This is a genomic window from Pseudactinotalea sp. HY160, from assembly GCF_009372055.1.
Lineage (GTDB): Bacteria > Actinomycetota > Actinomycetes > Actinomycetales > Beutenbergiaceae > HY158.
Genome location: NZ_WHMT01000013.1, coordinates 1 through 57,671 on the forward strand (window position 1 = coordinate 1; position 57,671 = coordinate 57,671).

The window sequence follows — 57,671 nt, forward strand, 5'->3', positions numbered from 1 at the left end:
GGCGTGTGGTGTGGTCGCGGTGAAGGTCCATTCCCGGCGCCAGCAGCGGCTGCGTGATCTGCCGATCGCGGGTGCGGTCGAGGTGTGGTGGGCCAAGCGGCGCTGGTTCTGCCGGGAAGAGCTGTGCCGGCGTGGCACGTTCGCCGAGTCCACCATCCAGGTCCCCAGGTTCGCGCGGTCCACTACGCGGCTGAAGAATCAGGTCGTGGCCGCGGTGGTCGACTCCGGTCGAGCCGCCAGCGAAGTTGCCCGCGCTCACGGGATCTCATGGTGGCTGGTCCAATCGGCACTGGCTGCCGCGGCGCTCGTCCTACCCGCCGCCGACGATCTGGTCGTGACGCGCTTGGGCATCGATGAGCACCGGTACCGGTCCGTACGGTTCTTCCGTGACGAGCACGGGACCTGGCGCCGGTTCGAGCCGTGGATGACGACCCTGGTCGACCTGGCCACCGGACAGGTCCTGGGCATCGTCGACGGCCGCGACAGCACGGGCGTGGGCGCCTGGCTCAGCGCCCGCCCACAATCATGGCGGGACCGCATCGAGGTCGTCGCGATCGACCCGTCGGCCGCGTTCCGTAAGGCCCTGCGCGAGCACCTGCCCCGCGCCGCGGTCTCGGTCGACAAGTTCCACCTCGTCAAACTCGCCAACGACACGCTCACCAAGGTCCGCCAGCGCCTGGCCCGCGACCAGCACGGCCGCCGAGGGCGCAAGAGCGACGCGGCCTGGGCGCACCGGATGCTGCTGCTCCGCGGAGCCGACACGCTGTCCCCACGTGGCTGGGCCAGGCTGGAGAAGGTCTTCACCGACGATGACCCCACAGACGAGCTCTCCGCCGCGTGGGGCGTCAAGGAGCAGCTCCGCCGCCTCCTCGGCGCCGACACCCTCGCCCAGGCGTGGCGAGAGCGGATGAGACTGGGTCACTACGTCCAGACCGCGAACATGCCCGAGACCGACCGCCTCTACGAGACCATCCTCACCTGGTGGGACGCCATCGAAGTCCTCATCATCACCGGCGCCACGACCGCGAAAGTCGAAGCCGCGAACACCACGATCAAGAACATCAAGCGCACCGGCCGCGGATTCAGGAACTCCGCCAACTACCAGGCCCGTATACTCCTGGCCAGCGCCGCTCGAGCAGCAGCGCGAACACCAATCACAGCAGGCCTTTCACCACGAACCGCGTAGAGCCACGTTGCTCGTGTGCCCGATTCCCCAAGTCTCAGTTTGATGCCCATCCCTCCCTTGACTGCAACGGCCTCGGGGAGCATCTGCGCTACGACGAGCGTGCACAGCATGACCCGAGCCCGGGCCACCGGTATCACCAGCCCTTCCGCAACCTCGGCCAGTCGCTCATTGAGCTGCGTGATATTCCGCGGCGGACTCGCGCCTGCCATTCCACCCTCCCTTCAATTCATGTGCTTCCGTGGCACTGATCAGGCCTCGTAGCTCCGCCTCGTCGAGCAGTGCCCGCCAGCGCTCGTGCGGCATCCGAGGACGGAGATCCTCGAGTGCCCGCCGAACTGTCGTCGCGGGAATGCCGTCATACCTCGTGATGTCCGCGTCGGGCACGTCGACACGAGACTCGAGCGCCATCCATTCGGGGAGTGCCCGCCGGACGCGACGGCGCGTCCCCACCCGAATCCTCTTCGGATTGAACTGGCCGATGCCCAGGAGGTCGAACACGGACTCACGCTGAAGGAATGCCCCCGCGCCTCCAAGCGCCACAGCCACGGCAGGCTCCGTCAGTCGCGACGTGGGCGCTCCCCGATGCACATAGACCCCGTGACCGTAGCGGCGAAGCGCACCACGGGAGGCGAGCTTGCGCACCTCCACCGGCGGCACCCCGGCGTCGTCGGCGGACGCAACGGTCACCACGCCGTGGTGGGATACGGCGACCTCCCACAGATCACGCCGATACGTCAACGCGCCACCTCCACGTCAATACCGTACCAGTTCTAGTACGGTATTGACTACGGCAGGCAATCTCGACTGTTCCCCAACACCCACACACCCCGGTCCACCACGCGGAGCGGCCGCGGCGCGCTCGACGATCCTCGTGACCACGGCGCTCTCGATCGGCGTCGTGACGGCCATCGCGGCCCTCCTCGGCTGAGGCGGACCGACCCCGTCGTCGCAGGCCCAAGACATGTGACGGCCCGGGCACCGCCCTCCCCATGCGGGCGCCACCCGGGCCGGACGTACGCTATGCGCGGTTCCTGGCGCGCGTGACGAGCGACATGATCACCGAGATCACCAGCAGGATGATGCCCAGCCAGATCAGGAACTTCGCGGCCGCGATGAAGACGCCGAGCAGCGCGAGCACGATGCCGACGATGATGAGTGTGAGCCACATGATCGGTCCTCCTCCATTCGTCCCGCGGGCGCTGGTCGCACCGGTCGGGGCCGTGTCTGTGACGCTACCGACGCGCACCGACCGCCGCACCACCCCCTCGCAATCTGATCTCGAAGCCACCGCGGACCCCGTGCGAGCGGCACCCCGGGAGAGCCGCGATGCCCGATCCGGCGCAGCTCGCCCGGCCTGCACGGGAGCCCGCAGGCCACCCACGTCACTGCGCCAGGCGCCTCCGCACCGGCAGGCGGGAGCGGCTCAGCAACCAGCCGCCGGCGACGGCGAGCAGCGGCAGCCCGATGGCCAGCGCGCCGACATGGGGCCACGGCACGATCGTCTCCCAGAGGTAGCCGGTGAACCGGTCCGTCTGCTGCCATCGGCCGATCACGAAGGCGAGCAGGAGCCCGGTGCTCACGCCCGCGAGTGTGCCGACGATCGCGACCACCCCGGCCTGGGCGCTCGTGATCCGCCGGCGAACCCGCGGGCTCGCGCCCACGGCCGAGAGCGTGGCGAGGTCGGCGCGGGAGTCGGTCACGGCCAGCCCCACGCTCAGCCCGGTCGCGAGCAGCGCCACCACGAGGGCGGCACCGACGATGATGGCTGCCAGGTCCGCGTCGCTGCGCTTGCCGCCCATCTCCCCCTCATAGGTCAGCCGCACGTTCGCATCGATATCGGACAGGTCCCGGTTGAGCGAGTCCACATCGGCCTGGTCGAGGTCCACACCGGTCACCACGGCTCCGGCGGTACGGATGCCGAACAGCGGATCGCCCGCATCGGTACCGCCCGGGTCGGCATCCCCTGCCCGCTCGCCGCGATCGGCCAGGGCGACCTGGGCCGCACCCTCGAGATCCTCGGCGAGGGGCGGCGGCACCACGAGGTCGTATGCCTGCGAGGCCCACTCCACGAGGTGTCCACGAGCGGTCACCTCCGCCGTGGCCGGCTGGTAGTCGTCGTCCATGACCGTGAGGTGCACCCGTCCGTCGGGCCAGATCGCCTCCGGGTCGTTGACCACCACCTCCCCGCGCGAGAGCGCGTCGGCGGCCGCCGCGGCCCCGTCGAGCCCGAGCGCGCCGACCATCGAGCCGTCGTCCACGAGGGCGCCGGATCCCCAGGTGAAGCCGGCCGACGCGGACGGCACGACCCGGCACCGTTCGTCGGTGGCGTCCTCCGAGTACTCCTGATCCTCCGGGCACACCGTGGCCGGATCGGGCAGCGCCGCCGCCGACCAGGAGGAGTTCGGTCCCGTGTGAGTCGTCGACTCGAGCAGGCGCACCGGGACCATCCGGGCCTGCGGGAGTACGCCGCCGATCGCGCGTTCGACCCGGTCGTACTGTTCCACCAGGCCCTCGGCGTCCTGATCCCACGTGCTCAGGCTGACCAGTCCCACCTGGTCCGCGGCCACCGGGCGCCAGATCGCCTCCTGCACCCGGGCATCGCTCGCGATCCACACGAGCCCCACGGTCGCCGCGGCCACGGCTGCCAACACGGCCGCCACCGCGGGGGCCGTCCGGCTGCGGTGCCGACGGGCATCACGCAGCGCGAACCGGGCGGGCAGGCGCATCATCGGAGCGAGCCGGCCGACCAGTTCCACGAGCATCCCCGCGGCCATGACGAGCCCGATCTCCATCACGATCACGCCGACGGCGAGCAGCACCGGTTCGCTCACGGTTGCCGCCACCACCCCCATCGCCACGCCAGCGCCCGCCAGGCTCAGCCCCGTCCAGGCAACCCGCCTACGGGCCGGTACGTCACCGCGGCGCCCCGCGAGCGCCATCACCACGTCGGCCGACGCGGCGCTCCGGGCCGGGAACCACGCCGCGGCCAACCCCAGCAGCAACGCGATCGCGGCGATGCCGGCCGGCTCGAGCACCGGGATCACGAGGTTCGGCAACGGATAGGTCGAGCCCTGCCGAGTCAGGAACCAGACCACCGTTCCCGCGCTGCCGACCGCCAGGCCGACCACGCCCGCGATCACGCCGGCCACGAGTCCCGAGGCGAGCACGATCCGGCGCACATCGCCCGGTGCCCCGCCCGAGGCCGCCACCAGTGCCAGCATGCGGGCGTTGCGCTTGGCGCCCACGGCGAACGCGGGCCCCACGAGCAACACGATCTCCAGCAGCCCCAGCGCGACCACGGCCGCGATCACCCCGACCACCCGGGCCGTGTCCCCGGAGTCGCCGTAAGAAGCAGCCGGAACCTGCTCCGGCGGCGGCGGATCCTCGTACACGGCCCGACTCGCCACCACCATCCCGATGGCATTGAGGTTCTGCACGTCGCCCCACGTCACCGGCGCATCCCCGACGACGAACCAGATCGGCTCGCTCCCACCCACCGTGGACGCGCCGACGAGGCCGGCCACGGGTGAGCTCGAGTCGCCGATGCCGACCACCTCGACCTCCACCGAGTCGAGTTCCACGCGGTCGCCGATTCCCACGCCGAGCCGGTCGGCGATCTGGCGCCGCAGCACGATCTGTCCGGTCCCCGGCCCGGCGTGCCCCTCGACCTCGCCGAGGAGCCCGGGCACGGACGCGGCGTCGAGCACGAGGAACTCGGCCGAGCGTACGAGGGCCCGCCCACTACGGATGGGCAGGCCGACCCGCCCGGCCGGGGTGACGTCGTCCCCACGCGGCAGCAGCGACGCGAGGTCGCCCGGGTCCACCGCGCCGAGGTCGGCGGCCGAGCTGTCGCAGCCGTCGGTGCCCAACGGATCCTGCTCGATCGGCGCGCGCACGTCGCCACAGCCCACGCTCAGCCGGGCCTGGGCGCTCGAGCCCATCTGCCAGGAGATCCGGGTCTCGGTAGTCGGCGTGCTCGTGCGGATCCCGCCCACGACGAACGCGCCCGCGGCGACCGGGAGCATCATGAGCAGCACGACGAGCGCGGTGCGGCCCTTGCTGCGCAGCGCGTCCCGGCGGGCGATCCGCAGTGCCACCCGCCAGCGCGCGAGCCGGGCCGTCATCGCGGTCTGCTCCCGGTCAACAGCTGCCCCGGATCGTCGGCATCGGTGGCGTCGACGATCACGCCGTCACGGAGGAACACGGTGCGATCGGCCCAGGCGGCGAACCGCGGCTCGTGAGTCACCAGCAGCCCGGCCGCGCCGGCGTCGACGCGGGCGCGCACGACCCGCATGACCGCCTCCCCGGTGGCGGAGTCGAGCGCCCCGGTCGGTTCGTCGGCGAGGATGAGCCGGCGCGGGCCCACCAGTGCCCGGGCGATCGCGACCCGCTGCTGCTGCCCGCCCGAGAGCTCGTCCGGGAAGCGGTCGGCCAGCTCGGCCAGGCCGACGTCGGCGAGGGAGTCCAGCGCCTCGCGGCGGGCCCGACGCACGCGCAGACCGTCGAGCTCGCGGGGCAGGGCGACGTTCTCGGCGGCGGTGAGGGCGGGGATGAGGTTGAAGTCCTGGAACACGTAGCCGATTCGCCGCCGCCGCAGCGCGGCCCGCCCCTTCGCGTCCAGGCCGGAGAGGACGTCCCGGGTCACGCGCACGCTGCCGGCGGTGGGACTGTCGAGCCCGCCGGCGAGGTTGAGCAGTGTGGACTTGCCCGAGCCCGAGGGCCCCATGACGGCCACGAGCTCGCCCATGCGCACGGTCAGGCTCACGCCGTCGAGGGCGCGCACCTCCTGGGCGCCGTGCCCGTGCACGCGCACGAGGTCGGTCAGGGTGAGCACGATCGGTTCGGCCGGGGCGGTCATCGATTCGTCGCCTTCCGGTCGGGGGTGTTCGTCGCCTTCGGCGCCGGCGTATGGACGACGCGTGGCCGGCTCGCGGCCCGTTCGGCGCGGGATTCGATGTGGTCGAGCCAGCGGAGTTCGGCCTCCGCGGTGAAGACGTGATGGTCGAGCACGAGCGACCAGGCCAGGTCCGGGTCGCTGTCGGGATCGGTTCGGGCGACCAGTCTCGTCAGGTCCCGCAGTGCGCGCATGGTCTCGGAGCGTTGCCGTTGCACCACCTCACGGACGTCGACCCCGGGCATCGTGACGGCGAGCGAGATCTTGATCACGAGTTCGTCGCGCTCGGGCGTGCCGCGGTTCACGGGGGTGTGCCACCACTCGGCTGCGGCCGAGCGACCGGCCCGGGTGAGCGTGTATTGCTCGACCTCCGGTTCGCCGGGCGCGCCGTGGCCCGCATTCGCACCTGTGGCCGGGGCGGCGCCGGTATCGGCAGCGGGGCCCGCATCGGCGCCGCCCGGCGGTTCGGCGGCGACCCGGGTGATGAGCCCATCGCGTTCGAGCCGCTGCGCCGTGGTGTACACCTGCCCGATGTTGAGCGGCCAGGTGCCGCCCGTGCGGGCCTCGAACTCCCGGCGCAGCCGAGCCACGCCCATGGGCTGCACGCTCAGCAGCGCGAGGATTCCCTGCTTGACCGACATCTCGCCTCCGGCTCACTTACTCGGTAACCGATCGGGTCGACCCTAGCAGTTACTCGGTAACCTCGGGAGCGGACGGCGCCGATTCCGCCGACGGGCCGGATCGGGGTCACCAGGTCGCCCGGAACCTGCCCACTGGCCGAGGTGGCGGGCGCTACCCTGGCCGGAGCCGCGCGAGGAAGGTCACGATGTCTCATCTGCAGCCGCCGAACGAGCCGAACGACCCGAATGGCGGGGACGGCGCCGCCCGGCGCGGGAGGTCCGGCTCGCCGGAGCCCGACACGCCCGGGCAGCCGGGCACCTCCGCGCCGCCCGAGCATCGCGCCTCGGCCCGCCGGGGCGCCGCGTGGGCTCGCGTGGTCATCCCCGCGCTCGTCATCGTCGCCTGGCTCGTCGGCGCCGCGATCGGCGGGCCCTATTTCGGCAAGGTGAGTGAGGTCTCCTCGAACGACTCCACCGCGTACCTGCCCACGAGCGCCGAGGCCACCCAGGTGCAGAACCGCCTGCCCGAGTTCCTCGGCGACGACGCGATCCCGGCCGTCGTCGTCATCACGGGCGAGCAGAAGCTCACCGAGGAGCAGCTGCACACGCTCGCCGACCTGGCGACCGGACTGGGCGACCTGCCCGAGGTGAGTGGCGCCGTCTCCCCGCCGATCCCCTCCGAGGACGGGCGCGCCGTCGAGATCTTCGTCCCCCTCGATGCGGATGCGGACGTCGACGCCGCGGTCGAGGCGCTGCGCTCCGAGCTGGCGAGCACGCTTCCCGCCGACCTGACGAGCTACGTCACGGGCCCGGCCGGATTCCTGGGCGACCTGGTCGAGGCGTTCGGCGGCATCGACACGCTCCTGCTGCTCGTGGCGATCGCGGCGGTGTTCGTCATCCTCGTGATCGTCTACCGGTCCCCGCTGCTGCCGCTCATCGTGCTGTCGACGAGCCTGTTCGCGCTGTGCGTCGCGCTCCTGACCGTGTGGTGGCTCGCGAAGGCCGGCGTCGTGCTGCTCAGCGGCCAGACCCAGGGCATCCTGTTCATCCTCGTGATCGGCGCGGCCACGGACTACTCGCTGCTGTACGTCTCGCGCTACCGGGAGGCGCTGCGCGATCACCACCGCCGGTGGGAGGCCACGCGCGAGGCCTGGCGCGGCTCCGTCGGGGCGATCACGGCCTCCGGCAGCACGGTCATCGCCGGGCTGCTGTGCCTGCTGCTGAGCGAGCTCGCCTCGAACCGGGATCTGGGCCCGATCGCCGCGATCGGCATCGTGTTCGCGATGCTCGCCGCGCTCACGTTCCTGCCCGCGCTGCTCATGGCCTGCGGCCGGACCGCGTTCTGGCCGCGCCGCCCCCACGTACTCGCCGCGGGGGCCGCAGGCGAGCAGAGCGACGCGCATCTGCCCACCAAGGGGGTGTGGGCACGCCTCCCGGCGTTCGTGCAGCGGCGGCACCGGCCGGTGTGGATCACGGTGGTCGTGCTCCTGCTCGGGGCGTGCGTGGGCCTGGGCCAGCTCAAGGCCGAGGGCGTGCCGCAGAGCGACCTCGTGCTCGGCGCCTCCGAGGCCCGTGCCGGGCAGGAGGCGCTGGCCGAGCACTTCCCCGGCGGCTCGGGCAGCCCCGTCTACGTCATCACCTCCGCCGACGACCTGCAGGAGGTGGCAGGGGTGTTGCTCACCGGCGACGACATCGGGGCGGTCTCGGTGGCGGCCGCCGAATCGCCGAGCGGTTCCGCTCCGGTGACCACGGACGGCGTCCAACCGGCCGGGCCTCCCGGCTCCCCCGCCCCGGACCCGACCGTCTCGCACGGCGACGTGCTGCTGCAGGCCACGCTCACCGTGGCTGCAGACTCCGCGGCCGCCGGCGACGTGGTCCGCGACCTGCGGGCCGAGCTGGGCGATCGGGCCCAGATCGGCGGCGTGAGCGCCACCGACGTGGACTCCAACGACGCCTCGATCCGCGACCGCACGCTCATCATCCCGATCGTGCTCGTGGTGATCCTGGGCATCCTCATGCTGCTGCTGCGTTCCGTGGTGGCCCCGCTCATGCTCATCGGCACCGTGGTGCTCTCCTTCGGCGCCACGCTGGGCATCGCGGCGCTCGTGTTCAACCACGTGTTCCACATGCCCGGCGCCGATCCGGCCGTGCCGCTGTTCGGGTTCGTGTTCCTCGTGGCGCTCGGGATCGACTACAACATCTTCCTCATGACCCGGGTGCGGGAGGAGTCGGTGCGCCACGGCACCCACGCCGGCATCGGCCGCGGGCTGGCGATCACCGGCGGGGTCATCACCTCCGCGGGCCTCGTGCTCGCGGCCACGTTCGCGGCGCTCTCGGTGATCCCGATCCTGTTCCTCGTCCAGATCGCGTTCATCGTGGCCTTCGGGGTCCTCCTCGACACGCTCCTCGTGCGCTCGATCCTCGTGCCCGCCCTCGGGCACCAATTCGGCCGGCACCTGTGGTGGCCCTCGAAGAAGATCACGGACTAGGGACGGCGCCCGGTCGCCTCGTGCACACGGGCCGCACCTGGGTGCGTCCAGCCCGCCAGGGCGTGTCCACCGCACCCAGGTCCCCGCGCTGCGGCCGAGCCTCGGCCCTAGGGCGGAGTCAGTTCGCGGGTTCGGTGGGCAGCTCGCCCAGCAGGTCGACTGCTCCCCAGCCGAGATCGTCGGCCAGAAAGTAGGCGAATCCACCGACCGTGAACGTGTAGTCCCGACCGAGCTCGAAGCCGGCTGCCAGGGCGTCCTGCTCCTCCTTGCTCACGTGCGGCTTGGCGGCGATCGTGGGGCAGTTCGAGCTGTAGATGCTCAGCCCCTGGCTCGTGCGCCTCCCGCTGTTGCGCCAGGAGTCGACGGCCGTGACAGTGCACGTGATGTCCTTCATGGTGAGCCGATCCGCCGTCCACGTGGCCCCCCAAAGCAGCAACCCGACCGGCCCCAGCGCCAGGAAGCCAACGGCGACTATGACCAGGATCCTGCTCCTGAGTGACAGTCCCTCGCGCCGCGGGAGGGCGCGCGGCCGCTCTTCTCGTCGGTGCTTCACCATGATCGCGGCATACGGAACGCCGCACCCTCCTCGTGTCGTGTCGCCCGGCGGGACCGGTGCCTCGGCCGCGTTGATTTTACTCGACAGACACCGAGGTCAGGCACTCGACCCCCGTGAAGCCCGCCTCTGCCGATCGGCCGGCGCGGCCCGCGGTGGGCGACCGGACATCCGACGCTCGCAGGCTGCTCTCACACGATTGTTGGAGTAGACCGTGAGAAGAGCGTGCCATCCGGCTGCGCTATTCCTTCATGAGGCCTGCGGGACCACCCGACGGTATCCACACCAGGAGTGAACTTGCGGATTCTGCCGAGGCCCGCGCGGATGAGATCCAGTCGGCACCGTGATGAGATGCACCGTCCCCGAGTCGGCGTGAAGCGACGGCACAGTGCCGTACCCGCCGAAAATGCATGCACGCGTGCCAGACGGGAGGCTCTGCCCTGCAGGTTCGTGCCCTTCGACAAGGCCCTCAGCGTGTCCGACGAATCGCGGTACCGGGAAAGGCCGTCAGCGGTAGACCTCCCGACGGTGACCGAGACGAAGCACGAGGACGACAACCTCCTCGTCGATCACGTCGTATACAACCCGGTAGTCGCCCACACGGATGCGCAGCTCGCCGTTGCCGCCCCTCAACTGCAGACAGCCGGGCGGACGAGGCTCATCGGCAAGCGCATCGATGGCGCGCAGGATGCGGCGAGCGACCTCGCCGTCGACCCTTCGCAGCGACTTCAGAGCAGATCGCGCGTACGTGATCTGCAGGAGCGTCAGAGTCCGAACTCCGCCATGACCTCGGCGTGGGAGATGCGAGACTCCTTGCGAGCTTCGGCGGCGGCGCTGATGTCAGCCTGATCCTCGAGCGCCGCTATCGCACGGTCGAAGAACTCAGGGGAAACGACGACGGCGCGACGCCGGGCACCGCGCGAGGTGATCTCGACGGGACCGCGCTGGGCAGCGGCGATATAGTCGCTCTGCCTATTGCGAAACTGCGAGAGAGTCACGGAATTCATGTCCTAAGTGTACAACTTGTACACAACGCGTCCAAGCACTCGGAACGCAGCAGCCTCGGGCATTATAGCGCAGACCGGAACTGCGCCGCGTTGCGGCGGGGAGGCGACTCTCCAACAGCGGACGCCGTGATCGCGACCAGCCCGGTGCCGGGCGCGCGAGTGACCAGGATGCCCAGGTCACTGCCCGGACTACCTGTGCCACGAGCCGCGGAGCCGAATGCGCGGAGGTTGCGTAGGCCCGGGCGACCGGCGAGGCTCACCAGGATGCGCCGACGCCCCGCCGCATCGCACGGGCCCCACGACTCACCGATCGAGGCGGAAACACCCTCCCGGTCGGATGCCGATCGACGCCCCACGCCACCTTCTACGGATCGGCAATGAAACGCGCCGACTCCTACTCTCACGCGAATGTGAGAGTAGATCGTTAGAGTAGCCGCCGGCGGGACGACGATGGGCGGGACCCTCCGAAGGATCCCGCCCATCGCGGTTCGTGCGGGCCGGGCCCGCTCTGGCCGAACTAGCCGGCGTTCACGCCGAGCTGGCGGCGACGCGTCACCAGGATGGCGGCACCGACGAGGAGCAGCAGCGCCGAGGCTGCGGCGACTCCGCCGACGTCGCTACCGGTCTCGGGCAGGCTGCCCGAACCGCCGTCGCCGGCGGCCGCATCGTCGGACGCACCGGACTCACCGGACTCACCGGACTCGCCGGACGTGTCCTGGTCGCCCCCGTCGGTGTCGGGCGCGGTGAACGTGTGGGTCCACTCGGCGGTCGCGCCGTCGGCGAGCACGAAGCCCTCGAGGGCACGAGCCGTGACGGTCACGCTGCCCTCACCGGCGTGGACGCCGGCCTCGACGACCGTGCCGTCCACGAGGTACTCCACGCCCTCGGACGCGGGGATGGTGAAGGTCGCGTCGTCGTCGGAGAAGGTGACCTCCGCGGGCGTCACGGCGGTCGGCGCGTAGGCGTCGAGCCCGGTGAGGTACTCGTACCCCTCGGTCACGAAGCTCTCGCCGTCGGCCGCGACGTCGTACTCCATGATGTAGTACTCGACCGCGGTGTCCTGCGCGGCGGCGAGGATCGCCTGCAGGTTGTTGTCGCCGTCACCGAGGTTGGTGAACGACGGGCGGTCCGCGATGCCGAGGCCGTCGCCGTCCTTGATGTGCAGCATCGAGACCCGGTCGCCGTACTCGCGCAGCAGCGCCGGAACGTCCATGCGGCCGTGGGTGGCCCAGGCGACGTCGACCTCGAAGGTCACGTACTCGGGGTTGGTCTCGCGCACGAGGATCTCCCAGGCGGAGAGCAGCTCGCCCTCGTGCACGTACTTCGTGAGCATCTCGCCGGCGTGGTTGTGGCCGAAGAACTTGCCCACCCCCGCGTCGACGGAGCGCTTGCCGAGCCGGTCCATCGTGGCGGCGGTCGCGAGCGTGTTCTCGTAGGTGTCGACGCCGGGGGCGGCGAAGCCGCCCGAGCCCACGTACTCCTGGCCGACGGTCTTGACGTACTCGAGGGTCTCGTCGAAGGTGTCCTCGTCCGTGTTGTAGTGGGAGGACGGGACGTGCAGGCCGAGCTCATCGGTCATGGCCCGGAACTCTTCGGCCGTGTAGTCGGAGAAGTTCCCGCCGAAGGGCTCGATGTTCTTGATGCCGATGTCGGCGAGCGTGCCGAGCACCGGTTCGAGTCCGTCCTCGCCCACCCAGGGGATGAGGGAGAACAGCTGCACGCCGACCTTGTCGGCCGGGACCGTCACGCGGTCGGCCGAGTCGAGGGTGAAGGTGTGCGACCACGCGGCGGCGCTCCCCTCGGTGAGGGTGTAACCGTCGAGGGTGCGGGCCGTGATCGTCACGTCGCCCTTGCCGGCGTAGTAGCCGGGCTCGAGCACCTGACCGTCGAGCACGTACTCGACTCCCTGGACCGAGGGCACCAGGTAGGTGGCGTCCGCGTCGGAGAACGTGACGTCCTCCGTGGTGGCGGGGATGTACGGCGGGGTGATGCCCGTGAGGTACTCGAAACCGTTGGTCACGAAGCTGTTGCCGTCGGCGGCCCGGTCGTACTCCATGATGTAGTACTCGATGTTGCCGTCCGCGGCGGCCGCGAGGATCTCCTGGAGCTTGTTCTCACCGTCGCCGAGGTTGGTGAAGGTGGGGCGATCGGCGGTACCCAGCCCGTCGCCGTCCTTGATGTGGAGCAGTTCGACGCGGTCGCTGTACTTGCGCAGCAGGGCGGGCACGTCGACGTTCGCGTGCGCGGCCCAGGCGACGTCGACCTCGAAGGTGACGTACTTGGGGTCGGTCTCCGCGACGAGGATCTCCCACGCCATGAGGTCTTCACCGTTGTGCTCGTACGTCTTGAGTAGCTCGGAGGTGTGGTTGTGGCCGAAGAACTTGCCCGTGCCCGCCTCGACGGACCTCTTGCCGAGCCGGTTCATCGCCTCGGCGGTCGCGAGCGTGTTCGCGTAGGTGTCGATGCCCGGGTCGGGGAAGCCGCCCGAGCCCACGTACTCCTGACCGATGGTCTTGACGTACTCGAGCGTGGTGTCGAAGGTGTCCTCGTCCACGTTGTAGTGGGACGACGACACGTTGAGGTCGTACTTGTCGGCGAGCGCCTTGAACTCCTCGGCCGTGAGGTCCGAGAAGTTGCCGCCGTACGGTTCGATGTTCTGGATGCCGACCTCCTGGAGGCGCTGGAACACGGCTTCGAGGCCGACGTCCTCCACCCAGGGGATGAGCGAGTACAGCTGGACGCCGACCTGGTCGGCCGGCACGGTCACGTTCGCCGCGTCCGCCGTGTCGGCGAGGGCTCCGCTCACACCGAGCGGGAGCACGAGCGCGCCGGCGAACAGCGCACCCACCCCCCGGGCCGACCAACGGGCCCGTCGCTTGCTAGCTACCACATTTCCTCCTTGAAACTCTGCACGTGGCCCGCGTTCACCGGCAACGGGTGTTGCCGCGAGGCGGGCCCTCATCGAGTGCTCCACCCCGACCGCCCCCGACCTCACTGCTCGGGGCGCCCGAGTGGCGCTCACCACAGACTATCGGAACTTTCGTATAGGTCAAGATAAAAGTAGTCCACAGGATGTGGATTAGCGTGGCAGGTCGTTGACACATCAGTGCGACGCGCGGGGCCGCGCGCGTGCGGCCTCGCGGCACGGGGCGTGGCAGCGCGGCAGCGCCGGGCCCGCGCATCCCGGGTGCGCGGGCCCGGCCGGGTCATCGACCGGCACTACGTGCGGACGACGAACCTCACCACCCCGGACGCCTCCCGCCCGCGGTCACCCCATTGCGTATGTTCCCGCGGCTCAGCGCCGATCAAGCCGGTAGAGGAAGGCGGCCGTGGCCTCGCGGGAGATCTTGCCCCGGGGCCGGAACGTGCCGTCGTCGTAGCCCGTGGTGATCCCCTGATCGGCGAGCCACGCGATCTCCTTGCCGAAGACATAGCCGGTGGGAACGTCGCTGAAGTCGGACGGGCCGGGCCGATAGCCGCTCACGTCCTCGAACCGGTAGAGGAACGCCGCCATCGCCTCGCGCGAGATCTGGTTACGCGGCCGGAACGTGCCGTCGTCGTAGCCGGTGGTGATCCCCTGGGCGAGCAGCCAGGTGATCTCCTTGTAGAAGGGTGCGGTCGTGGGCAGGTCGCTGAAGGGTGACCTGGCGGGGGCCCTGAAGGCCGGAGCACCGGCGTACCGGTACAGGAATGCCGCCATGGCCTCGCGGGAGATCTTGTTGCGCGGCCGGAACGTGCCGTCGTCGTACCCGGTCGTGATGTCCTGACCCAGAAGCCACGAGATCTCCACGCCGAAGACGTAGTCGGCGGGAACATCGCGGAACGTCGCGAACGTCGCGAGCTGGTCGAGTGTGCCGTTGAACTGATCCTGATCGAGGGGGACGTCGGTGTACTGCCAGAACGTGTGGTTCGCCCAACCGCCCGGCAGGGTGCCGACCGAACTCGACCAGCGCGCCACCCACAGCGGGTTCGTCTCGCTGAAGGCCGTGCTGTTGCCCGTGCACTGGCCCCACCAATCGAGGTTCGTGTAGATCACGGCCTCCCGGCCCGTCCGGCGCTTGTACTCGGTCACGAAGTCCCGGACCCACCGCACCATCTGCGATGGGCTCAGGTCGTAACACTTGTCGGCGCCCGCGACCGGGTTGTACTCGATATCGAGCACGCCGGGCAGGGTCCTGCCGTCCGGTGACCAGTTGCCGCCGTTGGCGACGAAGTAGGCGGCCTGCTCCTTGGCGCCGGCGTCGATGTCCGGTCGTCCGAAGTGATAGCTGCCCCGGAACATTCCGATGTCGTAGGAGCCGTTGTACTGCTGGCCGAAGTAGGGGTTCCGGTACGCGACGCCCTCGGTCGCCTTGACGTACGCGAAGCGCTTGCCCTGGTTCCACTGGCCGCGCCAGTCCACGTTCCGCTGCCAGCTGGAGACGTCGATGCCCGGCACCCCCGGTGGGGCGGGCACCGCAGCGGGCGCCGCCCGGCCGGCCAATGCCCGAGGCTGCGCGGTCTGTTCGGCCCGCAGCGACCAGCCCATGTACGCCTCGCCGTCGTCGAGGTCGGGGCGGTCGTGCTCCTCGGAGTGCACGCCGGGGGTCTCATCCACGGGGGCCGTCTCGGCCACGGCCCCGGTCGCAGTCAGGAGACCGGCCAGTACGGTCGCCCCGAGCGTGTACACAGAACGCCTCATACGTCACATCTTTCGTCCAATGCGGGCTCAGCCGCGCTTGTGTTCGAGCTATTCGACTCCGGCACGTCAGGTTCGTGTCGGGTCACTCTCCGGCCGCCGGCCGCATGACCTGCAAGCGTGCCCCGGGCGTCGTCGTCATGACAAGGGTAGGCGTGATCACCTCCCGGAGTTGCATCGCACTGACGTGGACGTTCCTGCGGGTGCCGGCCTCGTCCAGAGCCGCCAGATGCGCGACCCGTCCCGGCTCCAGCCACGCCGTCTCCACCCTGACCCGGTATTCCCTCGGCCCGATCCGGCGCACGAGGTGGCGGCGTGCTGGTACTCCGGCGGCCTTGACCGTGACGAAGACGATGTCGAATTCGGTTCGTCGAGCGTGCAGCAGCAGGTCGAGACTCGCGTCCTCGTTCACCGCGACGTGTGCCGAGACCTCCCGGGCGGGTGCACGCAGCTGCACTCCGGCGGTGCGTGTCCACGCCAGTTCGAGGGCCCTCGAGGTTCCCGGGATCATGGAACCGTTGAGAGCCGCGCCACTGCCCTGCTCGCTGCGGCGGCTGAGCGTCCCGGACCGCGTGAGTGCGCCCCAGGTCAGGTCGACCTCGACCCGCGCCGACCGCGCCGGCGCGCCGGGATGGTCGCGGTGCAGTGCGCCGACGTCGATCGGGATGCGCATCACGTACCACGCCGCGACCCCGAAGGGGCGCGGGAGTTCCTCGGTCCGCTCGAGCCGTCCCGTGTGGTCCAGCGGCATTCTGGTGCCGTCGGCGAAGGCGAGGACGACGCTCGCACCGGCGCGATCCGGGGGTATCGCCTGGCTGATCCCGACGCGTGCGTGGACGACCAGCACGCATGGATCCTCCCAGGCGTGCCCGTCGAATAGTGCGACGAGTCGCTGCTCGTTCGTGGAGACGACGCACAGGTCGGCCGGTAGGTCGGCTCGCCCCTCGTCGGGCACGGGCAGGGCCGCGACCGTCTCCCCTCCGCGGCCTTCGAGGCGCGCGCTGCTCGTGCTCGCACCGCCCGCCTCGAGATACCGTGCAACGCTCTCGCGGCTCGTCGTCAGTGCGAGGTGGCACAGCGCTCGATGGGCCGCAGACGCGTTCTCGAGTGCCTGCACGTCCTCGGTCGAGACGGTCTCGTGCATCATGTCCACGACTGCGGCGTACTCCGGTCCGTCACCGGCCGCGGTGTTCTCGAGGTACCGGGGGAAGTGGTGGTCGACCTGGGTCCACCACCACGCCCGCCGAATGCGTGTGCTGACGCCGAGGGTATCGAGGGCTTCGGAGGTGAGGCGGATCGCCTGCTCGCGCGAGCGGACGTCCGCGAGGGAGTACATGGTCCCGGTGAGGGCCGAATCGTCGGGCCGGATGCGGTAGTGGTACGTCGTCTGCGCCACGACGTCGATCGAGGCCGCCCGGCACAGGATCTCCGTGATCACGGGTTGGTCCTCGAAGAGCACACCCTCGCGGAACCGGAATCCGTGCGCGTGCCAGAACTCCGCACGGTATGCCTTGTTCCACGTGTAGAAGTCCCGCAAGAGCTGCGGTGTCTCCTCGATCGTGGTGTGCCGATCCCGGCCGTGGAGATCTCGCACCCACTGCCGCGTCCGCAGCGAGCCGTCGGGCAGGACGCGCGCGGTCCCACCCGTGGCGAGGTCGGCACCGCTCGCCTCGAGCGCGGCGACGAGCGCCTCGAAGGCCCGGCGCGGCACCACATCGTCGGAGTCGACGAACGTGAGGTACCTCCCGCGCGCCATCCGCACACCGCTGTTCCGGACCGCCCCCAGGCCCTGGTTCTCCTGCCGAACGAGGCGGATCCGGTCATCGCGGGCGGCGAAGCGCTCCGCGATCGTGGCCGAGGCGTCGGTGCTGCCGTCGTCGATGAGGAGGATCTCCAGGTCCGTCAGGGACTGGTCGACGATGCTCCTCAGGCATTCGTCGAGGTAGTCCTCGACGTTGTAGATCGGGACGAGCACGGAGAGGAGCGGCTGCGGCTCGCCCGCGCGCGTGGCCACCACGCCGCGGGGGCGCCGCCGACGGCCGACCGTGCGGGCGGCGTCGCCGAGCCGGTCGGCCAGCCTCACCAGCCGCCGGTTCTCCGCCCGTCGGGCCCGTGCGGCCTGGGAGTCGAGTCGCCGGCGTGCGTGCTCCAGGCGGTCGGTCCGGTCACGGAGCCGCCGGCGCTCGTCCGCCAGCTGAGCGGTGAGGTCGGCGACTCGGTGTCGTTCCTCGTCCAGGGTGTCGAAGAGTGCCAGCGCTCGTGCGGCGGGTGCTGCCCACGGCCCGGTCCGCGGGAAGGGAGCGGCGGGCGAGGGTGCGGGGAACGCGGCGTCGTCAGCGAGCGCCGCCGCGCCATCCCACCATCGCTGTTGCTGTTCGCGCCTTGCCGCCATGGTGGGTTCGAGCCACTGGCGCACCTCGACCCGGCGCTCGGACAGTTCCCGAGCCGCCGCGGGAACCGACTCCCAGGATGCGGGCCCGAGCACGAATGCCCCCAGTCCGAGCGGGCAGAGAGCACCCTGCATGCGGACCGTGGAGAAGCGAGCCAGAGAGATCCCGACGGCGGGCACGCCCTGGGCCGTGGCGAACACGAGCGGGTGATATCGGGTCGAGACCGAGAGGAGCGCGCCGGCGGTCACGGCGGCCGCGGCCCGCGCCGTCATCGTCGGCAGTGCACGGATGCGCCCGCTAGTCGATCGTTCGACGATCGATGCATCGGACAGTTCGTCGACCTTCCGCACGGGTCCGGCGAGTGATCCGATGTGCGGGACGAGGAGGACGGGGGCGTCGACCTGCTCGGACAGGTCGTCGAGGGTCGTGGCCACGAGGTCGAGGTAGTCGTGTCGATCGAGTCCGCTGCGCCCGGGGTCGGCGGTGAAGCTCGCCGCCACGTATCGAACGTCGGAGGCCACGAGGTCACCGGCCACGACGTCGTCGGCCTCACGCGACGAGAGCAGGATCGCGTCGTCGCTGATGCGGTGTACGCGGGCGGCCTCGCCCCCGAGTTCGAGGGCAAGGCGGTAGCTGTCGTCGTCGCGGACCGCGAATGCCCGGGCGTACTCGATGATCTCGCCGACGAGGCGGCGTTCGCGGTCGTCGAGGGCGGGCCCGATGGTCTGGGCCGCGACCACGAGCGGCTTGCCGTGCCGCCGGGCGAGGCGGGTCAGCGCCGCCCGTTCGTCGATGTGGTGTCCGAAGCGCGAGTTCAGGTTGCCGCCGCCGCTGATGAGCACGGCGTCCGCCGCCGCGACCGCCGCGTCGAGTCGCCCCAGCGGCGTCGAGGCGTCGAGTTCGCCGGCGGCCGCCTGACCGAGCATCTCGTCGCGCCGGGCCACGGTCCAGCCGGGGTCGACGCCGACCCGCTCGACGGCCGGACGTCCGTAGAGCTCGGTGGCGGCCGATGCGTGGGTGGCCACGAGGGTGATGGCGGCGGCACCGCGCGTCGTCAGCGCCTCGACGGCGACCTCCGCCATCGCCTCGTCACCGACGTGATAGAGGTCCCGGCGTCCGATGTCCCCGAGAACCAGCCACCTCATGAATCCCGCCTCATCGTCGCACCGACACCAAGCCCTCGACCCTACCGATCCGACTCGGCCGCGACCGGTGACGGCCGTCTCAGCCCGGCGGCCTCGGCGGCGGCCGCCAGGAATGCGTCCTCATAGCCGGCCTCCGGGAAGTCGCCCAGGTAGTAGGTCCGCTGTGCCCGCCGCATGTCGGCCAGGGGGTCCGTCGTTGCGACCTCGGTCAGTGTCGCCCTCATCGCCTCCGGGGAGCCGTCCACGACGTAGGCCGCCCGGGCGAGCGGGAACTCGCGAACGAACTCCTCGGTGTCGGAGGTGTCCGTCACGATGAGGAACGGCTTCTCGGAGTAGAGGAAGTCCGCGAGCACACCGGAGACGTCGGCGATCATCACGTCCGCCGCGTTGAAGCATTCGATCAGCGACATCTCGGTCTCGGCCACCTCGCCGAAGAGGTGATCGCGCCCGGTGCGCCGCGTGTCGTCCCGGAGCAGCTCGTGCACCTGCTCGATGATGGCGCGGAATCCCGGGTCCCGGTGGCAGTAGGGATGCGGCCGGAAGATCAGGCGGCTCCCCTGCTCGATCACGACTCGTGCGATCGCCGCTGCGGAGCCCATCGAACTGTAGGCGGCATCGTCGTGGTAGCCCTGCCAGGTCGGCGCATACAGCACGCCTGCGCCGGAGAGGTCGCCGCCCGTCCACGTCGCCCGCTCGATCCCCACGACCTGCGGCCGGCCCACGATCCGGAACTTCTCCGCCGGAATGTCGATTCCGTGCGCGGAGTAGCGATCGCGGCCGGCGCGCCCGGCCACGAAGATCCGGTCGAACATGGCCGTCACGGGGTTGTAGCTCGGGGCCTTGTCGCTGTCGCCGTGCAGGAGTTGCACATGGGTGAGCTCGTGGAACCGCACGAAGTGGGAGTTCCGGGCGGCGTTGTTCACGTAGAAGGCCGCCCGCAGGCTCTCCGGCCTGGCCCGCTCGGCATCCTGCATGGTCTTGCACAGCACGATCGGTGTGCCGCCCGCGACCGAGACCGCGTCGGCGTAGCTCGCGGCATTGCGGACCATGACATAGAACGGGACACCGAGCCGTTCCAGGTGCGGCAGCCACATCGCCAGCTGGTACTGCGAGCGGGCCGGGGCGTCCCAATAGAGCACGAAGCGCGGCGCGAGCCGATCGAGCGCCTCGGGCAGCGCCTCGTAGGAGGTGCGCGAGGCGCGGCGGCGACGGAGGGCCTCCGCGGCGACGAGCACGCCCGCGGCGACCTGGATCACGGCGACCGCGAGCCAGGCCCAGCCGGCCACGCCGCCGACGCCCAGCAGCAGCAGCGCGGGCAACGCGAGGGTCGCGACCGCCACATAGGCGAGATCGACCCCGTGCCGGTTCGGTCGCAGGCGCAGGCCGGGCAGGTTCTCGGCGCGGATGCCGGTGTAGGTCGAGACCTTGCGCAGCGTCGTCTCCACGCGGATCGCGAGCACGAGCACCGCGATCGCGAGCCAGGCGAGCCACTCCACGGCCGGCTCGCGGTGCAGCACGAGCCCCGCGACGCCGAACGCGAGGATGATCCGGGCGGTCAGCTGCCGCCCCACGGCCCGGCCCGCGCTCAGGCCACCGCGCGGGATCACTCTCGCGAGCATCCCGCAGTAGGCGACGGCCCAAACGGTCAGGCCCACCGCGAACACGTCACAGAGCAACAGGATCGTTCCCGCCGTGGCGACGAGGGCGATCGCCGTATCCGCGATGTCCCACTTGAATATGCGCACAGATCCCTCCTCGCCGCCGTGTCTCGCCGCCGCCGGTGAACCGACCGGCCCTCGATGTCCGGGTCAGAAACTATCAGGTTCCCCTGGTGCCGCCCCGGGGCCCGGTCACCCGGGTGGAGCCCTCCGGGCGGGGGTGCTCAGCCCTGCGCCGTGTACTGCTCCAGCACCTCGTCGATCGGGCCGTCGGCCCGCAGCTGGCCCTCGCGCAGGTACAGGCCGCGCTCGCAGAAGCGCTTGAGGTCGCCGTCGGAGTGGGACACGAGGAAGAGGGTGCGCCCCCCGGCGAGCAGTTCCTCGATCCTGTTGTGGCATTTCTTCCGGAAGGCCTTGTCGCCCACGGCGAGCACCTCGTCGACCAGCAGGATCGGGTCCTCCAGCCGGGAGATCACCGCGAAGGCGAGGCGCACCTTCATCCCGGAGGAGTAGTGCCGGAACGGCGTGTCGAGGAAGTCCGCCATCTCGGAGAACTCCACGATCTCGTCGAACCGGTCGTCCACGAGATCCTTCGGCATGCCGTGGAGGCCGGCGGCGAGGTAGATGTTCTCCCGCCCGGTCAGGTCGGGGGCGAAGCCGCCGGTGATCTCGATGAGCGGGGCCACGCCCTGGCGCACCCGCACCTCGCCCTCGTCCGGGAGCATGACGCCGGCCACGATCTTGAGCAGGGTGGACTTGCCCTGGCCGTTGCGGCCGATCACCCCGATCGCCTCGCCCGGGCGCACGTCGAAGCTCACGTCGCGCAGGGCCCAGAACGAGTCCGAGGTCACGCCCGCGTTGCGTTTGAAGATCAGTTCGCGCAGCCCCACGTTGCGCCGGCCGCGGGAGAACTCCACGCCGACGTTCTCGATCGAGATCACCGGGTCACTGGTCACCATCAGATCTCCTTGAGCACGGCGCGTTCCATGCGCCCGAACGTGATCCAGCCGACCACGAGGGTGAGCACGCTGATCGCCCCGGCGATCGCGATGACGTCGAGGTGGGTCTGTTCGGGGAAGAACCCGGCCCGGTAGGCCTCCATGATGCCGGTGACCGGGTTGAGCTTGTAGATCACCTTGAGGAATTCGGGCATGCCGGTGCCGAGCACGTCGTTGATGCTGTAGATGATCGGCGAGGCGTAGAACAGCGCCCGGGTGGCGATCCGGATGAGCGGTTCGAGGTCGCGGAAGAGCATCATGATCGGCGAGAGCAGGAAGCCGAGCCCGAGCAGCAGCACGAGCTGGATGAGCAGGCCGAGCAGCACGAACGGAACGTGCGCGTTGACCTGCGGCGGGTAGAAGATCAGGAAGATGACGAACACGGGTATCGAGAAGAGGAACTCGATCCCCTTCCCCCCGACCGATCGCAGCACCCAGATCTGCCTGGGCAGGGCGGTCGAGGCCACGAGCCGCCGTTGCGAGCGCAGCGCCTTGGCCCCCTCGGTCAGGCCGGAGGTGAACCACATCCACGGCAGCAGCGCGGCCATGAGGAAGATGATGTAGGGGTCGCCGCCGACCTTGCGCTCGAAGATCACGGTGAACACGAACCAGTAGATGACGCCCATCATGAGCGGTTCGAGCACCGACCACACGTACCCGAGCATCGACTCGGCGTAGCGCACCTTGAGGTCGCGGCGGATGAGTACCCACAGGATCCCGCGGGTGCGGTAGAGCTCGCGGATCACCTCGAGCGTGGTGCGCTTCTCCCCCGCCACATAGCCTGTCTTGCGACTCACGGGTTGGCGACCTCTCGCCGGCGGAATTCGCTCACGTCGTCACTCTCGGGCAGGGGGCAGGGGGCGTGCTCGCATCATCGTAGCGAGCCCGGCAGCGGATGGACGACGCCCCGGTCGCCTCCGCGGGAACGGTCACGAACCCTCCTCATTCGCCTCGATTCGACCCCATTCCCGGTCGCGCAGGTCGGCCAGGTCGCGGCAGGCGGTCAGGAAGCGCTCGAGGGAGGCACCCGGCCGGATGTCGCCGAGGTAGTACTCGGCCAGGGCGATGCGCTCGTCGCGCCCCGGGTCCTCGGTGATCTCTCGCACGGCGAGTTCGCCGGCGCGAGGCGCGTCGGCGGCGCTCAGGCGCGGGGCGACCTCGAGCAGCCGGGTGGCGGCCTCCCGGGTGAGGTCCCCGGCCGGGCGCGTGATGACGATCGGCTTTCCGGTGACGAGCCAGTCGTTGGCCACCGCGGAGATGTCACAGATGAGCAGGTCCGCGGCCGCGAAGTCGTCCATGAGGGCGCGGCCCTCGGACACGGTGTGATCCGCACCCGCGAGCAGCTCGCGCAGCCGCGCATCGGCCTCCCCGTAGCTCGGCACGCGCACGCCCGTGAGCGGGTGAGGGCGATAGATGACGCGAGCTCCGGCGTCCATGAGCGAGGAGACGAGCGCGACGGCGTGCGTGGGCAGGGATCCGTAGGCGACGCTCGCCTGGCCCCCTTCCCAGGTGGGGGCGTACAGCACGACGGGCCGGGCGCCGTCCACGCGGGTGAGCACGGGCGGGACGGGATCGGTGTCGAGGCTCGGTCGGCCCACGGGGATGCAGCGGGCCGCGGCGTCGAAGAGGGCCGTGTAGCGCGCGTAGCGGTCGATGCCGGCCTGCCCGGCGACGAAGGAGAAGTCGTAGGCCTTGACCTGGTTGGACACCGACACGCTCTTGTCGGAGTCGCCGTGGAGCAGGGAGACGTGGATGACCGAGCGCAGCCGCAGGGCGAGGAAGTTGAGAGGGTTGTAGTTGACGTAGAGGCAGATCTTGAGGGTGCTCCGGGCCACGAGCTCGTCGAGGGTGGATTCCTGGGCGATCGTGAGGACCGGGACGTCGAGCTCGGCGCGGATGAGGCGGGCGAGGCGGGAATCCATGCACACGATCGTGAGGCCCTGAGCCTGGTGGAGCTCGCGGAGCGGGCCGTACCAGCCGCGCAGCTGGTACAGGCTGTCGGCGGTGTCGGGGAAGAAGAGGAGGACCTCGCCCTCGAGCCCGGTTCCGGCGAGGCGCTCGTCGTCGCCGAGCCCGTCGGGCATGCCGCCCGGGAGCAGCCCGAAGCGGCGAAGGAGCTTGCCGCCGGAGGAGCGCAGTCGTCGCTTGAGGGTGTCTTTACGCGGGGGCATCAATCGTCCTTTGCGGGGCGTTCGGCCTCCTCGGCCGCGGCGATCATTCGTTCCCAGGCCGCGCGGGTGGTGACCTTGGGCAACGCTCGATGGTAGCTGCGGCGCAGCTGCCACCATCGCCGGGCGAGGGCCCAGTGCTGGCGCAGGGTGGTGGCCAGGAGCCGCCGGGCGGTCGGGCCGTCGGCGATGAGGGTGCCGGCGCGGGAGCCGTCCGGGCCGGTCACGATCACGGCGTCGGCGCCGAGGGTCGTGCGCCACGTCACCTCGTCGGCAGGCAGCTCGCAGACGATGCGCGGAGGGCGCGCCGGCCCGACCAGGTTCGCCAGGGCGCGCACGGTCGCCCGCGCTGCGGGCAGCGGCCCGGCGTGCGTGGCCGCCAGGTCGGTGGCCGCCTCGAGGTGGTCCTCGTTCCACTCCTCGACGACGCGTTGGCCGTCGGCACGCGCGTGGGTGAGGTCGCGCCCGAGCCAGGTCCCGGGGCCCGTGAGGAACTGGTCGATCCCGGCCGCCCAGAGGGTGGCGGTGAGGTGGTGGCCGGCGAGGATGTGTTTGCCCTGGTGGAGCAGGGAGGAGCGGATGACGCCCCGGCCCGCACCGCAGGCGGCGGCGGTGGCCAGCCGGTTGCGGTGCAGGATGCGGGCGGTCCAGCTCATCTGGGTGGCGAACGCGTTCCAGGTCGGGTGCCACACGTTCGCCCCGGGCGGCACCACGGTGTCGTAGCCGGCCCGGGTGGCCCGCAGGCCGTATTCGGCGTCGTCCCATTTGAGGAAGTACGGGGCCGGCAGGCCGAGCTCGGCCACCGTTCCCGGCGGCAGGAGCGTGCCCCACCAGCCGGTGTAGTTCGGCGACGCGTCCCCGGCCGGCCCCCACATGAAGTCCGCGCCGCGGACCGCCTCCGGACCGGAGATCTGCAGTTCGGGGTCGTCGGCCGCGTACATCGCCGTGCCCACGATGGTGGGCCGGTCGGCTTGCCCTTGGTGGGCGAGCATGAGCGCCAACGACTCCTCGGAGATCTGGGCGTCGTCGTCCGAGAGGTAGACGGCGTGCTCCGGTGAGGAGAGCGACTCGAGCATTCCGCGGGCGTAGCCGCCCGAACCGCCGAGGTTGGGCTGATCGATGAGCTCGATCTTGGGTTCCCGCCTCCGGAGTTCGATGAACGGTTCGTAGGCCGCCAATGTGGAGCCCTGGTCGACCACGAGCACGCGCGCCACCATCGCCATTCCGGCGAACCGCTCAGCCTGATCTGCGGCGTCGCGTTCGCGACGGAACGTGGGCACCACGACCGTGACCGAGTCCGACCGCCGAACCGTGGGGTCACTCGTCATCGATCAACTCGAATGTGCTGACGTCGGGGAAGCGCCGTTCGAGGAATCGTCGCACCAGCTGGTCGATGGCTGCCGGATCCTGCTCCTGCGTGGCCTCGTTCAGGCAGAACGTCTGGAGCACGTGCCGATCCTTGTACAGCCGGGCGAGGCGGCCTTCGGCGTCCTCGGCCCCCACATTCACGTAGCGATACCGGATGCCGCGTGTGACGGCCCTGCCGAAGGCGTAGGCGTAGTTCATGTGCAGGGCACCCGCAAGCGTCACGTCGCTGATCCGGCGGAACCGAGCACTCCGGGTGCCGGCCACGTCCGCGGGCCAGCGCGCCTCGATCTCCTCGGTGACGGAGCGCTGGAGCGCGAAGGGCGTGTGGAAGAGCTTTCGGCTGAGTCGCCGCCCGCTCACCTCCATCACCATCCGCCGCGCGTTCTTTCCGGCGGAGTCCGACGCGGGCTCCCCCGGGACCGGTTCGCCCGAGGAGACCTGCGCCTTCGACAGGTACATGTGAGCGATCCCGTTCGCACTGAAGAACAGATCCGGGCCCACCGGCGACGAGAGGAACACGTCGTCGTTGAAATAGAGGAAGTGTTCGCTCAAACCCTCGATACGGTGCAGGTTGGCCTCGATGGCGTGCGAGTTGAAGGTCGGCAGTGACGCCCCCGGGGGAGCGATATCGGTGTGGTCCACCACGGTGATGCGAGGGTGGTCGGCCTTGAGCCAGGCCGGACGCTGACGATCGGTCACGATGTAGATGTGGCGCACCCACGGCGCATACTGTTCGATCGATCGCAACGAATAGCGCAGCTCGTCGTGGTCGACGAATCGCAGGTCGGCCGCAGCGTCCTCGGTCATCGACTCGCCCGAGAGCTGTTCGACCGCGGCGCGCTTGCGCACCACCCACTGCGGATCCGTGCCGTCGACCCAGGTGTATACGACGTCGATCGGGAACGTGATGTCGAAGAGACCAGGGGCCGCGGAGTCCCGTGGCGTCGGCGCCTCGGACCCTGTCGCCTCTTCCTCCCCCATCACCAGCCTGATCGAGGACGCGAGGCCGTATCGTGCGATGATCCGGTCCCGTGAGTCGAGTGAGACGGCAGGATCGACCACGTAGACCGCATGGTGATCCACGAGTTCCACCGCCCGGCCGAGCCCGACGACCGTGCCGACACGTCGGCCTCCACGCCCCCGGGCGGGATGGGGTTCGCCGACGACGCACGGCAGCGCCGACGTCGCGAGCGACGCCAGGGCATCGCTCCACCGCGCAGGCGGGATCTGCAGCTGAGAGGGTCGGCCCGAGACATCGGTCACGACGACGACCTCGATCCCCCGCTCTTGCAGCCACGCGAGCACCGTCAGGAGGAGCGCCTGTCGGTGCTCTGCCACGGAGGTGATCGGCACCACGCGCGCCGGGAGCCGGCGCCCCTCGTCATCGAGGGTGCGCGTTGCATCGACACGACGTACGCGCGAATCGGTGCGCCGTAGTGAGCGACGGTAACGATCCCGCTCGAGTGCTCGGGTGACGACGGCGGCAAGATGTCGGATCCGGTGGAGGAGAAGGTTCAACGAGTTGCTCCGAGCAGTTGTCGACACGGGCGGGCCGGCGAGCGGACTGTCGGTCAGTCCCTGCCTACTGCCCTGGATGCAGGATACCCGCACCCCCGGCCCTGTACGATGTGGCTACCGCCGTACCCGTCCGGCGCTCGAGGCCACCGTGGATTCTAGGGGGTGCGATGACGAGGACCGCCGGTGACGTCGGCCAATTGACCTCCCGCATCGGCCGGGTCCTCGCGAAGGTCTATCGAGGTGACATGCATCGATGGGCACGGGAGCGCGTCTGGGCCGCGATGCCGACGCGCCGTCCCGGGTTCTTGCGACACGGGCCACTCCTTCGCCCCCGCCTCGCGCGGGTCGTCGATGACGTGGACCGGCACAGACTTCGTGCCGAGGGACTCGAAACGATCGTCGTCGCACTCGGAGACCTCGTCGATTCGGTCGTTCCCGATCAGCCGCACATGCCTCGACAGGTGACGGTTCCCGTCCAGGACCGTGCCGGCGCACTGTCGGCGCTGTCCTCGTTGCCGCCCCATTGGCGACGCGACGTCTCCGACCACGAACGCCTCGTGACCATGACCCCCGGCTACGCCTCCGCCGCTGGTCCGATCAGCCGGGAATCCGATCTCGACATCGACGTGATCTTCACGGAGAATCGGACGAGTCCACAGGTCCTGCAGCCGACGGCTCCATGCCACGCGGACGTCGACGGCGTGATCGACCTCGTCTACACGTGGGTGGACGGATCGGACCATCGCTGGCGCGAGCGGCGACAACGGGCCCTGAGGTCGGTGACCGACACCCGTCCGTCGGCCCCCGAAACAGCGGCGAGTCATCATCCCAACGCAATCGACGACGCGCGATTCGCCGACACCGACGAATTGCGGTTCTCCTTGCGGTCCGTGGCCGAGTTCGCCAACTGGGTGCGGCGGATCTATATCGTGACCGACTCGCAGGTTCCCGAATGGCTGGACGTGAACCATCCCAGGATCGTGCTGGTCGACCACCACGACATCCTTCCGGGGAGCGTCTTCAACTCCCATGCCATCGAGTCGGCGCTGCACCGCATCCCGGGGCTGGCGGAGCGGTACCTCTACCTTAATGACGACGTCTTCTTCGGCCGGATCGCCTACCCGACCGACTTCTTCCGATCGAACACCATGGCGAGGTATTTCCCGTCGGATCTGCCGGTGCCCGCCGGCCCCGTAGAAGTGGATGATCCTCCCATCATGGCCGCCGCGAAGAACGGGCGCGACATCATCTCGGACAGGTTTGGGACGACGATCACCACGAAGGTGCGCCATACCGTCCATCCGCAGCTCCGGAGCGTGATCGAACAGATGGAGCGAGAATATCCCGAGCAGTTCGCGCGCGTGGGGCGGTCACTCTTCAGGTCGGACACGGACATATCCGTCGCCTCCTCCTTGCATCACTGGTACGCCTCCGCGCTCGGCAAGGCCGTTCCGAGTGACGTCGACTACCTCTACCTCAACATCACGGACCGGGGCGCCGGCCAAGTTCTGGACGCCCTGGCCTCGCTGCGGCGCTACTCGACCTTCTGCCTCAATCAGGAGGATTCGACACCCGGAATCAGGTGCGCCCGGGCAGACTTGCGGCGCTTTCTCGAGAGGTACTTCCCCGTGCCCGCGCCGTGGGAGAAGGGCGATCGGTAGCCGGCGGCGGTGCGTCCGGCCTCGGTCTACCAGCCGGTGAGTTCGCGATAGACGGCCCGGTATGCGACCGCGTTGGCCTTCCAGGTGCGTTCGGTCACCACCCAGGCACGCGCCCGCTCGGCCCTCGCTCGAAGCGCGTCCGGGTTGCGGAACGCCCAGAGGAGTACCTCGACGAGTGACGTGGCATCGCCGGCGGCGAATGAGGCTCCCCGCTCACCCGCACCGATGACCTCCTGGAGCGCTTCGAGGTCGGAGACGACGAGTGGGATGCCCAGGGCCATCGCCTCGTACGGCTTGAGAGGCGTGACCAGGCGGGCGGCACGCTCGTCGATCCGTGGAATGACGAAGACGTCGAGCAGGGCGTAGTAGTCCTGTATTCGCTCGTGCGGGATCCGGCCGGTGAAGACGACGGCATCCTGCGCCCCCAGATTCCGGGTGAATTCCTCGAGCTCGTCGCGGCGGCGTCCGTCCCCGACGATGAGGGCGGTCGCCGGCACGCCTCGGCGTCGAAGTTCGAGGGCGGCCCGCACGAGGTATTCGTGGCCTTCGCGCGGATGGTCCAGGTTCGATACGTATCCGAACACGAAGTGGCCGGCGAGGCCGTGCTGGTCGACGAGGCGCGGCGACCTGGGGCGCGGCGGGAACGCCTCCGGATCCACGGCGTTCGGAACCACGTGGACCGTGGCCGGATCGATCCCGCGGTCGATGATATTCGATCGCATCGACTCGCTCAGGGTCACGACGGCACCTGCGGCCTGCATGCATCGCTTCTCTGTGGCCAGCCGGCGTTCGTAGATCTGCCCGGCCTCGGCGCGCCCGGCGGTGGCGCCCCAGAGCGATTCGAAGAATCCGCGTACTTCGTACACGACCGGAATGCCGAAGCGTCGGCCGACGCTCAGCGCTACGAGCGCGCCCTCGTATCCGCGGTGCCCGGAATGGACGTGAATGATCGATGGCCGCACGAACTCCACCTGCTCCGCGAGCGCATCCGCCCAGGCATCGAGGTAGGTGTCGACCGGTTCGGATTCCGGTTCGATACCGCGGATCAGGCGATAGTGCGGGACACCGTCGACATCCTCGAGCAGACTCACCGACGCCTCGGCAGAGGCGGGCAGTGAGGGGAAGTCCAGTGCGGTGACACCGATCGCGTCGAGCCCGATCCGCCGTTGCTCATGCAGCGTGTACCAGCTCCGGATTGCATACCCGGTCTCGCGGTAGGGACGGGACGCCTTGAGTACATGGAGGATCATTCCCGCCACGGGTTCGATGCACCGCGTGGGCCGGGTGATGGCCGGCTCCCACCCGTTGTCCGTCTCACGGATGCGGCCGACGAGCATCCGCCGGCCCGCTTCCAGGGTGGCATCGGGCTTGAGTTCGAGGAGTTGGTCGAGCGCCGTGAGTTGGCGGTCCACGTCGCCCAGAGTCCGCGTCGCGCGAATGATCCGACTGAGCAGGTGCACACTGGCGCCGGGCGCGGCGAGCTCGTCGTCGATGAGCGCTCGCGCCTCCTCGTCCTTCGCGGCGGCGATGAGTCCGACGAGGCGTGCCGCAGGTCCGATGACGACGGCACGGAATTCTTCGGCCGTGCCGGACGGGTCCGCGATGGCGCCGATTTCGTTCCGGGCCGCGGCCGCTGCCCGAGCCCATGGTCCGGAGCCGTCGAACGAGCGGATCCGGGCGACGGCTTCGTCGACGTCCTGAACGATCCACTCCGATGGAAACACTGCCGCGGCACCACCGCGTCGTCGCATCATCGGCCAATCGCGCACGATCGGAACCGCGCCGGATGCGATCGTCTCGGCGAGTCCCACCCCCCACGCCTCCCGAACGCTGGAGTTCACGGCGTAACCGGCCCGACACAGCACTGCCGGCAGATCGTCGGTGTAGCCGACGTACTCGATGTGGTCACGGATGTCGTCGGCCATGGCGCGGGTGCGGAATTCGTTCGCGTAGCGGGCACCACTGGCCGTCGGCCGATCCGGAAAATCCGCCCCGACGAGCATCAGACGCCATGACTCGTCCGTGGCCACGAGCCGGGCCAGCACCTCGAGTGTCCACAGGGGATCCTTCACGCGCTGGGCCCAGCCCACCATGCACAACGTGCGTTCGGCTTCGGCGCTCTTCTCCCGGTCGAAGCGCTCGGGTTCGATGAGGTTGGGAAGCACGTGCAGTGCGACTCCCGCAAGCCGGTCGGCAAGCATGTCTCTGCCCAGGTCGGCCAGGGCCGAATTGACGAAGATGAGCTGGTCGACTCGAGACCAGTCGATGAGGTGCAACCACGGTCGCAACAGGTCGACGCTGTGCACGCGAATCGTGAGTCGTGCGTTCGCCGGCGCACACATCGACGCCAGCAGGGCCGACTTGTCGGCCCAGTCGGCGAAGATCACGTCGGCGTTCGCGAACTGGGCGACCGCCTCGTCGTGACCGACGACGCTCGTCCCCGAGGCATGGTGGAGGCGCGCGAGCACGAACGATGGATCCATCGTCATGTTCGCCAGGCCGAGTCGTCGGTCGCGCAGCTCGAGTACCTCGACCGCGACATGGTCCGCCTGCTCGAGTGCCTTCGCGACGGGCCGATAGAATTCTCCGAACGGCCCCGGGCTGATCTTGATCTGGAGCCAGTTCCGGGCTCCGGCTCCCCGTGGGGACCGTGCCGTGGTCGAGGTCGTCAGGAGCCTGCCCACCGCCGAGGCGCGAAGGGGCGTAAGAAACTCCACGGGGGACTCGACCAGTGGGGTGCTGATGACGTCGGAATGCAATTCCCGATGGAACAGCACGTCGAGTGCGAGGGCCGCGTGCACGGCCGCCTCCTCGAGATCGCCTGTCGCGAGTGCACGGTCTGCCTCTGCCAGGACCGCTCGTGCCACCTCCGCAGTGTCCTGCTGCGTCGAGCCGGTCAGCGTCAGGTCCGCGGTCGTGATGTATGCGGCGACGAGCGCGTCGTCCTTCCACCAGGGAAGCTTCCGCGCTTCCGTGGCGACCGTCAGCACATCATGATGGCGGCCCGATCGATGCAGAGACTCGAGGCATCGATCGAGCCCGTCGAGTGCCGCCGCTGATGGGGTGCGGGCCTCGCCGGCGTGTGCGCCGAGATCCTGTGTCAGGAGTGAGACCATGCCCGAGTCGGGAGGTCGTGTCCGCGCGCCCGCTCGTGACCATGCGCCGAGCGTTGCCTCGAGTCGTCGGACGTGCAGGAAGCGTTCGAGTTCTCCGAATGCCTCTCCGGGACCGGCGATCCTGCGGGACGGCCGGAAGTGCGGAACTATCCTGAGCGCGTGCGCGGCGGCGGCGTCGGTCGCGACGACGAGATCGTGAGATCGGACCGCCGCACCGAACCACGGGTCGAACTTGGCGGCCAGGATCATCTTCGCTCCGGGTCCGACGACACCTGCCGCCAGGCCTACCGCAACGTTGCGTGGATGCCGGCCGGGGCCTCTCGTGCGAAGCCTGTGGGATTCATTGAGCCCGGGGAACACAGGTGTCGGGTCCTCGCCCATGAAAGCCCACGTCACGCCGAGTCCCGACTCGACGATGGAGTGCAACACGTCGGCGTGGGCACCCGTAGGTGACGTCGTCGACAGCACGAGCAGCGAATCGCGTTTAGAGTGTTGCACGTCCACCTCACTTGCCGGCAGTAGCAGCCGTTCCGAGCGATCCTACACACGAAGGCGACTTACGACATGAACCGCGTGACTGATCGTCTCGTGATTGCGTATGCCTTCCCCCCGTACTCGGATACTTCCGCGATCGTCGCTGCGAAGCGTGTACGCGAACGCGGGGAATCGGTGGACCTGGTGCAGAATGCCATGGACGCCATCCGCGAGACCGACTCGACGTCGGACCGGATGACGAGCGGGCTTGTGGCCCATCGGGCCGTCGTGGGAACACCGACCAAGTTCGGTGCATGGTCGTCGATCGTGAGCTTCTGTGACGAGGGGGCGTCGGCGATCCGGGAGTGGCAATCCCGCGGTCGCAGCTATCGCACCCTGTACAGCCGCGCACATTTCATTGCGTCCCATTTTCTGGCGGCGTCCTTCAAGCTCGAGCACCCACATGTGCACTGGGAGGCGGAGTTCTCAGATCCACTGTCGCGGAACGCGCTGGGCGTCCCGCGGAATTCGCGCGTGGAAGCAGGCCCGCTCCTCGACTCGCTTCGGGAGGGAATCCAAGGATGCGGGGGCACTCCGCCCGGGAGCGACAACACCTATACCTGGGGCGAGTATGCGACGCTCGCCCTCGCAGACCGGCTCGTCTTCATGAACGACGCACAGCGGGACCTCGTGCTGGGCCTCTACCCGGCGGAGGATCCCGTGATCGTGCGGGCTCGGCAACGATCGACGATCGCACCGCATCCGTCACCTCCGCCCGAGTTGTACGAGGAGGTGGTCAGCGACTACCCGCTGGAACGCAGTCACGTCAATATCGGCTACTTCGGGAACTTCTATTCGTCGCAACGGCCCGCCACGCTGTTCGGCGCGTGTGCAGCCCTGCCGGCCGCCGACCGGGACCGCGTGCGGCTCCACGTCTTCACCGACGCGGTCGAGGAGGTCCGTCGCCAGGCTCGATCTGCGGGCGACACCGTTCGGGTGTCGCGGCGGCTCCCCTACCTCGAGTTCCTCTCGCTTGCGAGCCGGATGGACGTGCTCCTCGCGATGGACGCCGCCACGCCTCCGGGCCAGGAGCGCAATCCGGTACTTCTCTCGAAATGGAGCGACTACAAGGGATCCGGCACGCCCGTCTGGGGCGTCGTGGAGGCCGGCAGCCTGCTGGACGCTCAGCCACTCGCTCACCGATCTACGCTCGGGCATCTCACGGCCGCCCTGCAGGTCCTGATCGCTCTCAGTCGATCGCGCGCCGGCTGACTCCTGCCGCGCGTGGGCACACTCAGCCGCGTGCACCTGCCGACGGCCTCCCCACGCCGGATGCGACGACTGCCCGAACCCGCCGGGCGAACAGAGCCGGATCGAACCGCTCACGGGCATCCGCACGGGCGTGCTCGCCCGCCACCCGGCGATCCTCGGGATCCGCGAGGGAGAGTATCCGCGCTGCAGCCTCCGCCGGGTCGTCGACGATCCATTCTTCCGGATAGAGCGCGCGAGGCCCAGCCCCGGTGGCGTAGACCGGCCAGTCGCGCACGACCGGGACCGCACCGGAGAGTGCGCCCTCCACGACGGCGAGATGAAAGGACTCTCGCCTGCTGGCGCTGAGCACGTAGCCCATCCTGCTGGCGGCGGCGGGCACGTCGTCCGTCTGCGGAACGAACTCGACCGCGCCTGCGAGGTCGGTTTCGAGTAGTTGCTCGAATCGCTCCGCGTAGGCCGCGCTGCGGGCGCTGTTGGGCACGAGTCGGTGCCCGACCAGCAGGAGTCGCCAGCGGCGGTCGTGTTCTCGAAGAATGGAGAGCACGGTCAGCGCCCAGACCGGGTCCTTGACGATCTTCCCCCAGCCGATCATTCCGACCGTGTGCTCGGACCCCGCGCGCTTGGGCAGGGCGAACCGCTCCCCGGCGACCCCGTGCTCGATCGCATGCACCCGGACACCGCGGAGTCGCTGCCCGAGCACTCGCCGAGCGAGGTCCCGGAATGGCTCACTCACACAGATCAGGTCATCGACTCGGTCCCAGTCGATCAGGTGGACCCACGGAGAGAACAGGTCCATTCCGTGCAGGCGGACCACGAGGCGCGTACCGTGCGGAACCCATGTGGAAGCCCACATGGCTGAGCGGTCTCCCCAATCCGCGACGACCGCGTCGTATCCGGCCAGCAGCGCAGCGTTCCGGCCTGGGTCTCCCCCGATGGTCATGGCTTGGGCGCCGCGGTGGTGGGCGGCCACCCGCCACGATAGGGCGTCCGTGTTGACACCGAGCCAATTGAACCGCCGGTCCGTCTCTCCGAGGTTGATGCTGTGCACATCCAGGTCACCATCGGCCGCGAGAGCGGCGACCAGGGGCTCGGCAAACCGTGGATACGCTCCGGTGAGTACCAGTACCCTCATCCGCCCGGCGTCGTGCGTACCGGGAGGTGCGGGCGTTGCACTCCCCGCCTGCCCATGATCGCGGTGCCGGACGCCGGCGGGCGTGTGGCGGTCGAGCAGTTCGCCCATCATGGACGACGCACGGAGGGAGGCCAGGAATCCATCCGGGTCTCGGGCGAGTGGCGGGTCGTCGACGTCGGCGTGACGGTCGGGGTGAAAGAGGAGGCGTAGAGCGGCAGACAGGGCATATGTGGCCGAGACCGCGTCACCCACCCCCCACCACATGTCGGCCGCGTCGAGTGCGCCGGCGACGAGGGCCGCCGGCTCCCGTGGCCGCCTTCCTTCGTCCGAGAGATCGATCGCTGCTAGGAGCGCCGCTGCAACAGCGCGGAGATCGTTGCCGCATCCGGACAGCGTGGCGGCGACGGCGCGGCCCTCGAGGTACTCGCGTGAGCGGACGAGCGCGTCCAGCTCAGCCAACGCGGCATGCTGCTCCTCCGACGCGAGGGCCCGGAGGGCGGATACCGCCTCTCGCTCGTCTGCGCCGAGGTCGAGGACCCGAGCTGCCCCCGCTGTGGCCTCCGGCGTCGACGGCGGCCGTCCACCGATCCAGCGTCGCCACCTCGCTCTCCGCGCCCGACCTGCGCTCAGGCCTCGCAGCGCACGACGCCCTCGGTGGTGCTCGATCCCCGCAAGCCGCTGCGGGAGCTGCCCGGTTCGCGTATGGAGCACCACCGTCCTACCGCGCGCTGCGAGGAATGCGAGCTCCTCGGCCACCGGAGCCAGGCATGCCGCGTCCTCGGCCACGACGTCGAGCGTGTCGTGTATCGATTCCTCCACCATGAGACGCAAGGATACGTGCGGCCGATTCGAGACGTGAGTGAACGACCGCTTCGCACCTCGGCGGGGTCATCCCCGGGTGGTACCGCCTGGTGGATACACCGGAGCCGGCGGGTACGTCGGGGCGCCTGCGGCCAGTTCGAGCAATCGGGGAGGCGTGTGCTCATGGGACAACAACACCGGCCGGTCCCGCTTCGGGCCGGTCCTCGGTGCGGCTGCCGCGGGAAGTGTCGACCCGTCGCGGATCGTGGCGATCCGACCATCGGCCGGCAGGCTCACGACGAGGCAGCGTCCGGCCCCCTGATACGGCAGGTCGAACAGGATCGCGCGGAAGAGTTCATCGGTTTCCGCCGTGCGCGGGGCGACCGTCCGGATTCGCGTGTGACGATCGAGAATCGAGCGGATCCGGGAGTACACGTCGACGGTGTATGCGATCGTCGTTGGGCCTCCCCCCTGCTCCCACGCATCGAGGAACCTGCCGAGCCTGCGTGCCTGGTGGCCGGCACGGTCGCGGGTCACGACGAGCGTGAGCGCGATGGTGGAGGAATCGGGTTCAGGCATAGGGGCCCGCCTCGGTGTCCGTCGTGTCCGGGTCCATCCCGGCGTGCAGGCCGGACGTCATGCCGGCTCGGTCGTTCGGGAGAACGATGTGGTGCCGTCCGGGTGCTCGGTCGCGTTCCACCCGAGTTCAGATCGCCAGGCCTCGACGACGAGTGGGCGCCTCCGCGACTCCAGGACTCGAACGTGCCCCCCGGACTCGAGTCGTTCCGCCAGCGTCGGAAGGAGAGGGAGCAACGGCTGCGCACGCGTCCCGCTGGGAACCACCACGACGATGAGGTCGAAGGAGCGGCCGTCGAGAACCCCCAGGTCGTACCAGCTGTGAAATGCCCGGGGCGTGTCCGGGATGTTCCACGGGGCATCGATCAGCTCTATTCTTGGGCGCGGCTGCGAGCAGGTGTCGGCGAGTCGCGCGAGTCGTGCGGCGGCCTGCCGGTCGTCCGGGTCGTCGTTCGTCTCGACCACGACGAGCGCGGGTAGGTCCGGGTCCCCGGTCGGCGCCACGAGCAGCGCGGCCGCACCGAGGCCGACGACGAGCGTGCGATCCGCCGTCGAGGAGCGCACCGTCTCACGGAGCCCCGTGAGGTGCGTGGGAAGCACGTGTGCCGGCAGGGGGATGCCGCGCACGGAGGGTGACGGCAGCAGGAGTTGAAACAACGCGGCCTGCTCCGCGATCGCCGACCGCGCCGACTCCTCGACCGTGGACTCGACGGCCACCTGGAGCAACTCCATCTCCCGCCGCAGCTCCGCGAGGACGACTCGCTGGGTTGCGATGTGATCGCTCAGGCCGCGATGGGTATCGCCGGCGGTCGCCGGCTGCGCCACTGGTCGTGGCGCTCGCGCGCTGCGCTGATGGGGGGTCGGCTGTCGGCGGCGATCGAGGCGTTCGTATCCGACCATGACAATGAGAGCGCCGAATGCCACGATGAAGCCGAAGGCCTGAATGCCCACCCGTGCCGTCACTACCCCGACCCCGGTCACGGCGGCTCCGACGAGCCCGACGGTACACAGCGCGAGGTACCACCGTCCGATGCCGCGGGTCAGGTATCGGACACGTCTCCCGATCGCATTCTTCACTCTAGCCCGCCGTCCTTTCGTGGTTGAGGAGCGCGGGGAACCGGCCCGCAAACGTCCGTGGGGAGAGTTCGGAGTCGCAGAACGTTCGGCCCCGTTCGCGCTGTTCGGCACGCGTTCGGGGTGAAGCAGCCAGCATGTCGATCAGTTCCGTGGCCGGCCGCCCGTCCAGGTAGAGCGCCGCCTCGCCGAAGTGCTCCCGGTCGTTCTCCTCGAGCACCACGATGCAGCCGCGCTGCAGCGCAGTGGTGGCCGCGCGGTCGAGATGCGGACCACGCCCGAGTGCCTCAGGCACGATCATCACCTCGACCCGGTCCGCGAACTCCGCCACGGTCGCCTCCCCGGGGTCGAGCCGCAGCACATCCGGCACCTCGTGCGGCGCCGTATGTCGTCGCGGACCCCAGACGATCACGTCGGTGCCGATCGAACGAGGCACGAGCCGGCCCAGGAGGGCGGCTACCGCCGCCTCGCCCATGAGCTGGGCCTGGCCCAGATGGATCCCCACCCGCAACGGGGAGGCTTCGGCGTGCACCGCCCCCTTCCCGTCGTCACCACTTCGCCGCAGCGGCGGGCCGATACACGCGGCGAGCGCCGGCTGGGCAACCTCGCTTGCCCCGCAGCAGGTAAGCGCCTCGGCGATCCGGGCCGTCGCCGGCACCCAGGTGGGCTTCCTCCCGAGGTGGTCCGCAATCACGGACTCGATTCGTTGCGGGTCATACCGGGTGCGATCGAGCGGGTCGTAATCGGCGGCGATCACCACTGCGCCGGCATCGATCGGATCGAGTACTTCGGCGGGCATCGACTCCACGGCCGCCGGGTCGTGAATGAGCACGAGCCGCGTGCGCGCGGGCTCTTCCGGCAGCACCCGGACCGCACGGCCCGAGTGAAGCACGTCGGCGACCGCGGTGCCCGCCGCAGCGAGCCGTACGCGCTGGGTCATATCGAATGGGCCGAGGAACTCCTGCACGCCGACGCGCAGCCCAGCATCGGCGAGCGCGCGGACTTCCTCGGCCAGGTCGACGACGGTCGGAGCCTCGGCGTCGAGGTTCGCCAAGATGAGCACGTCGAGGTCTGGCCTCGGGTCGGTACCGCCGCGGATGAAGGCCGGGGCCGGGAAGGGTGCCCGCGCACCGGCGGGAACGAACCCACCGCGGGGGTCTTGGTCGAGGCCGAGGTGCCAGTGCTTGAAGGCGTTGATGTACTGTCTGCGGGCGGGGTGGACGCGCAGGAACCTCAGGTCGTCACGCGAGAGCGAGCCCGCGGTCAGTTGGATGATCGCGAGTGGCGTGGCGATCTCCCGTAGGGCCTCCTCGCCGAAGAGGGTACGGTAGCGGGCGACGAATTCCGAGTCGGCACCTTTCCGCACCGCGTCGAAGCCTCCGAGCCTGCCCAGATCCGCGCGCGGGAACAGCATGGACGAGAGGTTCGCCCATTGCGGCGTCTGCCCCAGTACGCTGAGGCGAAGGTCGGCCGCAGCCCGGATCCCCCAGCTGATACACGCGCGCGCCGGGTCCTCGCCGCTCACCTCCCGCAGCTGTCGTTCGATCCGGCGCGGATGGGACCAATCGTCCGCGTCGTTGAAGGTCACGTAGTCGCCGAGGGCTCGAGCGAGACCCATGTTTCGAGCCGCGTAGGCTCCCCTGTTCCGGTCGCCTCGTATGACACGGATACGGGGATCGCTCGCGGCGAGGTCGTGGAGCAGCTGCTCTCCTTCGGTCGAGGCATCGTCACACAGGAGAATCTCCAGGTTCGTCCAGGTTTGTGCGGTGAGGGAGGTCACGGCCGTCCGCAGGCTTCGGTCCGGGTTGAAGACGGGCACGATGACGCTCACGAGTGGCCCGGCCGAGACGCCGATCGGAGCGGCATCGACGACGAGGCGGTGTATGGGGTCTCCGTCGCCCGGCCCGACGGAGATGCCCTCGAGCTCCGCGGCGACGAACGTACTGTTGAAACTGTCCAGCCATGCCGTCGCACGATCAGGTGACGAGTCGGGGTGCAGGGAGTCGGTGTCCGCGGCCCAGAGCACCTCCGGCTGGGTGCCGGTGCGTTCCAGTGCGAATCGGAACTCCTCCAAGCGTCCGCTTGCCAGGAGCGCCCCGACCCAGACCGTGTTCATCTGGGGGTTGAGCACCCGGTACCCGCCCACCCGATATGCAAGATCGAAGAGGTCGGCGATGTCGCTCACCGCGAGGTCGGACCCGACCCGCGAGGAGGCCGCGTACGCGAACCACGCCAGCGCCGTCGAGTCGAAGGAGCCTCGGCTGTGTGAGTCGTGGGCGCGGGCACACCGGACGAGCCCCGCCGCGCCCATCGCACCGGCCGTCGCGATCCGTGCCAGGTCCTCGAGAAAGCCGCCGGACGGATATCGACCGGCTGTACGGCCGAGGGTCGACCGGAGGGCCGGCGGGTAGGCCGTCATGCGGGTAGCCGCGCCCGGCTGATTCACAGTCGTTCGACGTTCGCGCCGTCTTCGGTGACCCCCCGCGTATCGAACAGGAGACGGGCGCCGCGCGAGATCGAGGCGAGGTCGTATTCGCGATGGTTCTGCAGCAGGATGGTCAGGTCCGCGTCGGCGAGGGCGGCGTCGAGATCGGCGACACGGTTGAGGTCGTGGCCTTGAAAACGCCAGGTCTCGACGTTCGGGTCATGGAACTGCACGTGTGCGCCGTGGTCGTACAGGTGCTTCGCGACCGGGTGCGCCGGCGATTCTCGCTGATCGGCGATATCTGCCTTGTACGTCACGCCGAGAAGCAGGACGGTCGCTCCCCGCATGGGCATGCCCCGGTCGTTGAGGAGGTCCTGAGCCCGCTGGACCACGTAGTGCGGCGCCGTCGCGTTGATTTCTTGCGCGAGTTCGACGAATCGGAACGGGTAGCCGAGCCGGGCGCGAACGTTGTAGGACAGGTAGTTCGGGTCGATCGGAATACAGTGTCCGCCCACGCCCGGTCCGGGGTAGAACGCCTGGAAGCCGAACGGCTTGCTGTCCGCGGCGTTGATGACGTCCCACAGATCGATCCCCAGGTCGTGGCAGAACCGGGACATCTCGTTCACGAGCGCGATATTGATGTGTCGATAGGTGTTCTCGAGGAGCTTGGCGGTCTCGGCCTCGCGCGTACCCTTCGTCTGCACGACCGTGTCGATGAACCGCTCGTAGAACTCGACCGCTCGCGCGCCGCACTTCGGTGTGTGGCCGCCGACGACCTTCGGGGTGTTGCGCACCCCGTACGTCGCGTTGCCGGGGTCGATTCGCTCGGGCGAGAAGGCGAGATGGAAGTCCTCACCGGCGACGAGGCCGCCGGCCTCGAGCATGGGACGCAGGACGTCGTCGGTCGTACCCGGGTAGGTGGTGGACTCGAGCACCACGAGCATTCCAGGGTGGAGGTACGCCGCGATGCTCGCAGCCGCGGCGTTCACCGGGCCGAGATCGGGCAGCCCGCCCTCGGCGAGCGGAGTCGGCACGCAAATCACGGTGGCGTCCGCGTCGGCGATCACGTCGGCGTCGCTCGTCGCGCGGAATCCGTGCTCGTGCATCTCCGCGATGTCCGAATCGTGCAGATCGTCGACATGGGACCGCCCGGCGTTGAGTCCGGCCACGACGTCGGGGTTCGCATCGAGGCCCACGACGCTCAGCCCGCGCAGCGCGGCCTCACGGGCGAGCGGAAGCCCGACATATCCCATTCCGATGATGACAACATCCACCGCCATGCCTGGCACTCCTTCGGTCGGGCCCCGGCCCGGTGCCGACGCTCATACGATTCTCGCAGAACACGCGGGCTCACCTGCCCCGAACTCTCGCGGATCCCCGGCGCCCCGTGCCGGAATGAGCCGCTCTTCGGGCCGGCGACGCTATGGCATCATGGCCTCACTATGACGAGCGCTCACCGGGAAGTCGACGTACTCATCATCTCGGACCTCCGGTTCCCCGGCGGCACCTCCCATAGCATCGCGAACGAGATCGACGCCCAGCACCGCGCGGGCTACCGCACTGGACTCGTGCACCTGAACGGACCGCTCGTGCGACGGGTACGCCCGTTCTCCCCCGTCATCGCCGAGCGGATCCGCTCGGGCGCCGCCGAACTCCTCGTCGGGCCCGCGTCGATCACGGCGAAGCTCGTCGTCTTCCGCCACCCGGGCGTGCTGCAGGCGGCTGCGGACCAGCTCCCTCCCATCGACGCCGGCCACGTCGTCATACTGGCCAACGCCGCACACGTGGCACCCGACGGGCGGGAGATCTACGACGTCTCCGAGACCGACCGTCTCGCCCGCGCCCGTCTCGGTGTCGATCCGGTCTGGGCGCCGATCGGTCCGCTCGTGCGGGACGATATCGCCCCGTTCATACCGGAGGGCAGGCTCGCCGACGACGACTGGGTGAACATCATCGATGTCGACTCCTGGCAACGCGCTCCCAGCGGATGGCAAGCCGACCGACCGGTCATCGGCCGTCACAGTCGCCCGCACCCCGGCAAGTGGCCGACCGACGGGGAGGCGATCCGGCAGGCGTATCCGACGGATGGAACCTGGGCGGTGCGGGTGCTCGGCGGCGCCGACCCGGTCGTCGACGTCCTCGGCGAGATTCCCGATGCGTGGGAGGTGGAGGCCTTCGGGGAGCGTCTCCCCCGAGACTTCCTCACGGACCTGGACTTCTTCGTGTACTACCACGACCCCACGTGGATCGAGGCGTTCGGCCGCACGGTGCTGGAAGCCCTCGCCGTTGGAATCCCCGCCATCGTCTCCCCCCGATTCCGGCCGTTGTTCGGCGATGCCGCGCTCTACGCCGAGCCGCCCGAGGTGCGTCGATTGGTCGAGCGGCTGTGGCACGACCGCCCCGCCTACAACGCCCACGTCGCGCTCGCATCGCAGCTGGTTCGCGCGCGCTTCGGATACGAGGCACACGCGCACCGGCTTCGCGCACTCATCGGACCCGCGCCGGAGTCACCGCCGGGGCTCCTCGACGCCGGCGATGCCACGGTCGTGGGACAACCGGAGCCCGCGGGCGACCGGCGCCGTCGGACGGCCTCGACCCGTGGGACGGACCGACCGCCGGAGGACCAGCCCACCGTGCTGTTCATGTCGAGCAATGGGGCCGGCATGGGACACCTGACCCGGTTGTTCTCGTACGCGCGGCGACTGGACGGCGTGGCGAAGCCGCACATCCTGTCGCTGTCACAGGCGGTTCCGGTCGCGGACCGCCTCGGATACCCATATGAGTACCTGCCGTCGTCGGGCGCCCTGCAGGTCCCGGCCGGCCGGTGGAAGCCGCTCTTCATCGAGCGCGTGACGGAGACGATCGCGCGGATACGCCCCTCGGTGGTCGTCTTCGACGGCACATGGCCCTACCGCGGCATCGAGCAGATCCGCGAGGCGGAGCCGGGCCCGCGGTGGCTGTGGTCCCGGCGGGGCATGTGGCGACACGGCATGAACCTCGCCCAACTCGACAAGTCCGCGTGGTTCGACGCGGTATTCGAGCCCGGAGATCTCGCTGCGGCCTACGACCAGGGCGTCACCGTGGGGGCACAATCGCACCGGGTCTCCCCCGTCACACTCCTCGATCCGAGCGATCTGCTCGACCGTGCGAGCGCCCGGGCGGCGCTGGGTCTGCCCGAATCCGGCCCGTTGGGGCTCATCTCCCTCGGTGCCGGGAACATCAACGACACCTCGAGCGATATCGGCGTCGCCGCGCAGGCCCTCGTTCGCAACGGCGTCGGGGTGTGCGTGACGCTCCCCGACATAGCCGTGACGTCGCCGGAACTCTCGGGGCACGTTCATGTCGTGCGCGACTATCCGCTCTCGCGGTGTTACCGCGCCTTCGACGTGGTGGTGAGCGCGGCAGGCTACAACTCGTTCCACGAGCTCCTCCGGTTCGGGGTTCCCGCCCTCTTCATTCCCAACCGGCAGACGTCACTCGATGACCAGGCGGCGCGCGCTCGTTTCGCCGCCGACAGCCGCTGGGCCTTCGAGCTGCCTCGGCTGACCCTCGAGGAGACGAGTGCACGGATCGCCTCACTCCTGGAGGACGGCTCGGACATGGTCGCCCGAGCGCACCAGGCAGATCCCGGGAACGGTGCACCGGCCGTGGCCCGGCTCATCACTCGCGCGATCGACGGGACGCTGTCATGACCACCCTTCGCACACGCGTCGTTCGGCACGCCCCCGCACCGCTCGTCGACGTCGCCCGCCGGGGGAAGCGGTCGGTCCGGTCCCTGGGTGGTCGGACGCTTCGTCGCCTCCGGCGGGTACCGGTCCTGCGATCGCCCGCTGATCGACTGCTCGCGAAGGCCGCCGCGCGACGTCCACGGCCCCCGGCCCGCCCTCCCGCGAAGGCACCTCGTGCAGCCCGACGTGAGCATCCGCTCAAGGCCGGCAACCTCCTCGGTGGGGTCGGGGTCGATCAGCTTCCGGTGGTCGTCATCGACCTCGTGGGTGTCGATCCCGGCGACGTCCCGGCGATACTGCGCTCCGTCGCGCAGGAGCAACTGCTACTCGCGTCGTTTCGGCCGGTGATCGTGCTCGACGTGGACCGGCTCGGCGACGTGCGTGCCTACGGCTTTCCCGTCGAGCTGACGCTCGGGCGGGATGCCTGGCCGGGGCTCGTTGCGGAATGGGAGGAGCACACCGCGAAACGCCTCATCGCCATCCGGCGCTACTACCGCGCAATCGAGCTCGTGACGCTGAGCACGCCGGCGGACACCTGGCGGTTGCGGATGCTGGCGACCTGAGCCGGCGGATCCGCTGAACTCTCACCCACCACTGTGCCGCACACCCTGAACGAGTGGGGCCAGACGCCGGTCGAGCGCGTCGGTGAGGGTACGCACGTAGGTGTCGGTCAGGTGTGAGCCCTGCCGGTAGACGAGCACGTGCCCGATGACCGGCACGCAATCGACCGTCGGGCAGATGAACTCGGTCAGGTCCACGAGCTCCACCCCCGGCACGCGCCGGGCGGCCAGCCGCTGCGCCGGTGCCGCCGACCGATCGATTCCGGCACCGCGATCGAAGGAGCATGCCGCCAGATCGTCCGGGTGGTCCGCCACGCACGGGAAGACCGAGCCGGGGGGATGTGGGTTGTCGAGGAGCGCGACGACGGGCATCCCGTCCGCCTCGAGGGTCGCCCACCGCTGCGCGAGCGCATCGACCATCGCCTCACTCGATCCGCTGTCGGGGTCGGCGTCGTCGGCGAGGGCCTGGGCGGCGCCCTGGGACGTGAGCACGACGGCGGGTCTCACGTCGTCCAGTTCGGCCAGCACGCGGTCGTTCCAGTCCGCGCAACTCGCGTACGGCTCACCGTCGCGCACCTGCATGCCCGCGTGGAACCCGCACGCCGACTTCGTGTAGGCGAGGATGCGCCAGCCGTGCCGCTCGGCGACCGCGGAGAGGGCCGACTGCCATTGCACGAGCTTCGAGTCGCCGACGACGGCAATGGTCGGGGTGCCGTCCTCGAGCCCCCAGACGCACGCGGCGGGATCGGACCCGCCCGGGCCCTGCTGGCAGCCGTCGGCGTAAGCGGCCGGCACGTCGTCGGGGGCGTCCTGCGGAGCGGGGAGGAACCAGGCCGGCTCGCCGAGCACGGTGAGTCCACCGGGCGTCGATGCGGTGCCCTCCGGGTCGATGAGCGCGCCCGCACCCGGCGGGCCGCCGTCGACGGCGGAGGCCGTCTCCGGCACGGGTCGTAGCAGGAGGAGCACGATCATGGAGGCGGCGGTGGCCGCGAGGGCGAGGTTCACGGCGAGGGAGAAGCGCAGGACCCGTGGCCTCATGCCTACCATCCTCTCTGAAGGGGTGAGCGACCCGTCGGACATGACGGCGCCCCCGGCCGCTGGCCGGGGGCGCCGTGACTGCTCATCGATCATCTCCGGAGGTGATGATCCGCGCGGATCAGAACTCCCAGAGGATGTCCTGCACCTGCTGGCCGACGTTCTTGCTCAGCGAGCCCTCGGGGCCACCGAACATGAACACGTTCTGGATCGGTCCGTGCGGGTCGATGATGACGCCCGAACCGTTCCTCTCGATGTTCCAGTAAACGTGCTGGTCGAGCAGGTCAGCGGTCACCTTGGTGAGGCTGGACTCGCGGGTGAGCAGGAGCGGCCCGTCGACATTCGCCGCGTAGCCACCGGCGACGACGCCGTCGGGGAAGTTCTCCCCGGAGGCGAGCACGACGTTGGTGAAGCCCTGGTCCTGCTCGTTGTCCAGCGCGCCGTTCCAGTTGGCGAAGTACTCGTCGGCGAGGATCGCCGCGGTCTCGTAGCGGTCCGCACCGGCGTGGTCGAAGTCCGACTCGATCGGGGTCTCGTTCCATCCCTGCGCGGTCGCGGTCTTCGCCGGGCCACCGACGGTGATGATGGAACCGTGGGTGTTAACCGTGTCACCCTCCCAGGTCCACTGGCCGTCGACGACCGCGTCGAACGTGAACTTGTCGAGTCCCGCGCTGCCCTTGGTCAGCAGCACGACGCCGCTGGCGTTCGCGGCCGCGGCACCCGCGGCGAGCGCGTCGGGGAAGTTCGTGCCGTCGGCCAGGAAGATGTTGACGTTGCTGTTGTCGTCCATCGTGAAGTAGGCCGCCGTTGCGAGGCCGACCGCCGTCTGGTAGCGGTTGACGCCCGCGACCCGGTCGACAGAGAGGCCTTCGGCCACCAGCGAGAGGCGAAGCTGCTCGCCGAACACGTCGGTGCCACCGACGAGGATGACGTTGTCGAAGTTGGTCTTGATGTAGGCCAGGACGTCGCCGTTGACCGCGGCGGTGCCCGGCGAGTTGAGCAGGATCGGTGCGTCGAGCGTGTCGGCCAGCGGCGCCGCCGCGAGCGCGTCGGAGAAGACCTGGGAGTTGGCCAGGATCACCGTGTCGCCCCAGCCCGTGGTGCGCTTGGCGGCGTCGAGCGCCGTCTGCACGCGATCCTCGCCGGCGAAGCGGTACAGCTGCGGGTCGTCGCTATCCACCGACAGGTTGTCGAGGTTGACGTTTCCGCCACCGACGTTGTCGTTCGGGGCGGCGAAGGCGGTGCCGGCGAGCGCGAGCGCACCGACGGCAGCCGCAGCGGTCGCGGTGAGACCGCGACGTACGAACTTACTCATGAGTTGACCTCCTGTGGTCAAAAGTAGACAGACATCCATTCGGGTCCCCACACGTAGTGCCTGGCTCTGCGCCCCCCTAGATGACCTTCATCAAGGTTCGCACATTCCATCTCGCATCGGCGGGTCAGGTACAACATAGGACCCTTCCAGTGATCATGCAACCCTTGCGAGACCGAGACCACAATGCACGTTCCTCCGGCCACAGGAAATGCAGTCGCCACACTGCAACAGATTGGACCAGACGCCGGTCGACGCCCTTCCCTCTCTCAACCAGACACATCATGACAGGCGGCACCGACCCACTGCCCACCCTCCCGATCCGCACGATTTCGCGGCAGACACGCGCTTCAGTGAGCGCAACGCGCCCACGGCGGCACCAACCGGAGGGCATCGCCGCACTCCCAGGCCACCATTCCACATGCATCACGAATAGCCGCCGCACGCCGTCGATCGGAAGCCACCCAGACAATCTGTCGCAATAGCGTCGCGCTTATGTCGCACCTGTCGCGCTTGCGTCGCATTAACCTCGCGAGAGCCGCATGATTGCGTTCACTCCACGCGACGTCGACCGCGCAACACTGACTACCGAAACGCACAAACTTAAGTTTTGGATAGATGGTTTCGAGAGTTTTCATCCGCCGACGGCCCGCGCACACCGCCGGGTGCGCGACGATCCGATCCGGGTCATGTCGCCACCCATCGACCATCCGCCCGCGACTGCTTGTACCCTGCCCGGTGAGTTGTCACCGCCCGAACAGCCCACGTCCAGGAGGGAGCGCCGGTGCCGAAGAGCAGCCCGTCGACACGAGTGCCGTCCGTCACATCAGCGACGGCGGCCGTGCCCGTGGCGCCGGTGGGTGCCGGCGGGGAACCGGCGCGACTGGGGTTCCGGCGGGACATCGAGGGCATGCGGGCGATCGCAATCGGGCTCGTGCTCCTCTATCACGTGCACGTGCCGTTCGCCGGTGGGGGGTTCATCGGAGTCGACGTCTTCTTCGTCATCTCCGGTTTCCTCATCACCGGTGTGCTCATGCGCGACCTGGAGACCCATGGCCGGATCTCGCTCGCCCGGTTCTACGCCCGACGCGCCAAGCGGCTCCTGCCGGCGGCGGGAGTCGTGCTCGTGGCCACGGCGGCGCTCACCGCATGGTCGACCTCGGTCGTGAGTTGGCGTGTCTTCGGCCAGGACATCGCCGGCGCCGCCGGCTACGTCGTGAACTGGCTGCTCGCGGATCGGGCCGTCGACTACTTGGCCGAGGACGTCGCCGCCTCCCCCGTGCAGCACTTCTGGTCCCTTGCGATCGAAGAGCAGTTCTATCTCGTGTGGCCGCTGCTCCTCACGGCCATCGGTCTGCTCGCACGGCGCCGACGGGGAGCGGCTCCATCGCGGCGCGTGCTGGCGGCGGCGGTGATCGCGATCATCATTCCCTCGCTGGTGTGGTCGATCATGCACACCGCCGCCGATCCCGCACGCGCGTTCTTCGTGACCACGACCCGCGCATGGGAGTTGGCTCTGGGCGCGCTCGTGGCGATCGGGGTATCCCGCTGGCAACGGATACCTCCGCGGTGGGCCTGCGCCATCGGTTGGCTGGGTCTGTGCGCGGTGGTCGGCGCCGGGGTGCTGGTGACCCAGGAGACCCACTGGCCCGGCTACGCGGCGCTCGTGCCGACGGTGGGCACCGCCGCGGTGATCATCGGAGGCTGCGTGCCGAGTGACCACGGCCCCTCCGCGCTGCTCTCGCTCAGGCCCCTGACGTGGCTCGGCGCACTCTCCTACTCACTCTATCTGTGGCATTGGCCGCTGCTGATCGCGGCGACCTCCCGGTGGGGAGAGCTGAGTGTCTCCGCTACGACGGGTGTGGTCGCAGCATCGATCGTCGCCGCCGTCCTCTCCCATCGGTTCCTGGAGTCTCCGATCCGGTTCGCCCCGGCGCTCGCCCGCTCGAACACCCTCGCGCTGTCCGTCGGTTTGAACTTCTCACTGCTCGGCCTCGTCGCCGGCCTCGCCCTCGTGCTCGCGGCGTGACCTGTCGGTAGGTCGATCCGCCCCCTGCGCCGAGGTCGCTCACCGGCCCGCACACCGGTTCGGCGGGCCGCCCCAGAGAATCGACCGCTACCATTGCTCGAATTACGCCGGGGCCGCCACGAGAGGTGAGAGATGCAGTCGGATCAGCAGCACGTCGTCCACGTGGTCGGCGCGCGGCCGAACTTCCCCAAGGCCGCACCGGTCCTCGCCGCCCTCGAACGGTACGACGTGCGCCAGACCCTCGTGCACACCGGGCAGCACTACGACTCCAACCTCAGCTCGGTGTTCCTGGAGCAGCTCGGAATGCCGACGCCGGATGTCTACCTCGGGGTCGGCTCCGGCACGCACGGCCACCAGACCGCGGCGGTGATGACCGCCCTTGAAGGCATGTTCGCGGCCGAGCGCCCCGATCTCGTGGTCGTCTACGGCGACATCAACTCGACCGCGGCCGCCGCGCTCGTCGCAGCCAAGGGCGGCATCCGCCTCGCGCACGTCGAGGCCGGCCTGCGATCCTTCGATCGCACGATGCCGGAGGAGATCAATCGAGTCGTCGTGGACCGGCTCGCCGACCTGCTGTTGACCACGAGCGTCGACGCGGTGGGCCATCTGGCGCGGGAGGGAGTCGCGGCCGACCGGATTCACTTCGTGGGCAACCCGATGATCGATTCGCTCCTGCGCTGTCGGCCGGAGCCGGCCGACCAGTCGGCCCGGTCCGACCTCGATCTTCCGCATCGGTATGCCCTCGCCACTCTCCACCGCCCGGGCAACGTCGATGACGACGCCCATGCCGCGGCGCTCGTGCACGCCATGCACGCCGTCGCCGACCGCATCGACATCGCCCTCCCGCTGCACCCGCGCGGACGGAGTCGTCTCACTGCCGCGGGCCTCCTCGACCACCCGAGAATGCATGTCGTCGACCCGATGGCGTACCTGCCGTTCCTCGCGTTGTTGTCCGATGCGGCTCTCGTGATCACGGATTCCGGCGGCATTCAGGAGGAGTCCACGGTGCTCGGCGTGCCGTGCCTGACCGTGCGTCCCAATACCGAGCGGCCGGTCACCATCACCGACGGCACGAATCGCCTGGTCGAGCCGACCGAGTTGCCCGAGGCCGTCGCGGAGGTCCTGGCGGCAGGTCGACCCTCACACTGGCCCACGCCACCGCTGTGGGATGGTCACGCCGGCGAGCGAATCGCCGCCATCCTCGCCCGCGCGCTGGCCGCTGGGCCGGCATGATGGGACGACCGCCCGCCGAGGCGGCCTACTGTCTCACGACCAGGTTCTCGGAGTCGACGAAGCGGCCGACCGGGGAGGCGAGCATCTCGATCACCTGGGCGACGTGACCAGGCTGCATGATCGTCCCCGGGTCCTCGTCCGGCGCCAGTACCCGGCGTAGCGCCGTCGCCGTCCGGCCCGGAGAGATGCACACGACTCGGGTGCCGTAGATCGCCAGCTCCTCACGCATCACCTGGCTCATGTTGATCACGGCGGCCTTCGATGCCGAGTAGGTCAACCAGCCGGAACGGCCCGTGATGCCGGCCGTCGAGGCGACGTTGACGATGAGATCGAACTGGTTCCCCAGGTGCAGCAGGTCCTGCACGAGGGTGAACGGCCCGTAGAGATTGACCGCCATCGTCCGCTCGAAGTCGGCGAAGTCGACCTGCTGGAGGGGCACCGGATTCGTGTAGCCTGCGTTGTTCACGAGCGTGTGTATGGTGCCGACCTCTCGATAGGCGTCGGAGATGGCCTGCTGCAGCGCGGCGCGGTCGCCGACGTCCACACGGCAGGCAACGATCCTCTTGCCATGGGGGTTGGCCGACTCGAGCTCCGCCACCGCCGCAGTGAAATCCTCCGATTCCCGTGCGAACATGACGACTGTCGTCGTCTCCCCCGGCGCCTGCACGAGGCGCCGCACGGTCTCCAGGCCGATGCCGCGAGACGCCCCCGTCACGAGTGCGGTCCTACTCATCCTCGGCCTCCTCGCTCTGCAGCAGGTAGGTGGCGAGCCGCACGTCGATGGGCGTGGTCACCTTGAAATTGCGGTCCGTCCCGTCGATGAAGTGGACCGGGTAACCCGCAACCGCCACGAGGGTCGCATCCTCGGTGAAGACCTCACCGCGGTCGGAGGCGAAGGCATGGGCCCTCGCGAGATGCGTCTTGTTGAACTTCTGCGGCAGCTGCACGTTCCGCAGACGGTCCCGTTCAAGGGAACCCGTGACCTCCCGTGTCGCCGGGTCGACCGGCGCGACGGTGAAGGCGATCGGCTGCATGAGCGAGACGTTCTCGTACTCGCTGGCGATGAGGCGTTCGAAGTCCTCCTCGGTGGCCAGCGGACGGGCGGCCTCGTGCACGATCACGTGGTCGTTCTCGCAGTGCGGAAGCATCGCCGCGACGGACGCGTGCCTCGTGTCTCCCGCCTCGACGAGGGTCACGGGGGTCCGGATCGCATAGGCCTCGAGGATCTCCTCGACCGCCTCCTTCCAGCCCGGCGGATAGTTGAGGACGATCTGCGTCACACTCTCGATCCGGTCGACCGCTACGAGTGAGTACACGAGGATCGGGATCCCCCGCACCTTGAGCAGTTGCTTCGGCTGGCCGGCGCCCACCCGCGCACCGATTCCGCCGTTGAGCAATAGTAGGGAGTGCACCCGTTTCTCCTCCAGATCGTGATGACGTGCGGCCATGCTAGCCGCGGCGCGACGTGACGCCTGCACGCTACCCGTGCGACGCGCCGTCCAGGCCGAGCAGTTCACGCCACCGGGCCACCACAGTGTCGTAGCCGAACTGGCGCGCCATCCGCTCACGACCTGCACGGCCCATGGCCGCCGCATGCTCCGAGTCCGCGAGCACCTCGATCAGACGCTTGGTCAGCTGCTTCGGCTTGTTGTCGGGCACGAGGTGGCCGTCGACGCCGTCTCGGATCTGGTCGCTCGGACCGTAGTTGATGTCGTAGGCGACCACGGGTGTTCCCGCGGCAAGCGACTCGCCGATCGCGAGGCCGAACGACTCGACCTCCGAGGTGGAGACCGTCACTTGGCAGCGCGACATCGCGGAACTCACATCGCTGATCTGGCCGTGGAATGTGACGTAGTCATCGAGGGAGAGCTCCCTCGTCAGCTTCTCGAGTGCCGCCCGCTCGGGACCTCGCCCGTAGACGCGCAGGTTCGCGGCCGGGATCGCCTTGCGGATGGCAGGAATGATTCGGATGAGCTGATCGATCCGCTTGCCCGGGTGCAGCCGGGCGAAGACGCCGATCCTGCCCTCGGCCTTCTCCGCTCCCTCGACCGTGGGAGCGGTGCGGATCCGATTCGGCACGACGTGGACGTTGTGCGCATCCGGATAGCGACGGCGCAGGTCGGCAGCCTGGGCCTCGGTTGCGACGACGACCGCGGGCATCTCCGCGAACCTCGTGAAGGTGTCCGCGTAGTCGGCGCGGATATCGGCGCCGAATCGGAACGGCGGCTTGAAGTGGTTCTCGTGCCACACGAAGACGCGATCGGCGAGCCCGGGCTTCACATCGATCACCTTGCGAGCCGCGCCCGAGGAGTGGGCCACGAGCGTCGGACGTCCCGCAGCCCTCTTCATCAGCCCTTCGAGCCAGGCCACGTGCCAGGGTACGTTGTGCGCGAAGCGGCGGCTCTTTCCCGACTCGCGTGAGTTGACGTACAGGCCCGCGTGGGCGCCACTGTTCGGGTTGATCCAGCGGGTGAGATAGCAGAAGCCGTCGGCGGTGTAGTACCGCTCCTGGTTCACCTTCCCGGTCACCAGGTCGTAGTGGTACTCGAGTCCGCAGAAGCCCGCGGAGTTGTACTCGCGGCGCACCACGGCACGCCGGGCCTGGAAGTAGGTCGTCTGCACGGGCGCGCCGCCGGCGTCCCATCGGCGGAACTTGATGTATTCGCCGTGTCGGTCGAAGTATCGAATGAACCGGTCCGTCTCGAACAGATCGTCCTGTTCGATCAGTCCGTCTGCCTGCTCGTCCTCGGCTCTGGACCAGTTCGCCTCCCCGGGCACGGTGTTCTGCTCCATGAGGTCGAGGTAGATGTTGCGCACCCTCACTCCGTCCGGAATCTGTCCCGAAGCGCGCCGCGACGCGATGGAGGACTCGAAGCGTCCGTCGTAGTTGAACGTGAGCACGGTCGGCGCGAGCCCGAGCCGCAGGAACATCTCGGCCTGAGCGAAGACGGCCGTGGTGCGACCGCCGACGCCGAGCTGGTGGGGGGCAAGGAAGATCTCGCGCATTCGGGCAAGGTAACAACCCGCGGCTACCCAGCGGTAGAGCCGTAGGTGTACGTCGTGCGTGGGGAACGCAACACTGACGTCCTATCTGTGTGCTCGCTGAGAGTTCTGTGCCGAATCGACCGGCGGCTGTCACGACTACCGGGCGCCCCGCGTCCGCCGGGAGGCGATGATCGCGGACCGGTCGAGGCCGAAGGTCTGGCGCGTGAGGAAGCCGCCGATGGTGGTCCCGGCGGCGAGCCCGAGGCCGACCGCGATGGCGGAGACGAGGGCGGGCATGGCCGCGGAGATGCCGTACTCGGAATCCATGATCGAGTAGAGGGCGCGGTAGACAGCCAGGCCGGGGATGAGGCCGATGATCCCGGCCATGGTCATGGCCGACTCCGGCACCTTGAGCCAGCGGTACACCAGGTACCCGAGCACCCCGGCGACGACGCCCGCGAGACCGGGCACGACACCGGGCTGGTCGGTCAGGGGAAGCAGCACGTAGTAGACGGCGAACACGAGGCCGGCGACGGCGGCCATGAGGGGGACGACGCGCAGGTGCACATACGAGGTGAGCGCGAAGCCGACCCCGATGAGCGCTGCGCCGACCACGCCGGCGACGAGTCCGCCGTCCGGCCCGAGGGTGGTGCCCACCCGCATCGGCACTCCCAGACGGATCGCGACACCGATCGTCACCGAGATCCCCACGGCCAGACCGAGGGTGAGCATCACCACTTCCATCCCCCGGGCCGTAGCCGTGACGTAGTAGCCGTCGATGGCATCGCGTGCCGCCGCGGTGAGCCCGATACCTGACAGCAGCATGATGATCCCGGAGATCACGATGACCGTCGGGCGGTTCGCCCCGGGCAGCTCGATGCCCATCGACCGCAGCCAGTACATCCCCACGGCGGCCCAGGTCGTGATCATGGCGGCGGCGATCTGCCCGAAGAACGCGGCGATGCCCCACTTGGCCATCCTGCGGGTGAGGAGGTCCACGGCGATCGCCGCGACCGCGGCCACGATCACGAGCACGAAGCTCGCGTCGTACATGACCACGACGCCGCCGGCGAGGGTCGCCTTGCCCGCCGTGACAAGCCAGCGCCGGTACGGATGGGGCTGGGTGAGGATCGCGCCGAGGCGCTCACGGGCCTCGTCGACGTGCATGAGCTCGTCGCCCGCGGTGATCTCGTCGATGAGCCGGTACACGGCCTGGAGCCGCGCATAGTCGGTGGTGCGGACCTTGACCACCCGCATGACCGAGATCGGATCCTCGTTCAGGCCCCGGTGCACGCTGATGGTGACCGAGGTGAACGTGATGTCGACGTGCGTGCCGTTCAGTCCGTATCCGGCGCTCATGCGCAGCACGGTCGCCACGACGTCCGCGGCCGAGGCGCCCGTGGCCAGCATCGCCTCGCCTGCCCGCAGACACAGGTCGATGACGGCGCGGGCGTGGCGCTGGCTCACCGCGTCGTCGCTGCCGGCGATCGCGATCTTCTGGGTCGGCTCGCGGATCCCGCGTACGGCCTGACCGGCCATGAGCACGAGGGAGCGTCGTGGCTTCCACTGATAGTCACGCCACGTGTGACGCGCGGGGGTGGTCTCGATCTCGTCCGTCACGCTTCTACTCTAGGTCCGCAGAAAGAACGAAGGGCCGCCCACCGGGCAGCCCTTCGATGCATCATCGGCGCTCAGGCGCCGCACTTGTCAGTCCTCGACGTCGACCAGGCCGCGCTCGACGCCACGGGCCAGGCGCCGAGGCACCTTGACCTCGCGGCCACCGGAGCGGACTGGGACCAGGTCAACGACCTCTGCCTTCCACTGCGAACGACGCGAGCGGGTGTTGCTGCGCGACATCTTGCGCTTGGGAACTGCCATGGCCTTGCCTCCTCTTCTACGACGGTTACGCGCGCCGGGGAGCCCGGCGCAAACTCAGGTCTACTTGCCGGCGTTCGCGTAGCGACGACGGAACTTCTCCACACGACCAGCGGTGTCGAGGATCTTCTGCTTGCCGGTGTAGAACGGGTGCGAAGCGGACGAGATGTCGACATCGACCACCGGGTAGGTGTTGCCGTCCTCCCACTCGACCGTGTTCGCCGAGGAGATCGTCGACTTCGTCAGAATCGAGAAGTTCGCCGAGATGTCACGGAACACGACCGGCTGGTACTCCGGGTGGATGTCCTTCTTCATATCAACTTCCTACAATCGGGTGTTCACGTGGGCGCGGGCGCCAACGGGCGGGTACTCGCCTCGGTTGGTGCTGACCGCTCCTGGAGGCTCCAAGGCACAACTCTCTCACGTTGAGCCCGGACGATCATACTCCAGAGCCCGGGGCTGATGCACGCCGGGCCGGACGGCTGTGGCCTAGACCACCGGGACGCCACCCGGACGCACCGCGAGCTCGCCGCGTCGTCGGTCACTGCGAGAACAGGAACCCGGCCGCATCCCGGAGCCCGAGTTCGAGGAACGGGGTCACGGTGCGCATGTACGTGGCCGAGACGTGGTGCTCGTCGCGCATGACGATCGTGTCCCCCGCGACGGCCGGGCAGTAGGTCTCGTCGCAGAACGCGGCCGTCAGATCGAGCGGGGTCACGTTCACGGGTATGCCCTCGGCCGCGCGCATCGGAGAGGCCATCTCCAGCGACGCGTCGCGAGGCTGGCCGCACTCCCGCGGATCGACTCCCACGCGTTCGAGGCACTCCGCCGCGGACTCCTCCAGGCGTGGGGTGTCCCGGACCGCCACGATCGGGATCCCCGCATCGGCCAGCTTCGACCAGGCGCCCACGGCCCCTGCGGCCACGTGTTCGTACCCGCCCTTGGTCGTGGTGCCGAGGGTGAAGACGAGATCGGGTTCCAGCTGCGCGATCAGCGGCAGCGCATCCCGGTTCCAATCCCGGCAGCTGTCGTTGAAGCCGAGACCGTCGACGTTCTCCCAGTCGACCGTCAGGTGGCATCCGCCCTTTTCGAGCAGGATGAGTTCCCACGACTGCTCCTCGGCGATCCGGCTCATCGCCGGCCACCACTGCCCGATGTGCGAGCCGCCGGTCATGACCACCCTCCGTAGCGGATCGGCCGGCACGTCCCGGCACACGAGCACCTCATCGAATCCGTCACGATGGCTCTGCACGCACGATTCGTCGTAGATCGCCGGCAGGTCCCGGGAGAGCACGGTCAGGTCCGGGACGACGTCACCCGGCTCGTAGGGATCGAGGCTGATCGGCTCTCCCGACATGAGCACCGCGGCACCCGGATACTCGCCGCCGTCGACGATCGCCTGCGCCAGGAGCGCATCCTGGCGCTGCGAGAGGCTCGACGCGGCAGCACCGGTGGTCAGGGCGACCACCGTCACGCTGGCGACCGCCCACGCGAACTTCCGGCCCTGGCTCCGCACGAAGCGCCAGTTCTGGGCGGGGTCCTCGATGAAGCGCTTCGACAGCCAGGCGAGTCCGACCGATGCCGAGAGGATCGCCACGGCCTCGAGCGGGCCGATGCGCTGCAGGCCGAACGTCGCGAGCACGAAGATGAGGATGGGCCAGTGCCAGAGGTAGAGGCTGTAGGAGATGTCGGCCGCGAAGGTGAACGGCTTGGTCACAAGTAGGCGATCCACACCCCACGGCGAGGTCGTCATCCCGCCCGCCAGCACGAGGATCATCCCGATCACCGGCCACGCGGCCAGGTACCCCGGGAAGAGGTTCCCGCCGTCGAAGATCAATCCACAGGTCGCGATCATCGCGATGCCGGCCCAGCCGCTCACGACCCTCCCGCGCATCGAGAGCTTGACGTACGGCAGCAGCAGCGCGGCCAAGCCGCCCAGTGCGAACTCCCACATCCGAGCCCCGGAGTGGAAGTAGGCGACCGGCTGGTCGACGGCCGTCAGATACACGGAGTAGGAGAGGGAGCCCACGAGAACCAGGGCGAGCACGCCGACGAGAGCCCACCGCGGCGACACCTGCAGCCGCAGGGCCAGCATCGTGACGGCCATGACCACGAGCGGAGCGACGAGATAGAACTGGCCCTGCACGGACAGCGACCAGAAATGCTGCAGCGGACTCGTGTCGGCCCCCGCGGCGTTGTAATCGAGTTGGGAACCGACGAGTTCCCAGTTCTCGTAGTAGAGGATCGTGGCCCTCAGTTCACGCGCCACCTGCAGCCACCGTGATTCGGGCAGGAGGAAGTAGGCACCGACGGCCACAGCGAGGAGCACGGGCAGGATCGGCGGCAGGAGCCGCTGCCCGAGCCGTCCGAAGTGCTGCACGAGGCTGATCCGGCCGTTCCCCTTGATGGCGCGCCGCAGCAACGACCCTGTGAAGAGGAAGCCCGTGATCGCGAGGAATACGTCGATTCCGCCGGAGACCCGGCCGTTGCCGAAGAGGTGGAACAACACCACGAGGCTCAGGGCAAGCCCGCGCACGCCGTGCAGTTCATGCCGGAACACACCCTCCGCGGTCGCCTCGCGGCGCGGCCGCGCGGCATGGCGCGGTGGGGCGGCAGGGCCGCCGGAGGGGTCGGCTGGGACACGCCTCTCGCCTCCCGCGTGGCGGGGAGGATTCGCGAATCGACTCGGCACCGCGGACGACGGTAGCAAGACCGTCGTCTCGAGGTGGCCTCACCACCGGCCAACGTGCGCGGCTTCACTCTCGCGTGGCTCCCCGCCCACCCGGGCGACCGCGCTACGCGGGCCGACCGGGCGTCGTCCATAGGCCCTGCCGCAACCGGCGCCCGGCGCCCCGACGCGCGGTCCGGCCAAGGCGGGCCGACACGCTGGATACGGACTTCGACGCAGGCAAGGGCATCACACCCGACGTGGATCGCCGCGCTGGACGAGGAGGCTCGCCGCCTCGACGTCACCCCGGCAGTCGATCATCACGATGCGGATCGGGAACCGCGTCGACGCTGCCCGGACACCGGCTGCATGATCGTTCGGCGTTCGGCGATGACCGAACACCGAACGGGCGTCACGATGCAACGACGTGCGCCCACTCATCCGGCAACCACCTGTGGTCGCGGGCGGATTGGCGGCTACCCCCGCCAGGGCGAACGGGCGTGCATGACGGGGGCACGACAGTTGAACTGTCTCTCCGCGGGAACTACCGTCGGCAGCGGTAGCTGGGATGAGACAGTTCCCGGAGCGCCGATTCGAGAGGCCCACGCTCCGGCGTGGGCTTCTGCGCGTCCCGCATGACCGAGATCATGCTGTGGGCCAACGCCGTGCTGATCTCGAGCTCCAATGCGAGGATCCCCTCGGCCTCGGCGAGGTTCACAGCGGCACGGTCTCGGCCAGGATAGACAGCCCCACACCCGTGCGATGCGCCCGTTCGCGCACGACGTCGGCGTCTACGACGTCAACAGTCGCCCCGGCCACGCGCGACAACTCCTCGCCCAAACGAATGAGGTCCCGCTCGACGCCAGGCGAGAACTGCACGATCAAGTCAAGGTCTGAGGAGTCGGTTGCTTGACCACGCGCAACAGACCCGAACACCCCGGCCGCCTCAACGCCATAACTGGCGAGCACACCGCGGATGGCCTCGCGGTGGGCCGCGAGGCCGCCAGGCGCAGTGACAGCAGGAACATTCATCTCGTCAGTGT

At 69.3% G+C, this 57,671-nt stretch carries 41 protein-coding genes and 1 pseudogene; 8 read left to right on the forward strand and 34 right to left on the reverse strand.

Features of this window, described 5'->3' with window-relative positions:
• Positions 1–1,186 (forward strand): ISL3 family transposase (locus GCG21_RS11840; RefSeq protein WP_152909900.1); only part of this gene is annotated, 1,186 nt, incomplete at its 5' end.
• Positions 1,187–1,351: 165 nt separating this feature from the next.
• Here the strand turns inward: GCG21_RS11840 and GCG21_RS11850 are convergent.
• The 5 genes from GCG21_RS11850 to GCG21_RS11865 form a co-directional block, all read right to left on the reverse strand.
• Positions 1,352–1,924: a type IV toxin-antitoxin system AbiEi family antitoxin domain-containing protein gene (locus tag GCG21_RS11850; protein ID WP_152909902.1), complete on the reverse strand. Its 573-nt coding sequence runs from the start codon at positions 1,922–1,924 to the stop codon at positions 1,352–1,354.
• Between the two features lie 280 nt (positions 1,925–2,204).
• The gene (locus GCG21_RS16305; RefSeq protein WP_194165067.1) at positions 2,205–2,354 is read right to left on the reverse strand and encodes a hypothetical protein; all 150 of its coding nucleotides are present in this window, start codon (positions 2,352–2,354) and stop codon (positions 2,205–2,207) included.
• 214 nt (positions 2,355–2,568) lie between these two features.
• Positions 2,569–5,310 (reverse strand): ABC transporter permease, encoded by a 2,742-nt coding sequence (locus tag GCG21_RS11855; RefSeq protein ID WP_152909903.1) that lies wholly within the window; start codon positions 5,308–5,310, stop codon positions 2,569–2,571.
• Entirely contained in the window at positions 5,307–6,044 is a 738-nt protein-coding gene (locus GCG21_RS11860) for an ABC transporter ATP-binding protein (RefSeq protein ID WP_152909904.1), read from the reverse strand. The genes GCG21_RS11855 and GCG21_RS11860 overlap by 4 nt, the downstream gene beginning before the upstream one ends.
• Entirely contained in the window at positions 6,041–6,721 is a 681-nt protein-coding gene (locus GCG21_RS11865; protein WP_152909905.1) for a PadR family transcriptional regulator, read from the reverse strand. Before GCG21_RS11865 ends, GCG21_RS11860 begins: the two co-directional genes overlap by 4 nt.
• A gap of 185 nt (positions 6,722–6,906) precedes the next feature.
• Here GCG21_RS11865 and GCG21_RS11870 point away from each other — a divergent pair, with 185 nt between their 5' ends.
• Complete coding sequence (locus tag GCG21_RS11870) at positions 6,907–9,189, forward strand: efflux RND transporter permease subunit (RefSeq protein ID WP_152909906.1); 2,283 nt, start codon at positions 6,907–6,909, stop codon at positions 9,187–9,189.
• A 118-nt stretch (positions 9,190–9,307) separates the two neighbouring features.
• Here GCG21_RS11870 and GCG21_RS11875 read toward each other — a convergent pair whose 3' ends face one another.
• From GCG21_RS11875 to GCG21_RS11935, 12 genes and pseudogenes are all read right to left on the reverse strand, one after another.
• Positions 9,308–9,583 (reverse strand): hypothetical protein, encoded by a 276-nt coding sequence (locus tag GCG21_RS11875; RefSeq protein ID WP_152909907.1) that lies wholly within the window; start codon positions 9,581–9,583, stop codon positions 9,308–9,310.
• Positions 9,584–10,249: 666 nt separating this feature from the next.
• On the reverse strand, positions 10,250–10,510 hold the full coding sequence (locus GCG21_RS11880) for a type II toxin-antitoxin system RelE/ParE family toxin (RefSeq protein WP_194165075.1): 261 nt from the start codon (positions 10,508–10,510) through the stop codon (positions 10,250–10,252).
• Entirely contained in the window at positions 10,507–10,749 is a 243-nt protein-coding gene (locus GCG21_RS11885; RefSeq protein WP_152909908.1) for a type II toxin-antitoxin system prevent-host-death family antitoxin, read from the reverse strand. The genes GCG21_RS11880 and GCG21_RS11885 overlap by 4 nt, the downstream gene beginning before the upstream one ends.
• A gap of 517 nt (positions 10,750–11,266) precedes the next feature.
• Positions 11,267–13,597: a sugar phosphate isomerase/epimerase gene (locus GCG21_RS11895; protein ID WP_194165068.1), complete on the reverse strand. Its 2,331-nt coding sequence runs from the start codon at positions 13,595–13,597 to the stop codon at positions 11,267–11,269.
• A gap of 447 nt (positions 13,598–14,044) precedes the next feature.
• Positions 14,045–15,430: a GH25 family lysozyme gene (locus GCG21_RS11900; protein ID WP_152909910.1), complete on the reverse strand. Its 1,386-nt coding sequence runs from the start codon at positions 15,428–15,430 to the stop codon at positions 14,045–14,047.
• Positions 15,431–15,512: 82 nt separating this feature from the next.
• The gene (locus GCG21_RS11905) at positions 15,513–18,962 is read right to left on the reverse strand and encodes a glycosyltransferase (RefSeq protein ID WP_152909911.1); all 3,450 of its coding nucleotides are present in this window, start codon (positions 18,960–18,962) and stop codon (positions 15,513–15,515) included.
• 41 nt (positions 18,963–19,003) lie between these two features.
• A complete protein-coding gene (locus GCG21_RS17310) occupies positions 19,004–20,707 on the reverse strand; it encodes a CDP-glycerol glycerophosphotransferase family protein (protein WP_152909912.1) in 1,704 nt (567 codons plus the stop codon).
• A 137-nt stretch (positions 20,708–20,844) separates the two neighbouring features.
• A pseudogene (locus GCG21_RS11915) lies at positions 20,845–21,438 on the reverse strand (ABC transporter ATP-binding protein); the annotation flags it as partial.
• A gap of 140 nt (positions 21,439–21,578) precedes the next feature.
• On the reverse strand, positions 21,579–22,415 hold the full coding sequence (locus GCG21_RS11920) for an ABC transporter permease (RefSeq protein ID WP_153878501.1): 837 nt from the start codon (positions 22,413–22,415) through the stop codon (positions 21,579–21,581).
• Positions 22,416–22,547: 132 nt separating this feature from the next.
• A complete protein-coding gene (locus GCG21_RS11925; protein ID WP_152909914.1) occupies positions 22,548–23,789 on the reverse strand; it encodes a CDP-glycerol glycerophosphotransferase family protein in 1,242 nt (413 codons plus the stop codon).
• Positions 23,789–25,114, reverse strand: coding sequence for a glycosyltransferase (locus GCG21_RS11930; protein ID WP_152909915.1), 1,326 nt, complete (start codon positions 25,112–25,114; stop codon positions 23,789–23,791). The genes GCG21_RS11925 and GCG21_RS11930 overlap by 1 nt, the downstream gene beginning before the upstream one ends.
• A complete protein-coding gene (locus tag GCG21_RS11935) occupies positions 25,104–26,492 on the reverse strand; it encodes a stealth family protein (RefSeq protein WP_152909916.1) in 1,389 nt (462 codons plus the stop codon). The genes GCG21_RS11930 and GCG21_RS11935 overlap by 11 nt, the downstream gene beginning before the upstream one ends.
• 347 nt (positions 26,493–26,839) lie before the next feature.
• Here GCG21_RS11935 and GCG21_RS11940 point away from each other — a divergent pair, with 347 nt between their 5' ends.
• Positions 26,840–28,333 (forward strand): stealth family protein, encoded by a 1,494-nt coding sequence (locus GCG21_RS11940; protein WP_152909917.1) that lies wholly within the window; start codon positions 26,840–26,842, stop codon positions 28,331–28,333.
• 26 nt (positions 28,334–28,359) lie between these two features.
• On the opposite strand, the gene GCG21_RS11945 is transcribed toward GCG21_RS11940, so the two are convergent.
• A complete protein-coding gene (locus GCG21_RS11945; RefSeq protein WP_152909918.1) occupies positions 28,360–31,323 on the reverse strand; it encodes a glycosyltransferase in 2,964 nt (987 codons plus the stop codon).
• A gap of 795 nt (positions 31,324–32,118) precedes the next feature.
• Between GCG21_RS11945 and GCG21_RS11950 the strand changes: the two genes are divergently transcribed.
• The gene (locus GCG21_RS11950; RefSeq protein WP_194165069.1) at positions 32,119–33,195 is read left to right on the forward strand and encodes a hypothetical protein; all 1,077 of its coding nucleotides are present in this window, start codon (positions 32,119–32,121) and stop codon (positions 33,193–33,195) included.
• 22 nt (positions 33,196–33,217) lie between these two features.
• Here GCG21_RS11950 and GCG21_RS11955 read toward each other — a convergent pair whose 3' ends face one another.
• The 5 genes from GCG21_RS11955 to GCG21_RS11975 form a co-directional block, all read right to left on the reverse strand.
• Positions 33,218–34,786 carry a glycosyltransferase family 4 protein gene (locus tag GCG21_RS11955; RefSeq protein WP_152909920.1) on the reverse strand — a complete coding sequence of 523 codons (1,569 nt, stop codon included), beginning with the start codon at positions 34,784–34,786 and terminating at the stop codon, positions 33,218–33,220.
• A gap of 429 nt (positions 34,787–35,215) precedes the next feature.
• Positions 35,216–35,707, reverse strand: coding sequence for a hypothetical protein (locus GCG21_RS11960; protein WP_152909921.1), 492 nt, complete (start codon positions 35,705–35,707; stop codon positions 35,216–35,218).
• Between the two features lie 57 nt (positions 35,708–35,764).
• A complete protein-coding gene (locus tag GCG21_RS11965) occupies positions 35,765–36,781 on the reverse strand; it encodes a hypothetical protein (RefSeq protein WP_152909922.1) in 1,017 nt (338 codons plus the stop codon).
• 1 nt (position 36,782) lies between these two features.
• A complete protein-coding gene (locus GCG21_RS11970; RefSeq protein ID WP_152909923.1) occupies positions 36,783–39,197 on the reverse strand; it encodes a glycosyltransferase family 2 protein in 2,415 nt (804 codons plus the stop codon).
• Positions 39,198–39,220: 23 nt separating this feature from the next.
• Positions 39,221–40,483 carry a nucleotide sugar dehydrogenase gene (locus GCG21_RS11975; RefSeq protein ID WP_152909924.1) on the reverse strand — a complete coding sequence of 421 codons (1,263 nt, stop codon included), beginning with the start codon at positions 40,481–40,483 and terminating at the stop codon, positions 39,221–39,223.
• A 162-nt stretch (positions 40,484–40,645) separates the two neighbouring features.
• Here GCG21_RS11975 and GCG21_RS16760 point away from each other — a divergent pair, with 162 nt between their 5' ends.
• On the forward strand, positions 40,646–42,895 hold the full coding sequence (locus tag GCG21_RS16760) for a glycosyltransferase (RefSeq protein ID WP_227993740.1): 2,250 nt from the start codon (positions 40,646–40,648) through the stop codon (positions 42,893–42,895).
• A gap of 281 nt (positions 42,896–43,176) precedes the next feature.
• Positions 43,177–43,494 (forward strand): hypothetical protein, encoded by a 318-nt coding sequence (locus tag GCG21_RS11985; protein WP_152909925.1) that lies wholly within the window; start codon positions 43,177–43,179, stop codon positions 43,492–43,494.
• A 21-nt stretch (positions 43,495–43,515) separates the two neighbouring features.
• Here the strand turns inward: GCG21_RS11985 and GCG21_RS11990 are convergent, their stop codons facing one another.
• On the reverse strand, positions 43,516–44,529 hold the full coding sequence (locus GCG21_RS11990) for an SGNH hydrolase domain-containing protein (protein ID WP_152909926.1): 1,014 nt from the start codon (positions 44,527–44,529) through the stop codon (positions 43,516–43,518).
• Between the two features lie 118 nt (positions 44,530–44,647).
• A complete protein-coding gene (locus GCG21_RS11995; protein WP_194165070.1) occupies positions 44,648–45,841 on the reverse strand; it encodes a cell wall-binding repeat-containing protein in 1,194 nt (397 codons plus the stop codon).
• A 907-nt stretch (positions 45,842–46,748) separates the two neighbouring features.
• On the opposite strand from GCG21_RS11995, the gene GCG21_RS12000 reads away from it, so the two are divergent.
• Positions 46,749–47,867, forward strand: a complete 1,119-nt coding sequence (locus GCG21_RS12000) for an acyltransferase (RefSeq protein ID WP_152909928.1) — start codon at positions 46,749–46,751, stop codon at positions 47,865–47,867.
• A 132-nt stretch (positions 47,868–47,999) separates the two neighbouring features.
• Positions 48,000–49,100 (forward strand): non-hydrolyzing UDP-N-acetylglucosamine 2-epimerase, encoded by a 1,101-nt coding sequence (gene wecB, locus GCG21_RS12005; RefSeq protein ID WP_152909929.1) that lies wholly within the window; start codon positions 48,000–48,002, stop codon positions 49,098–49,100.
• Positions 49,101–49,125: 25 nt separating this feature from the next.
• Here wecB and GCG21_RS12010 read toward each other — a convergent pair whose 3' ends face one another.
• From GCG21_RS12010 to GCG21_RS12050, 9 genes are all read right to left on the reverse strand, one after another.
• On the reverse strand, positions 49,126–49,833 hold the full coding sequence (locus GCG21_RS12010) for an SDR family NAD(P)-dependent oxidoreductase (RefSeq protein ID WP_152909930.1): 708 nt from the start codon (positions 49,831–49,833) through the stop codon (positions 49,126–49,128).
• Positions 49,826–50,512 (reverse strand): 2-C-methyl-D-erythritol 4-phosphate cytidylyltransferase, encoded by a 687-nt coding sequence (locus tag GCG21_RS12015; RefSeq protein WP_370517482.1) that lies wholly within the window; start codon positions 50,510–50,512, stop codon positions 49,826–49,828. Before GCG21_RS12015 ends, GCG21_RS12010 begins: the two co-directional genes overlap by 8 nt.
• A 67-nt stretch (positions 50,513–50,579) precedes the next feature.
• Positions 50,580–52,106 carry a glycosyltransferase gene (locus tag GCG21_RS12020; protein WP_152909932.1) on the reverse strand — a complete coding sequence of 509 codons (1,527 nt, stop codon included), beginning with the start codon at positions 52,104–52,106 and terminating at the stop codon, positions 50,580–50,582.
• A gap of 135 nt (positions 52,107–52,241) precedes the next feature.
• Positions 52,242–53,705, reverse strand: a complete 1,464-nt coding sequence (locus GCG21_RS12025; RefSeq protein ID WP_228759921.1) for a threonine/serine exporter ThrE family protein — start codon at positions 53,703–53,705, stop codon at positions 52,242–52,244.
• An 87-nt stretch (positions 53,706–53,792) separates the two neighbouring features.
• Positions 53,793–53,963 (reverse strand): 50S ribosomal protein L32, encoded by a 171-nt coding sequence (gene rpmF, locus GCG21_RS12030; RefSeq protein ID WP_152909933.1) that lies wholly within the window; start codon positions 53,961–53,963, stop codon positions 53,793–53,795.
• Between the two features lie 60 nt (positions 53,964–54,023).
• Positions 54,024–54,275 carry a type B 50S ribosomal protein L31 gene (locus GCG21_RS12035; RefSeq protein WP_152909934.1) on the reverse strand — a complete coding sequence of 84 codons (252 nt, stop codon included), beginning with the start codon at positions 54,273–54,275 and terminating at the stop codon, positions 54,024–54,026.
• A 226-nt stretch (positions 54,276–54,501) separates the two neighbouring features.
• The gene (locus GCG21_RS12040; RefSeq protein WP_194165071.1) at positions 54,502–56,520 is read right to left on the reverse strand and encodes an acyltransferase family protein; all 2,019 of its coding nucleotides are present in this window, start codon (positions 56,518–56,520) and stop codon (positions 54,502–54,504) included.
• Between the two features lie 357 nt (positions 56,521–56,877).
• Positions 56,878–57,069, reverse strand: coding sequence for a hypothetical protein (locus tag GCG21_RS12045; protein ID WP_152909936.1), 192 nt, complete (start codon positions 57,067–57,069; stop codon positions 56,878–56,880).
• Positions 57,070–57,342: 273 nt separating this feature from the next.
• Positions 57,343–57,660, reverse strand: a complete 318-nt coding sequence (locus tag GCG21_RS12050) for a nucleotidyltransferase family protein (RefSeq protein ID WP_152909937.1) — start codon at positions 57,658–57,660, stop codon at positions 57,343–57,345.
• Between the last annotated feature and the right edge of the window lie 11 nt (positions 57,661–57,671).

Excerpts from the sequence above, each read along its gene's own strand:
- GCG21_RS16305 (WP_194165067.1), bottom strand. The coding sequence starts at position 2,354 with ATGTGGCTCACACTCATCATCGTCGGCATCGTGCTCGCGCTGCTCGGC.
- GCG21_RS11855 (WP_152909903.1), bottom strand. The coding sequence starts at position 5,310 with ATGACGGCCCGGCTCGCGCGCTGGCGGGTGGCACTGCGGATCGCCCGC.
- GCG21_RS11860 (WP_152909904.1), bottom strand. The coding sequence starts at position 6,044 with ATGACCGCCCCGGCCGAACCGATCGTGCTCACCCTGACCGACCTCGTG.
- GCG21_RS11865 (WP_152909905.1), bottom strand. The coding sequence starts at position 6,721 with ATGTCGGTCAAGCAGGGAATCCTCGCGCTGCTGAGCGTGCAGCCCATG.
- GCG21_RS11870 (WP_152909906.1), top strand. The coding sequence starts at position 6,907 with ATGTCTCATCTGCAGCCGCCGAACGAGCCGAACGACCCGAATGGCGGG.
- GCG21_RS11875 (WP_152909907.1), bottom strand. The coding sequence starts at position 9,583 with ATGAAGGACATCACGTGCACTGTCACGGCCGTCGACTCCTGGCGCAAC.
- GCG21_RS11885 (WP_152909908.1), bottom strand. The coding sequence starts at position 10,749 with ATGAATTCCGTGACTCTCTCGCAGTTTCGCAATAGGCAGAGCGACTAT.
- GCG21_RS11900 (WP_152909910.1), bottom strand. The coding sequence starts at position 15,430 with ATGAGGCGTTCTGTGTACACGCTCGGGGCGACCGTACTGGCCGGTCTC.
- GCG21_RS11905 (WP_152909911.1), bottom strand. The coding sequence starts at position 18,962 with ATGAGGTGGCTGGTTCTCGGGGACATCGGACGCCGGGACCTCTATCAC.
- GCG21_RS11925 (WP_152909914.1), bottom strand. The coding sequence starts at position 23,789 with ATGCCCCCGCGTAAAGACACCCTCAAGCGACGACTGCGCTCCTCCGGC.
- GCG21_RS11930 (WP_152909915.1), bottom strand. The coding sequence starts at position 25,114 with ATGACGAGTGACCCCACGGTTCGGCGGTCGGACTCGGTCACGGTCGTG.
- GCG21_RS11940 (WP_152909917.1), top strand. The coding sequence starts at position 26,840 with ATGACGAGGACCGCCGGTGACGTCGGCCAATTGACCTCCCGCATCGGC.
- GCG21_RS11960 (WP_152909921.1), bottom strand. The coding sequence starts at position 35,707 with ATGCCTGAACCCGATTCCTCCACCATCGCGCTCACGCTCGTCGTGACC.
- GCG21_RS11970 (WP_152909923.1), bottom strand. The coding sequence starts at position 39,197 with ATGACGGCCTACCCGCCGGCCCTCCGGTCGACCCTCGGCCGTACAGCC.
- GCG21_RS11975 (WP_152909924.1), bottom strand. The coding sequence starts at position 40,483 with ATGGCGGTGGATGTTGTCATCATCGGAATGGGATATGTCGGGCTTCCG.
- GCG21_RS16760 (WP_227993740.1), top strand. The coding sequence starts at position 40,646 with ATGACGAGCGCTCACCGGGAAGTCGACGTACTCATCATCTCGGACCTC.
- GCG21_RS11990 (WP_152909926.1), bottom strand. The coding sequence starts at position 44,529 with ATGAGGCCACGGGTCCTGCGCTTCTCCCTCGCCGTGAACCTCGCCCTC.
- GCG21_RS11995 (WP_194165070.1), bottom strand. The coding sequence starts at position 45,841 with ATGAGTAAGTTCGTACGTCGCGGTCTCACCGCGACCGCTGCGGCTGCC.
- GCG21_RS12000 (WP_152909928.1), top strand. The coding sequence starts at position 46,749 with ATGCGGGCGATCGCAATCGGGCTCGTGCTCCTCTATCACGTGCACGTG.
- wecB (WP_152909929.1), top strand. The coding sequence starts at position 48,000 with ATGCAGTCGGATCAGCAGCACGTCGTCCACGTGGTCGGCGCGCGGCCG.
- GCG21_RS12010 (WP_152909930.1), bottom strand. The coding sequence starts at position 49,833 with ATGAGTAGGACCGCACTCGTGACGGGGGCGTCTCGCGGCATCGGCCTG.
- GCG21_RS12020 (WP_152909932.1), bottom strand. The coding sequence starts at position 52,106 with ATGCGCGAGATCTTCCTTGCCCCCCACCAGCTCGGCGTCGGCGGTCGC.
- rpmF (WP_152909933.1), bottom strand. The coding sequence starts at position 53,963 with ATGGCAGTTCCCAAGCGCAAGATGTCGCGCAGCAACACCCGCTCGCGT.
- GCG21_RS12035 (WP_152909934.1), bottom strand. The coding sequence starts at position 54,275 with ATGAAGAAGGACATCCACCCGGAGTACCAGCCGGTCGTGTTCCGTGAC.
- GCG21_RS12045 (WP_152909936.1), bottom strand. The coding sequence starts at position 57,069 with ATGAGTGGGCGCACGTCGTTGCATCGTGACGCCCGTTCGGTGTTCGGT.
- GCG21_RS12050 (WP_152909937.1), bottom strand. The coding sequence starts at position 57,660 with ATGAATGTTCCTGCTGTCACTGCGCCTGGCGGCCTCGCGGCCCACCGC.